The sequence below is a fragment of the Nocardia sp. NPDC003963 genome, from assembly GCF_053605105.1.
Map to the genome: position 1 here is coordinate 1 of NZ_JBSGIP010000007.1, position 57,671 is coordinate 57,671.

Consider the following 57,671-nt stretch of genomic DNA (forward strand, 5'->3'; position numbering starts at 1 on the left):
TCATTCGCGATATCCGAGAACGTCGCCGTCCCCTTATCCGCCGCCACCACCAGATACGTATCATCACCGTCCCGGCGCACCACCCGCTCCGGCGGCAGCACCTGCCCGCCGGCGAGATCGACATTATCGGTGATATCCAGCAGACCGGAGATGAAAGTGCGGTAGCACTCGATACCTTCCGACATGAGGGCCTGCCGGTCGGCGGCGGGATCACCGGATACGGCGGGCGGGCGTTTCACCACGAAACCACCCTTCGCACCCACCGGCACGATCACCGCGTTCTTCACCGCCTGCGCCTTCACCAGACCCAGGATCTCGGTTCGGAAATCCTCCAACCGATCCGACCACCGCAAACCACCACGCGCCACCGCACCGAACCGCAGATGCACACCCTCCACCCGCGGCGAATACACGAAGATCTCGTACTTCGGCCGCGGCTGCGGCAGTTCGGCGATCTCCTGCGGTTCCACCTTCACCGAGATGAAGTCGCGCGGCGCGCCGTCGGAATCGGTGACGTAGTAGTTGGTACGCAGGGTCGCGCGGATCAACCCGAGTACGGCCCGCAGGATCCGGTCCGCGTCCAGGCTCACCACCTGGTCGATACGTTCACGCAACCGCTCTTCGAGTTCGCCCGCCTGCTCGGTGGAATGACTGTCCGGATCGAATCGGGCGGTGAAGAGTTGCGCGAACAGTTTCGCCGTATCGGGATAGGTGTGCAGGACCCGTCCGATGTTGACCTGGCTGTACGGGAAGCCCGCCTGCTGCAGGTACTTCGCGTAGGTCCGCAATACGGCGACCGCGCGCCAGGACAGTCCGGCCCGCAGCACCAATTCGTTCAGGCCGTCGGCCTCGGCCCGGCCGTACCAGAGTGCGTCGAACGCCGCGGTGAAACGATCGCGCACCCGCTCGGCGGCCACGGCCCCGATCTTCGGTGTCGCTAGGGTATCCGGCGCCACTTCGAGCAGTTCGGCGTCGAGATCCTGATCGAGCGCGCCGCGCAGCAGTTCGTTGCTCGCCAGCAGGCCGAAATCGTAGATCCAGCGTTCCTCGGCCGCCGCGCCACCGTCGCGTTCGCGCCGGATCCGGTACGGCCGCTCGTCGAGCACCTCGACACCCAGGCTCTGCAGCACCGGCAGCACCTGGCTGAGCGAGATCCCGGAACCTCCGATGTACAGGGTGAAGCGCCAATATCCCGCGGGGGCACCGGCCACCCGGTACAGGTGCTGATCGATACTGCCCGGCCGCAACCGCTCCAGACGATCGATATCGGCGAGTGCGCGCCGCGCGCTGAAATCCTGTTTGTACCCCTCGGGAAACGCTTCGCAATAGCGCCGGACGACCTGCGGATCGAGCACGGTCGAGGCGTTCACCGCGTCGTTGAGGTGATCGTCCCAGGTGCGGCTCGCCTCCGCGAGCAGATTCTGGATCCGCACCCGTTCGGATTCGGAGATCTCCTCGGCCGAGGACACCCGCACCTCGGTGGTATCCGCGTCCGGCATCCGGATCGTGAAATACACGCTCGCGAGTTCGCTTTCGCTCACCCGGGCCGAATAGTCGATCGAAGCACCACCGAGTTCACGGACCAGGATGTCCTGCATCTCCAGACGGACGGCGGTGGTGTAGCGGTCCCGCGGCAGATACACCATGGCCGCGACGAACCGGCCGTACGGGTCGACCCGGAGGAACAACCGGACCTGCCGGCGCAGCCCGACATTGAGCACCGCCGTGGCCGTGCGGCGCAGCGTCGTGGCATCGGAGGAGAACAGCTCCGTACGCGGAAATCCCTGCATCACTTCGAGCATGGCCTGACCCGAGAACGAGTCCAGGTCGAAGCCGCTGCCCTTGATGGCGGCCCGAACCCGCTGTCCCACCACCGGGATATCGAGCACGTTCTCGTGCAGCGCGGTGACGGTGAAGACGCCGACGAACAGATGCTCGCCGCGGACCTCGCCCGAGCTGTCCAGATCGGCGACGCCGATGTAGTACGGGTACACCGCGCGCTGCATGGTGACCGGGATGAGCCCCTGGGTCATCCGCAGCAGTGGCCGGGCACCGGTCGTGACCGGCACCTGGAATCCGGTCGCCGTCCCCGGATGCAGCACTCCCAGCTCGGAATCCGGCACGGGCACGGGCACTTCCGCATCCGGTTCGCGACGATAGCGGGCGTAACCCAGCATCGTGAAATTATCGTCGGCCAGCCAGCGCAGCAACCGCGCGCAGTCGGCCGGTTCGATATCGGCATCCGCCGCGACCGCGGAATCACCCGCTCGTTCGAGCCGGGTCGCCACCTCGTCGAGGATGGTGTGGATTGCCCCGGTATCACTGCTCACCTGTCGCACATCCTTGATGACGTCCGGTACAGCGGCGGCGATCTCGTCGAGCAGCCGGGCGCTGGTCGCCGGGTGCAGTTGGAGATGGATCCAGGATTCGCGGCCCTCGGCGTTACCGTCGCGGCGCAGGCCGGCCTCGTGCAGGCGGGCCGCGGTGAGAGTACCGCCGGAATCCCGTTCGACCGAGAAGATGGGGTGGATGACTTCGCTGATGGTGGCGCCCATCCGGCCGAAGAGCGCGGTCACCGAATCGACCAGCATCGGCATATCGTCGGTGACGAGTTGTACCGCCGCACCCACACCCGAGCCGTCGTCCGGATGGTGGACGCGGACGAGGCCCTGACCCGGTTCGCGGGTCAGGGCCAGGGTCAAATGAGCCCGGAAGGTCAGTGTGGGTGCGGTGATCTCACAATCGGTGTCGTCGGTCTCGACGTGCCGGAAATATCCGTTCTCCAGATTGCCGAGATCGGCGCGTAGCGTGTCCGGCAGCTCGGCAGCCCATGCCTCGCTGGACAATTCGGACGAGACCGTCATTTCCCACTCCCTTGAATGCGGTTTTTCTCGGACACACCGACACCGATCCCGAGGGTAGACCCGAACCCGGGCAGCGGGAAAAGCCCCGCGGCGTTACCCGCGGGTCAGCTTGCGATGTGTCACTCGATGCGGCCGTGCGGCTTCCGGACCGAGGCGTTCGATCTTGTTGGCCTCGTAGGCTTCGAAGTTGCCCTCGAACCAGAACCATGCGGCCTCGTTGTCGGCGTCACCTTCCCAAGCGAGGATATGCGTACAGGTGCGGTCCAGGAACCACCTGTCATGGGAAATGACCACCGCACAGCCCGGGAACTGCTCCAATGCGTTCTCCAGTGACCCGAGGGTTTCCACATCGAGATCGTTGGTGGGCTCGTCGAGCAGGATCAGGTTGCCGCCCTGCTTCAGAGTGAGCGCCAGATTCAACCGGTTGCGCTCACCACCGGAGAGCACCCCGGCCGGCTTCTGCTGATCCGGGCCCTTGAACCCGAAGGCACTCACGTAGGCGCGAGAGGGCATCTCCTGCTGGCCGACCTCGATGTAATCGAGCCCGTCCGAAACCACCTGCCATACCGTCTTGCTCGGATCGATACCGGCCCGGGACTGGTCGACATAGCTCAGTTTGACGGTATCGCCGACCTTCACCGTGCCGCTGTCCGGTTCCTCCAGGCCCACGATGGTCTTGAAGAGGGTGGTCTTACCGACACCGTTCGGGCCGATCACACCGACGATGCCGTTACGCGGCAGGGTGAACGACAGATCCTTGATCAACTGGCGGTCGCCGAAACCCTTGTCCAGGTGCTCGACCTCGACCACGACGCTGCCCAATCGCGGGCCGGCGGGGATCTGGATCTCTTCGAAGTCCAACTTCCGCATCTTCTCGGCCTCGGCGGCCATCTCCTCGTAGCGGCCCAGACGCGCCTTGTTCTTCGCCTGGCGCGCCTTGGCACCCGAGCGCACCCAGGCCAGTTCGTCCTTGAGTCGCTTCTGCAGTTTCTGGTCCTTCTTGCCCTGAACCGCGAGGCGTTCCGCCTTCTTCTCCAGATAGGTGGAGTAGTTGCCCTCGTAGCCGATGGCCCGGCCGCGGTCGAGCTCGAGGATCCAGCCGGCCACGTTGTCGAGGAAGTACCGGTCGTGGGTGACCGCCAGGACGGCCCCCGGATACTGCGCGAGGAACTGTTCGAGCCAGAGCACACTCTCGGCATCGAGATGGTTGGTGGGCTCGTCGAGCAGGAGCAGATCGGGTTTGCTCAGCAGCAGTTTGCACAGGGCCACCCGGCGGCGCTCGCCACCGGACAGGTTGGTCACCGGTTCGTCCGGCGGCGGGCAACGCAGCGCGTCCATCGCCTGTTCGAGCTGGGAGTCCAGATCCCAGGCATCGGCGTGGTCGAGCTCCTCCTGCAGTTTGCCCATTTCGTCCATGAGCTCGTCGGAGTAGTCGGTGGCCATGAGTTCGGCGATCTCGTTGAACCGGTCGAGGGCGACCTTGATCTCGCCGAGGCCCTCCTCGACATTGCCGCGAACGGTCTTCTCCTCGTTCAGCGGCGGTTCCTGCTGCAGGATCCCCACGCTGGCGCCCGGCGCGAGAAAGGCCTCGCCGTTGTTCGGCTGGTCCAATCCGGCCATGATCTTCAAGACGCTGGATTTACCGGCGCCGTTCGGACCGACAACGCCGATCTTGGCGCCGGGAAGGAAGTTCAAGGTGACATCGTCGAGCACGACCTTGTCGCCGTGCGCCTTGCGAACCTTCTTCATTTGGTAGATGAACTCAGCCATAGCGATCACCCTATCCGTCAAACATCGGTGCGGTTTCACACGTCGGCGTTCACGGGCATATCGCCGTGCGCCGACCGCTCCACCATCGGATCGTCCTGTTCCCCCGCCACCCCGGTTTCGGCAGACGTAGCGTCCGGACCGGCGGATATATTCCCGGTCGTGACCGGTTCCCCGGCCCGCCGGCGCTCCACCCGAGCGGTGCAGCGGGTGAGGTCCGGCCCCAGGGTATGCGCCCGCATCTCCAGATCGCGTCGTTGCGCCCCGTCCCGGGTGCGGTACTCGTTGGAGCGGAGTTGCCCCTGCACGATCACCGGATCGCCCCGGTGGATCGATGCTTCCACGCCCGTCACGAGCCGCCGCCAGCAGCTGACGGTGAGGAACAGCATGCCATTGTCCACCCATTCACCGGTTTCACGATCCAGCCGCCGCGCGGTACTCGCCAACCGGAAACTCACCATCTTCTCGCCACTGGGCAGATCGCGTTTCACGGGCTCGGTCACCACGGTACCGACCACGGTCGCCACTGCTTCGTACATGTCCACCCCTCCGTTCGCCCGGCAGTTCCGCCGCACGTGTCCATCGTCATCCGCCGGGCGGCGGCGCGCCGGGAGCGCATCGAATCTGTGGACAACTCCGGCGCGACGGCGCACCTGTGGAAAGAGCTCCTACCGGATTCACCCGGTCACCGCGGGTCTGACCGCGGCGATCTCCCGCCGGGAGCGCACGCCGAGTTTGGCGAGAATGCTGGACACGTGTGATTGGACGGTTCGGCGCGACAGGAACATCTGAGCCGCGATATCGGCGTTCGAACAGCCGTCGGCCACCTGGGCGGCCACCGCGCGCTCGGTCTCGGTCAGCGACGCCCAGCCCGTTTTCGGACGGTTGCGCGGCCCGCGCACGCCCCGGCGGATTCCGTAGCGGCGGACCCGGGCCACCGCTCGGGCGGTATCCCACGACGCGCCCAGCCGGGTGTACAGCCCTACCGCGGTCTCCAGCGCGTCCCGCGCGGCGGCACCACGATCACCCGCGGCGAGTACGACCGCGACATCCTCATAGGCCTGCGCCTCGTAGAGCGGCCAGCCACAGCGCGCGAACTCGTGCGCGGCGGCGAAGATCGCGTCCGGGTCCTGCTCCGCCAGCCCGCGACACAACTGCGCGATGCCGGACCGGGACGCGGTCCACTGCTTCGACACCAGTTCCTCCGCCGCCGCCCGCGCCGCGCGCAGGGCCTCCTCGTCACCGGCGTCGAAGGCCAGCCGGGCGATATCGGGAAGTATGTAGTGCAGGGTCGAGGAACTCATACCGCCGGCCAGGTCCGCATAGGTCGCGAGCAACAGCCGCAATGCCGGTACCGGGTTCCCGCGAGTCTCGTGTACGAGGGCTGTGACCCACGGGTGCATGTACCCGTAGCCCGCGGTCCCCAGGCGATCGTCGGGGTCGAGTGTGCCGCCGGGCGGCGGCGCGCCGCGGTGGAGCCCGATCAGCGCCACGACACTGTCGGCGACCGGCGCGTAACCGAGCACATCGGGCACCTCCGCACAGGCTCGGCAGACTTCGATCGCCTCGTCCCAGCGGCCGCTCAGTAGCAACAGCCGCGCTTCGGCCAGGAGATTGGGCGCCAGATAGACCCCGCGCGTCCGGCGATTGTGGCCGATGGCGGTTTCCAGTGCCGCCCGGGCGTCGGCCGGCCGGTCGAGTTCGATGAGACAGTGCGCGTAGAGCACATAGGGATCGATCTGGTCCGATCCGGCCCCGTCCTGCAGGACCGCCAGCGATTCGGTACTGATCTCCAGCGCTTCATCGAGAAATCCCTGGGTGTATCGCACCGCACCGAGCGCCATCAGCCCGTATCCGGTCGCCAGTGCGTTGTCCGATCGGCGACCCAGGTCCACCGCACGACGACCTGCCTGTTCGGCCGCGGTGAACCGTTCCAGGAAGAAGTTGTCCAGCGCGCACAGCCCCAAGAGGCGGGCCGCGTCGGTGTCGCCGAGATCCAAAGTGCGCAGCGCGGTCTCGACGACTTCGACGGCCTCGGCCAACCTTCCCTGAGCGTGGCATACATGGGCGAGCAGCCAGCGCAAGCCCGGATCGTCGGCGTGCTCGGGCCGGTGCCGCAACGCGACCCGCAGCGTGGCCTCGGCCTGTTCGGCTTTGCCGTTCCACAGCAGTGCGCGGGTCCGCATCCGGATCAGAGCCGCGCGGGTCGCCGTATCGAGCCCGCCGGTATCGACTATCCGGGTCAGCAACCGCATCGCCAGTTCCGGGGCGCGCACGATCAGCGCGTCGGAAACCGAGAGCAGCCATTGCAGGCTCGCCGGGTCGAGGTCCCGCCCCCCGATCGTCAGATAGTAGGCAACGCGTTCGATCGGTGCGCCCGTCGTCTGCAGGACCAGCCCGGCGCGGCGCAACAGATCCGAACGCAGCGAGGCCGGTAAGCGGTCCGCCAGGACATGCCGGATGAGATCGTGCCGGAAGGCGAGTTCGGAATCGACCATAGCGAGCAGTCCGGCGTCGGTCGCCTCGCTGACGGCGCTCCAGACTTCCATGAGGTGACCGTCCAGGACAGCCGCCAGTTCCGCGACATCGACCTTCGGTCCGAGCGCGGCGGCCATGGGCAGCAGATCACGTGTCGGACGCGAAAGCGATTCGACGCGACGCCAGATCGCTTCCGACAGTGAGCCCGCCGGCCGGGCGGTGGCACCGGCGCTCGCACCGGCCGGGTCGAGCAGCGAGGTGGCGACCAGTTCCGTGATGTGCAGTGGATGACCGGACGCGCCGGCGATCTGGCGCAGCAGCGCCGCCGGTGGTGCCGAGCCCACCATCTCCCGGACCATGGTCGCCGTCGCCGCGTCGGGCAGTGCGCCGAGCCGGATGGTGGAAGCCGCGCGAGTGGACAACGTGGCCGCGAAGGCCGGGTCCGGGGGGAACGGACGGGCCGCGAGTACCAGCACCAGGGGCAACCGATCGGCGAGCGCGGACAACCGGTGCAGCACGGCCAGACTGGAGCGATCCGCCCAGTGGACGTCGTCGAGCAGCAGTGCGACCGGCTGGTCGGCACACCAGGCGGCGACCTGTTCGAGCAGTAGTTCGGCGAGGGCGAATTCGTGTGTGGCCGCGGCGTCTCCGGCCTGATCCGCACCGTCGAGCAGCATCCGGATCGGATCGGGCCCGGTGCCCGGCGGTACCTCTCCGGCGAGCCATCCCACCGTCGCCGCGAATGGCACATCCTGCTGGAGTTCGCTTGCCGAACTGGTGCGCACCTGCAGGCCGAGCTGTGAGAACCGTTGCGCCGCCACCCCGAGCAGCATCGTCTTGCCGATTCCGGCTTCACCTTCCACCAGCACCACGGCCCCAGCTCCCGCCATCGCGGTACGCCCGCACGAGACCAGGGCCGCAACCTCGGCGTCGCGACCGACGAACACTGTCGCGAGAGATTGCCGCACCCGCACGATTTTAGGCACCCGGCCCCCCGCCCGCAGGAGCGGGCGATACGGCTACGGTGTGATCTTCCTCCGGTTCACCGGCGGGAAACCGCCGCCGACCGATACTCCGGATTCCGGGTTGCCGAGGTGACAGCGCAGGCAGGTCCCCGAAACTGTCCGGCCCCGCCGGATCCGGTCACCGCTCCGGCGAGTCGATCCGCCGCACAGACGTGGTATCTGCCGCGACCCGGCCGACCGTCCGCCGGGGAGTTGCCCGCGAGGGCACCCTGGGCCACCGGGCGGATCGGCTCGTCAGAGCACCGGCAGTTCGGTATTCGCCCCACACAGCACCACCACCGGCCGCTCCCCCTCGCGCGGTACGTAGGCTCCGCTCAGAATCGCCGCCAGCGCCACCGCGCCCGACAGTTCCACGACGATCCGGAACTCGCGCCACAGATAGTCCCGGGCGTCGGTGATCACATCATCGGTCACCAACGTGGACCGCACGCCGTAGCGCCGGGCCACGTCGAGGGCGATCTCACCGATCCGCGATGCGCCCAGCGCGTCCGCCGTGATGCTGGAAACCTCCACATCCACCGGCTTCCCGGCGGCCAGCGCGGAGTTCAGGGTCGGAATCCCCTCGGGCTCGACGCCCACGATCTCGCGGCGCCGTCCGCCGGCCGCCGCGATCCCACCGATCAGTCCGCCGCCTCCGACGGCGACGAGGATCGGCGGCCGCCCGCGCACCTGCTCCTCGATCTCGAGTTCGATCACGCCGGCGCCGGCCACGACGGCCGGCAGATCGTAGGCGTGCAGTTGCAGTGCGCCTCGTTCGGCGGTGATCTCGCAGGCGTGATCGTAGGCTTCGGCATACGTGGTCCCGTGCCAGCGCACCTCGGCACCGTGCGACCACATGGCGGCGACCTTCGTATGCGGTGCCGATTCCGGGACGACCACTGTGCAGGTCTTGCCCATCCCGGCCGCGGCCAGCGCCGCCGCGATTCCCGCGTTCCCGCCCGAGGCGATCACGATATGTTCGGGACATACGCGTTCCGACAGCAGCGCGTTGTAACTGCCCCGCACCTTGAACGTGCCGCCGTGCTGCAGATACTCGAGCTTCAGAGTGACCGGAACGGGCCCCGAGGGCCCCGGTACCGCGGTATGGAAGACCGGAGTCTTGCGAATACGGCCGGTCAGGCGCCGCCGCGCCGCCCGCACATCCGAGCGGTAGATACGCCGGAGCGGTTGCACAGGTGTCAGCGGGATTTTCTGCTCGGTCATCTACCTACTTGCCCGATCTCGCTTGGCCAATTCGGCGAACATGGCGTTGTGCGCGGCGAGTTCCGCGTTGTCGTCGCGTTCCGCGGCGCGGTCGGTACGGCGAGCCAGCCGCGCGTCACTACGTGACCACTGGATCAGCAACGCCAGCATCACCACGACCAGGGGGATCTCACCGGTCGCCCACGCCAGGCTCCCGCCGGTCCGCTGATCGTCCAGCAGATCGATATGCCAGCCCAGGTCGAGACTGCGATAGAACCAACCGGCGAGCACCGTACTCGTCCCCATGAGCACGACACCGAAGAACGCGTGGAACGGCAGCGATCCGAACACCATGGCCAGTCTGGTGAGCGGCTCCACCCGGCGCGGTTTCGGATCGATCCCGATCACCACCCAGTAGAAGAGGTATCCGCTGAGCAGGAAGTGCAGGTTCATCAGCAGATGCGCGGTATGGGAATCGGCGTAGGTGTCGAAGATCCCACCCAGGTACAGGGCATAGAAACCGGCCACGAAGAGCACCGAGGCCACGATCGGATGGGTGAGGAAGCGAGAGACCGGGTTGTGCACGGCCGCGAGGATCCATTCCCGTGGGCCCGGAGCACCGTCGCGGCCGGCCGGTGGCAGGGCGCGGAGGGCGAGGGTCACCACACCCCCCAGGGCCAGCAGGATCGGTACGAGCATCGACAGCGCCATATGCGCGCCCATATGCACGCTGAACATGGCGGGCGCGTACCGGCCGACACCCGACGAGGTCGTGAACAGCAGGACCGCGCAACCGAGCAGCCACGCGGCGGTCCGGCCGATCGGCCAGACGTCACCACGTGCCCGCAGCCGCCGGACGCCCAGCAGGTACAGCACCGCCAGCACGATGGCGAGCGTGCCGAATATCAGATCGAATCGCCAGTCGAAGAGCAGTCGCGCCACGGTGGGCGGCCCGTCCAGGTTGTAGCCGAGCTCCACCTCCATCGGGGTGGGCACGCTGGTCGGGGCCGGTGGCGGGGTACGGCCGAGACCGGCGGCCAGGCCCATGGTCGCGGCGAAGACCAGCAGCTCCACACTCGCGAACCGGGCCAGCGCCCGTCGATCGTCCGGATCGGCGGCCAGTGCCGGAAGCGCCGCACGGCGCTGGAACCAGCCGAATACCCCGAGCACCACCAACGCGCCGGCCTTGGCCAGCACGAGCCGGCCGTAGGTGCTGGTGAACAGCTCGTCCAGCGGTACCCGTACCCAGGAGTTGGCCACGCCGCTGACCGCGAGTACCACGAACGACACCAAGGCCACCACGGAGAACCGCCGGGCAGCGAGGGCGGTATGAGTACCGTCGCGCAACGCGTGCACGAGCAATGCCACGAGCCCGCCGACCCAGACCGCCGCCGCTATCAGATGCAGGATCAGGCTGTTGGTGGCCACATCGTGGGCACCGCCGGACGCGGAATGCCCGGTCAGCGCCAGCGGCATCAGCACCGCGACCGAACCGGCGAACAACACCGGCGTCCAACCCCAGCGCAGCACGAGCCGGCACGCGATCGCCAGGACCAGCGCCGCGATAGCGGTCAGCCGCCAGGTGCCGGCCAGTTCGATCTCGTCGGCGACACCCCACAGGTCCTGTGGAGCGAGGATCGCGGTAACCGGCCGGCCGGTGTTGTCGGACACGGTCAGCGGTACGAGCAGCGCGGCGCATACCGCCCACGCCACCGCCAGCCCCGACGCCCGGCGCACCGCCCGATAGCCACCGACATCGAGGAGCCCGCCGCGCTGCGGGGGCGTCAGGAAAGCCGCGAACAGCAGGGACCCGACGGTGAACGCCGCGAACAGATCGGACAGCGCCCGGATCGCGGGCAGCCCGTAGGTGGTCAGCGCGCCGGGGTCCGGGATACCCAGCAAGCTCAGCGCCTGAGCAGCCGACAGGCCCACCACCAGCATCGACACCACCGCCGCGAGCGCTGCGGCGAGTACGGTCAGCACGGCCGGAACGACTGCCGAACCGCCGGGCCGACCGGCCTCGGTATCGGGTTCGGCGGCGGGGGCCTGGGCTGACGACATAAGTTCGAGAGTAGTTCGGTGGGCGCTGTCCGGCCCGGCGGGGCTGTTTCCGGGCAGGCCAAAACAAACGATCAGGTCGATCGCTACACTTTTCAGCTGGACAGCGCGGCCGTTGTCCGCCATGGTGGAACCACTGCCTCCGTAGCTCAGTTGGATAGAGCAAGGGCCTTCTAATCCCTAGGTCGCAGGTTCGATTCCTGCCGGGGGCGCTCCACCCACCCGACTGAGCTGTTCGGGCCAGTCGGAGTGGGTGTACCCCCTGGGACGAGCCCCAAACACATAATCCCGGTGCGGCGTACCTCCACATCCGTTCCGGCCGTGCGCATCCGCAGCGACCTCTCCACCCACAACACCCACCACCCCGAACCTCGGCCCACCTCGGCAATCGCTCCGGTTGGACGGGCCGGGGGCGGTGGCGCCATCTAGGGTGTCGGGAATGGGTTTGCCTTCGCCTACCGCCGACAGTCGCGCCGTGGTCACCGGAGCATCGTCCGGAATCGGAACCGCACTGGCCGCCGAACTGGCCCGGCGGGGTCATTCACTCATCCTCGTCGCCCGCCGGGGCGAGATCCTCGACGAACTGGCCGGCCGGCTGACCCGCGAGCACGGCATCACCGCCGAGGTCCGTGCCGTCGACCTCGCGGACCGGGAACAACGGGCACCGCTCACCGAAGAGCTGGCCGGACGCGATATCTCCGTCCTCTGCAACAACGCGGGTATCGCGACGTTCGGCCCCATCTCCGGCCTGGATCCGGCCTATGAACGCGATCAGCTGGAGCTGAACGCCGTAGCCGTCCACGATCTGACCCTGGCCGTCCTTCCGGCGATGCTGGCGCGGCGTGCCGGGGGCATCCTGGTCAGCGGATCCGCCGCCGGGAACATGCCCATACCGAACAACGCCACCTACGCGGCGAGCAAAGCGTTCGCCAATACGTTCGCCGAATCGCTGCGCGGTGAGCTGAAAGGGTCCGGCGTGCATATCACCTTGCTCGCCCCTGGACCCGTACGCACCGAAACGCCCGACCCGGCCGATGCCTCCCTGGTCGACCGGATGGTCCCGGACTTCCTGTGGGTGTCCTCCGAGTACACAGCCCGGATCTCGATCGACGCGCTCGCCCGGAACAAGATGCGCGTGGTACCGGGACTGATCGGCAAGGGTATGAGCACCGCGGGCAACTACGGCCCCCGGGCGGTGACGGCGCCGATCGCGGGCGCGTTCTACAAGAAGCTCGGCGGCTGATACCGCCTGTTCGGGTCACCTTTCCACACGGCGGGGACGGCGATTGCGCCGGACAGGTAGCGCGGCTGATTAGGGTGGTGCGAGTGTCGGACAAATTAGTGGTGTGGATGGATTGCGAGATGACCGGGCTCGACCTGGTCACCGACAAGCTGATCGAGGTGGCCGCCCTGGTGACGGACAGCGATCTGAACGTCCTCGGCGATGGGGTGGATATCGTCATCCACGCCGACGACGCGGCGCTCGCCGCGATGCCCGAGGTGGTCGCCGATATGCACGCGCGATCCGGCCTCACCGAGGAGGTGCGGCAGTCCACGGTCACGCTCGCCGAGGCAGAGCAGCAGGTGCTCGATTATGTGAAGCAGTACGCCCCGACCGCCCGTGTGGTGCCGCTGGCCGGTAATTCCATCGCCACCGACCGTGGTTTCATCGCCCGGGACATGCCGGAGCTGGACGCGCACCTGCACTATCGGATGATCGATGTCAGCTCGATCAAAGAACTGTGCCGCCGCTGGTATCCGCGTATCTATTTCGGCCAGCCCGAGAAGGGTCTGGCCCACCGCGCCCTCGCCGATATCAAGGAATCGATCCGGGAGCTGGAGTACTACCGGCGCACCGCGTTCGTGCCCGCACCCGGACCTTCGACAGCGGAGATCTCGGCGATCGCCGCCGAGGTCAGCGCAGGTTCCGGCGGCGCCTCTACGCTGGACGGGGACGATCCGGCGTAGTTCGTGGCCAGCGGCACACCGATAACCGATTGGCTTGCGGAGGGGTGGACGCGCTACTATCTAGGCCGCCGGTGCGAACCGGTGATGGTGAGTGTAGTTCAGTTGGTAGAGCACCAGGTTGTGATCCTGGCTGTCGCGGGTTCGAGTCCCGTCACTCACCCCGAAGAGCCCGAGGACCATCGGTCCTCGGGCTCTCTTGTTCCGGCGATACGGTCTCAGACCTCCGGTTTACTCGTATCGACCGCCGGCGCGGCTTCGTCCCGGGCACCCTGATCCAACCGGAACGGCGGGTACTCGTCATGCAGCAGCGAGGTGTAGGTCTGCACCCGCAGCATCCACCGGTTGACTCCCATCACGAAGTCGAACAAGCCCTGTGAATACCGCGCGGCGAAGAGCAGGCCGACCAGCGCGACGAAGGTGAGGACACCGATCAGCGGGATACCCGCCGCACTGGCAGTACTGTCCGCGTCGTCGAAATCGACCAGCCAGGCGGCACCGGTCATACCGCCGATGATCAGATAGTGCGGTATCGCGAGCAGCCACCATTTCACCAGCACCAGGCCGCGATGCAGGGTCGGCGGGTAATCGACGGCCAGATCCGCCGGATAATCGTCATCGGACGACAGGGAGAACGGCGGATACCTGTCGGTACCGGCCGGAGACCACGCGTAGTAGCCCACGCGCCAGGTCCACCGGATGACACCGACGCTGTAGTCGAAAAGGCCGCGGGGGTACTTGCCGGTGAACAGGATCGCGAAGAACGCGATCACGGTGACCACCGCGTAACCGATGTGCAGGAAGAACAGAACAATGTAGTGCGGAATGGCGAGCAGCCATTTCACGATCCACATCCAGCGCGACAGCGCGGGGTCCAGATCGCCGCGGACTCGGACCGGGTAACCGGCGGGAGCAGGCATCGTGATCAACGCTCCTTCGAGGGTGCTGGTCCGGCCGACCCAACCGGCTCGGCCGCCCCTCAATTGTGAGCTATCACACACCTATTCGTGCTCGTCCCACCCGGACCGACACGGCATCGATATCAACCGGCCCCGGAACACCCGGCGGCCTATCCGCGAAAGGCCTACCGGACCGGGGCCTTCTCGAGGCCGTCCAGCGCGGCCAGGCGCGGCAACGCACCCGGGTGCTGGCTGTTCAGCCAGTTGATCAGCTCTTCACGCACAGCACAGCGCAATGACCACACCGCGTCCGAATCACGTCCGGTCATCGATGCCCGGACCTCGATTCCGGTGGGGGTGCTGTCGGTGACCAGCAGGTTCCAGCTGCGGCCGTCCCAATCGGGGTGCTCGCTCAGATAGGCGTAGAGATGTTCGCGCAGCGCCGACACCGGAGTGCTGTGGTCCAGGTAGAGGAATACGGTGCCGGTGAGCTGCGGACCGCCGCGCGACCAGTTCTCGTAGGGCTTGCTGTTGAAGTACGACACCGGCATGGTCAGCCGACGATCGTCCCAGATACGGACAGTGAGGAAGGACAGGGAGATCTCCTCGACCGTCCCCATCTCCCCCTCGACGACGACCGTGTCACCGATTTTCACCGAATCGCCGAAGGCGATCTGCAGACCGGCCATGAGATTGCTCAGGGTGGACTGGGCCGCCACACCGGCGATGATGCCGATGATGCCGGCCGAGGCGAGCAGCGAGGTGCCCAGCACGCGCAGCCCCGGGAACAGGATCAGCATGGCGATCGCCGCGGTCGCGACGGCCAGGATCGCGGTCGTGATCCGGCGGATCAGGGTGAACTGGGTGTTCAGCTGACGCACCCGGCGGGGGTCGCGGGCGCGGCGGGAATAGCTGTTGAGCAGGCCGTCGGCGACGGCGTCGGCGATCCGGACGACCAGCCAGACCGCCGACATGGTGACCATGGTCGCCAGCACGCTGAGGATGACCACATCCTGCCGGAGTTCCAGGTCGGCCAGCGGGTAGGTGATACGGAGGGCCGCGAACCCGAGGAACAGCTGCAGTGGCAGCTGGATGCGGCGCAGCAGGCTCGGAATGGTGGTCTTCGGGTGCCGGGCCGACCAGTAGCGGAGACCGCGGTCGATGGCCCAGCCGATCGCGATCGTCACTACCAGCGTGCCCCCGAATACGATCAGCAGCCGTATCACGTTCTCCACTGCGTCCACTCCTTAGTCACCCATCGCTCGATCAGGGAACCCCGGAACAAGGCTACAGTTCGGTAACGACTGATCACCACCAGTCACGGGGATCTCGCGACACTCACGGACGGAGAACGCCTCGACGGGCTGCTGAGCCGGCGGGCTACTGGGGAGCCTGCCCCTGCGACGAGTACAACCGCACTTCCCCGGCGTCGCCGAGGAAGGCGTTGACGAGCATCACCCGTTCGGCCCGCAGTTCCGCCGCATCGGGGGCGGCGGTGGTGACGGATATCTGCGGAATCGCCGACCAGTTCACGACATAGCGTTCCGGCGGCCCGTCGTCGTCGGACAACCGGGCCAGCCGGAAGACCGATACGGTCTTGCGCTCCATGAGGTCGCGCACCACCTCGGCGATCCGCTCGGGATCCTCCAGCGCGAAGAGGAAACCGAAGGTCAGCTCCGGCGAGGAGATGTAGGCGGGCACGCCCAGAGGTTAGCCGATGGATAACCGCTCGGTGTGAGTTGTCCCACCGAGCGGTTCCGGACCGGAATCAGTACCGCTTACCGGAGGGTCCGGGATCGGCGGTCTCGGCGTCGACGATATCGGCGTCCAGCACCACGCCGGATTCGTGTACCGGCGCGGCGTCGGAGACGATATCGCGATCCGCGGCGGCCTCGCGCACACCGGCGTGATCCTCGCGCCCCTCGGCCGCGGCGGCATCACGCCGGGCCGCCGCGGCGGCCTCGTTCATCTCGATGGCGTCGGTGATCCACTCGCCGATCTCGCGGGTGACCTCCGAGACCGTGCCGGTGATGATGCCCGCGATATTGCCGACCCGGCGCGCTCCCGACGACGTGAGTTCCTGGATCAGATCCTTGTTGGCCTCGAATTTGCCGATCATCACACGCCCGCTTCGGTTGGACTCTGCTGACGCATCACGATAACACCGGCAGCGGGCTGTTTCCGCAGCGCAGCGGGCAGGAACCTGGCCAGCCGGGACTCCTGCACCCGGGGCGGGAGAGCGAGCTGGAAGATCTTCGCCCATACCGATCCGATCTGCTTACCCAGCGGTCCGGTGTTGTAGGGCAGCCCGAACTTCTCGCACAACGCGCGGACCTCCGGCGCGATCTGCGGGTACCGGTTGGCCGGCAGATCCGGGAACAGGTGGTGCTCGATCTGGTGCGACAGATTCCCGGACATGATGTGGAACAGCGGGCCACCGGAGATATTGGCCGACCCGAGCATCTGCCGGACGTACCATTCGCCGCGGGTCTCCTCGGCGGTCTCCTCTTCGGTGAACGTCTGCACACCGGACGGGAAATGCCCGCAGAAGATGATCGAGTAGGCCCATACGTTGCGCACCAGGTTGGCCGTCACGTTCCCGGCCAGGGTGGACAGGAACAGCGGGCCGGTCAGCAGCGGGAACGCCACATAGTCCTTGAGGACCTGCCGGCCCGATTTCCGGAGCTGTCCCTTGATCAGCGGTTTGAGGTCCGACCAGCTGCGCTTGCCCTTGACGATGTTGTCCGCCTCGAGGTCGTGCAGCATCACGCCCCATTCGAAGAACACCATCAACAGGAACGCGTACACCGGATTGCCCAGGTAGTACGGGTTCCAGTCCTGCCCCTCGTCGATCCGCAGCACGCCGTAGCCGATATCCCGGTCGCGGCCGTGGATGTTGGTGTAGGTGTGGTGCATGTAGTTGTGCGAATGCTTCCACTGGTCTCCTGGGCATACGTTGTCCCATTCGAAGACCCGTGAATTGAGGCCCGGCTCCCGCATCCAGTCGTACTGACCGTGCATGACGTTGTGGCCGATCTCCATATTGTCGAGGATCTTCGACACGCTCAGCGCCGCCACACCGGCCAGCCAGAACGGCGGCAGGAATCCCAGGTACATCAGGCCGCGCCCGGCGATCTCGAATCCGCGCTGCGCCTTGATGATGTCGTAGATGTACTGGCGATCGCGTTCGCCGAGGTCGGCGACGATACGGTCGCGCAGTTCGTCGAGGGTGCGGCCGATCTCCTCGACCTGATCGGGCGATAGGACCAGCGGTCCGTCCGTGGTCTCGGTGAGGATGGTCATCTCTTTCTCCCCTTCGTCTCAGCTGTCAGATTTCGATGTCCACGTCGCCGACGGCGGCCTGGACGCAGAGTTGGATGGGCTGGTCGGGGTCGGCCTCGAGCTCTCCGGTGCGGAGATTGCGGGTGCATCCGCTGCGCCGGACCGAGGTGCAGGAGAAGCAGATCCCCATCCGGCAGCCGAACTCCGGGCGCAGACCGGCGCCCTCGGCCTGCTCCAGCAACGAGGCCCCGGTGTTCTCCGCGGTGACACCGCTGGCGGAGAAGGTGGTGGCCCCGTCCACCTCGGCGCTGTCCACCGCGACGGTGGAGGCGACGAACTCCTCGGTGTGCAGTCGTTCACTCAGACCGGCGCCGGTATAGACCTCGCGCACCGACTCCATCAACGGCGGCGGTCCGCACAGATAGGTCTGCGCTTCGGCGAACCAGGGCGCCACCCGGACGAGTTCGTCGCGATCGAAACCGCGACCGTCCCGTTCCGGGTACCGCACAGCCACAGTGATATTCGGGTGGACCGCAGCGATTTCGGCGAGTTCCGCGTGATGCGGCACCAGTTCGGGCGAGCGCGCGTAGTGCAGGAACACCACCGCACCGGAGTACCGCTCGTCGACGAGGGTCCGCAGCATGGACAGCACCGGCGTGATGCCGCTGCCACCACTGATCAGCAGCACTCGACCGGGCCGCCGGTCCGGGAGATGGAATACCCCGGACGCCGGCTCGAGGTCCACGATCATGCCAGGACGGGCATGTTCGTGCAGATACCGCGACACCAGGCCGTGCGGATGGACGCGGAGCGTGAGATCGAGCCGCCGGCGCCGGTCGTGCTGGGAGTTCACCGGCGAATAGCAACGCAGGTGCCGCACCCCGTCGATCACCACGCCCAGCTGCAGGAACTGACCGGCGCGCAGCCCGTCCCACTGCCGGGTCGGGCGCAGGCTCAGCGAGATCGTGCCCGGGACCGACCGGTCCACGTCGACGATCCGGGCCCGCATATCGCGAACGGTCAGCATGGGGCGCACCAGTTCCAGGTACCGGTCCACCGGATGCGGCGTGGTCAGGGTCTGCACCAGATCGAGGAGGGCCACCATGGGAGTTCTCCGTCCCTGTCTGTCGGTCATATCACGGGCTTGAATCAATTTCGGTGTACGCCTGTACACTCAACCAGTGTGCCGGATACCCCGCCGGGACTGTCAACCAGGAATAGGTGTGACGCGGACGACATGAGAGAGCAGGGTGAATGGTGAACGGCTGTATGCTCACTGAAATGACGGATCAGGGAGCGAGCCGCGTCGAGCGCAAGGAGCGCACCCGGCAGGCCCTACTCGTCGGCACGCTGGCATTGGCCGCCGAACGCGGCTTCGGCGCGCTGAGCCTGCGCGAGATCGCCCGCTCGGCCGGTATCGTCCCGACCGCCTTCTATCGGCATTTCGACTCATTGGACGACCTCGGCGCCACCCTGGTGGACGAAGGCGTCCAGGCCCTGCGCTTGGCGCTGCGGCAACTGCGCCGGACACCCGACGCCCGGCTCTCGGAGACGGTGCGCTTCGTCTTCGGCGAGGTCGGCCAGAAGCGGGAGCTGTACGGGTTCCTGATCCGCGAGCAGCGCGGCGGCAGTCCGGCGCTGCGTTCGGCCATCGCCTTGGAACTACAGCTGATCGTGCGCGAACTGGTGGCCGATCTGTCCCGCATCACGGCGCTGGACGAATGGTCCCCGAGTGATCTGGAGGTGGCGGCCGATCTGCTGGTCGCCACGGTGATCGAGGGAATCGCCGACTATGTGGGCGCCACCCCGCGCACCGAACAACCGGTCATCGATCGCACCATCCAGCAGATCCGCCTCATCGCCCTGGGCATGGGCGCCTGGAAACCCTGACTACGTATCCCGCCGGGCTCACCCGACGGACGTCTGCGCTGGTTCCTTGCTGCCCGAGGCATCCGGAGCGGGCACGAACAGCAGCGCGACCAGCCCGGCACTCAGCACCACCAACAGGCCCCCGATACCGGCGCGGTCGGCCCCGAAGGCCCAGACGAACAGACCGAACAGGGTGGGTGCCAGGAACGAGGCGGCCCGCCCGGTGGTGGTGTAGAGCCCGAACAACTGCCCCTCCCGCCCCGGTGGCGTCAGCCGGGCGAGGAACGAGCGCGCCGACGCCTGCGCCGGGCCGACGAACAGCGTCAGCGCCAGGCCGAAGACCCAGAACATCGCGGGACCCGATACGACCAGTAGGACCGTGCCGCAGACGACCGCGGACAACAGCGATACCGCGATCACTCGTTTCGGTCCGACCGTATCGTCGAACCGGCCGGCCACGATCGCGCCGAGCGCCGCGACGACATTGGCCGCGATACCGAACAGCAGCACATCGGATTCGGTGATCCCGTACACCTGCACCGCCAGCACCGCGCCGAATGCGAAAACGCCGGCCAGTCCGTCCCGGAAGACGGCGCTGGCGAGCAGGAACCAGATGACGGTCCGATCCAGCGCCCACAGCTCGCGCAGGTCCCGCCAGAGCACCCGGTAGGAGCCGAGCAGGCCCGCGCTCGCCGCCCCGGGATCGACCCGGCTACGGGGCACTTCGGGGACGGCGAACAGCACCGGCAGGGCGAATACGCCGAACCAGACCGCGGCCAGCAGCACGACCAGCCGGATGTTCAACCCGCCCTCGGTGGGGATACCGAGCAGCCCCCGCTCCGGACCGTCACCGGCGATGAACCCGAAATAGCAGATCAGCAGCAGGAAGATCCCACCGAAGTAGCCCATGGCCCAACCGAATCCGGAGACCCGGCCCAGCGTGGCGGGTGTGGATACCTGACGCAGCATCGCGTTGTAGGGCACGGTCGCGAGCTCGAGGAAGACCGACCCCAGGGCGAGCAGTACCAACCCGAGCCACAGATACGAGTACTCGTCCCGGACGAAGAACATCGCCGCCGTCAGAACCACGACGACCGCGGTCATGATCCCCAGCGAACGTTTGCGGTTGGCGGTCGCGTCGAAACGCTGCCCGGTGACCGGTGCGGTCACCGCGACGATCAGACCGGCGAATCCCAGGGCCCATCCCAGCCAGGCGCTGGCGGAGATATCACCCGGCAGATCGGCGCCCACCGAGTCGGTGAGGTACACCGCGAAGACGAAAGTGGTGATGACCGCGTTGAACGCGGCGGACCCCCAGTCCCACATCCCCCATGCGACCACCTGCCCGCGCCCCGCCCGCGCGTTCGCCTCGCTCATACCGCGCACACTAATGGATCCGGGGCGGCCGGGGCGGGCTACGGCCGAGGGGCCGGTGACCGGGCCGGAGCCACGGTCGAAATACGACAAGATAGCGGGTTGATCACGTCTGGGGCCGTCGAATGTACGGGCGCCGAACGCAAACCCTATAGTCGGAAATGTCTTTCAACTCGAAGTGCGCCATCAGGGACTCGAACCCCGAACCCGCTGATTAAGAGTCAGCTGCTCTGCCAATTGAGCTAATGGCGCATGCCCCGTCGATCGGTGCGGGACAGACATTAACAGGCTCGGGCCGCAGAAGTGAAATCGATAGTGGGTCGGACGGGTGTGAGCCGGCCGACACGGTAACGGAAGGCGAGCGGAAGCCTATGTCCAGGTGTGCCAGTGGCGCCGGTGGTGATCCCCGGCGATTGGGATCACCCCAGCACGACTGGCAGAATAGTTGGACGTGGTCTCGACCGATCCCGCCGCCGTGGGTCGAGGTGAGCTGGTAATCGGTCGGATCCGAAGCCATCGGCGCGTAGCGGGTGCGCCGGGACTTGAAACGGGGTTGATATGCGTACAGGTGATCGGCGTGGGCCGGTCCGTTGGATACTCGGACCGCTGGTCCTGGTCACTTTGGTCGCGATGGTGCTGACCGGTTGTTCGTCGGCGAAGCCCTCGGACGGGACCGTCGCCATCGACCGCAATCCCATCACCGAGCTGATCAAGCCCAAGCTCGTGGCTCCCGTCAAGGACGGCGATATCGGTGTTTCACCGGCCGCGGGGATGAAATTCGAGATCACCGACGGCCTGTTCACCGAGGTGGCCCTGCTCAACCCGGATGATCAGCCGGTGGCCGGGCAGCTCGCGGCCGACGGCCGCAGCTGGTCCACCAGCGAGCCCCTGGGCTACAGCAAGACCTACCGGCTGCAGGCCCGGGCCAACGGACTGGGCGGTGCGTCCACCGCCGGTATGAGTTTCACCACAACGGCGCCGGGCAATGTCACCAAGCCGTACCTGGTTCCGGGCGAGGGCGAGGTCGTCGGGATCGGCCAGCCGGTGGCGGTCCAGTTCGACGAGAACATCCCCGACCGCAAGGCCGCGCAGGACGCCATCACCATCAAGACCGATCCGCCGGTGGAGGGTGCCTTCTACTGGGTGAACAACCGTGAGGTCCGCTGGCGGCCCGAACATTTCTGGAATGCCGGCACCAAGGTGACGATCGATGTGAACGTCTACGGCAAGGACCTCGGCAACGGGCTCTACGGCCAGGACGACATCCACTCGAATTTCGTCATCGGCGACGCGGTGGTCTTCAAGGCCGACGACAATACGAAAATGGTCACGGTCGAGAAGAACGGCCAGGTCATCCGCACGATGCCGACCTCGATGGGTAAGGACGACACACCCACCAACAACGGTGTGTACATCCTGGCCGACCGGCACGAGCACATCGTCATGGACTCCTCCACCTACGGTGTCGCGGTGAACTCGCCGTCCGGGTACCGCACCGACGTGGACTGGGCCACCCGGATGTCCTACAGCGGGATCTTCTTCCACTCGGCCCCCTGGTCGCTGGGCGCGCAGGGCAATACCAACACCAGCCACGGGTGTCTGAATCTCAGCCCCGAGGACGCCCAGTGGGTCTACAACACGGCCAAGCGCGGCGATATCGCCATCGTGACCAATACGGTCGGTCCGGTGCTGTCCGGAGTCGACGGCCTGGGTGACTGGAACGTCCCGTGGTCGGAGTGGAAAGCGGGCAACGCCCAGATGTGACGCGCGTTCGAGACGAATCGGTGCCGGGTCCCCCCGCTGGGGCCCGGCACCGTGCTTTCAGCGGACCGTCTCGTAGAGCCGACGCACGATGTCCTCGATATCGGGTTCCTCGATCGAGAGGTCACGTACCTCGGCCCGCGCCGACACCTCGGCCAGCAACTGCGCGGCGGTGGTCGTATCGGCGTCGAAGGCCAGCCGCTGCCGCATGCCGTCCGCCTCGTAGGAGACCAGCTCCGCATCGGCCAGATCGTCGAGGGCCGGGGCGGGCCCGGTGAGGTCCACGACCAGCATCCGCTGCGCGCCGACCGTGGCGCCCAGGCCCGGCAGCGATCCGTCGTAGGCCAACCGCCCGTGGTCCACCACCAGCACGCGATCACAGAGACGCTCGATATCACCCACATCGTGTGTTGTCAGGACGAGAGTGGTGCCGCGTTCGGATCGCTCCGTGCGCAGGAACTCGCGCAGCCGCTGTTTGGAGAGCACATCCAGTCCGATGGTCGGTTCGTCCAGGATGATCAACTCCGGGGAATGCAGCAGGGCCGCGGCGACCTCGGCGCGCATCCGCTGTCCCAGCGACAGCTGGCGGACCGGGGTGTCCAGCGTATCGGCCATTTCCAACTGCTCGACCAACTCGGCGGTGCGCGACCGCCCGGCCGCCGGTTCCAGCCGGTGGACAGCGGCCAGGATCGTGAACGATTCCCGCAGCGGCAGATCCCACCACAGCTGGGAGCGTTGCCCGAAGACGACCCCGATCCGGCTCGCCAGCTCCCGGCGCTGCCGGATGGGCTCCAGACCGCAGGTGCGCACCGATCCCGACGTCGGGACCAGGATGCCGGTGAGCATCTTGATGGTGGTGGACTTACCGGCCCCGTTGGCGCCGATATAACCGACCGCCGCGCCCCGCTCGACCCGGAAGGACATGGCGTCGACCGCGGTGACCACCTCCCGCCGCGAACGCAGTCCTTTCCCGGTCCGGCGGGTGAAACACCGGGTCAGCCTGTCGACCTCGATGATCGAATCGTCCTGCGTGATCTCGTATCCCACGTCAGCCTCCGCCGCTCTGATAGTGCCTCGTCCCGATCCGCCACATCGCCCACGCCAGTAACCATGTCCACGCCGCCGCCAACGGCGCGCACCAGGCGAGCCGGGACGGCATCCCGGCCGGACCCGGGAGATCCAGCAGTGCCAGCGTCGGAAGGTAGGCGGTGAACGCCACCGGTATCGCGACGCAGAACAGCAGCTTCAACGGGGTGGGGAAGATCGATGCGGGCTGGGTCGCCGCGAAGGAGCCGCCGTAGGTGAAGCTGTTGGTCAGCTCCGCCCCGTCGATGAGGAAGAACTGGCAGCCCGCCGCCACCACGAACAGTCCGCCGAACAGGACGGTCCCGCTCAGCACCGTCAACCCGATCAGCGCCGCCGTCGCGGCCGACCAGTCGATATCGTTACGGATCAACCCCACGGTCAGCACCACCAGCGCGACCGAGGCCCGGGCCAGCCGGCGCAGCGAGAAATCGCTGGTCACCAATTGCAGCAGTACCGGTTGGGGGCGCAGATGGTAGATATCGAGCATGCCGAGGCGGATCAGACCCGGCAGTTTGTCGAGATGCCCGAATACCAGCTGGGCCAGCGCGAAGGCCAGGTTGCTCAACCCGAACAGCAGCAGGGCGGCATCCAGATCCAGGCCGCCGAGCACCTTCGCCTGGTGGAACACCACCCACACCTCGGCGAACTCGACCAGCCCGACCATGGTCGCCCCTGCCATATCGCTGGCGAAGGACAGCCGATAGGCGCGCTGGGCCCGGATGCGGGAACTCAGCACCGCCGCATAGGGACCGAATCGGCCCCCGGCGGGGACGCGCCGGCGCTCCGGCGGTCGGACGGTCGTCTCAACCACCCTGTACCTCCAGTTTGCGCCGCCCGGCGGCCAGCAGGACCCGGCCCAGCACCAGGACGACCAGCAGCCAGACGATCTGCATACCCACCGATTGCGCCGCGTCCCAGCCGCCGACCCGCCCGGAGAGCACATCCACCGGCACCTGCAGCATGGACGGGAACGGCGTACATCCGGCGATCACCTGCAGCCAGTCCGGGAAGACGTGCACCGGGACGAACAGACCGGCCAGGAAGGGACCGCAGGTCTGATAGAGCGTCCGCAGTCCGCGGGTCTCCACGACCCAGAACCCGACAGTGGTGAGCACGAACAGCGACAGGAACGAGATCGCCGCGGCGAGAACCACACTGAGGAGACCGAGCAGGTAGGACTCCGGGGTACCGGGCAGGACCAGCCCGAAGGTGAGCGCACCGACCAGCAGGCTCGGGATGCCGCGTGGGATCAGCGTGCACAGCGCGCGGCCGAGATCGGACGCGAGATTGCCCAGTTGCACATCCACCGGTCGCAGGAAGTCGATCGCGATATCACCGGTGCGGATCCGTTCGGCCAGTTCGAGTTCCGCGGCCATGAACTGCAGGGCACCGAGCAGACCCTGGGAGATCCAGACGTAGGCGCCGATACTGCCCGCGTCGTACCCGCCGAACCCGCCCGTGGCGTCTATCGCGGCGACCATCACCGCCGCGCGGACGAAGCCGAATACGCAGTTGGTGAACAGACCGGCGAACATGGCCAGCTTGTACCGCCATTGACGGCGGAATCCCGCCACCAGCAGCCGCCGGTAGACGCCGGCCGTACCCCGGAGATCGACCGCAGTCGCCGGCACGGTCACCCCCTGTTTCGCGCGGACACAGGGGCGCCACCCTACCGCGCGCCGCGCAGCCGGAAAAGCGGATTCACCGGTGCACCGGGCGGGCCCGCGCGGATCGTCGCGCGCGGGCCCGCCCGGTGCGTCACAGTCGAGCCGCCAGCCGAGTGCCCTGCTCGATGGCACGTTTCGCGTCGAGTTCGGCGGCCAGTTCCGCGCCGCCGATCAGATGAGTCGACATCCCCACGGCGGTGAGCTCCGCTTCGAGTTCGCGTACCGATTCCTGTCCGGCACAGACGATCACATTGTCGACCCGGAGCACCCGGGGCCGCTCGTGCTGCGGGCCGAAGCTGATGTGCAGACCCTCGTCGTCGATCCGCTCGTAGTTCACGCCGCCGATCTGCTCCACCCCCTTGGCCTTCAGCGCCGCCCGGTGGACCCAGCCGGATGTTTTGCCGAGCCCCTTCCCGAACGACGTGTCCTTGCGTTGCAGCAGCACGACCTCACGCGCCGCGGGCGAGGGACGGGCTTCTCGTAACTGACCGCGCACTTGTTCGTCGTCGGGATCCACACCCCATTCCTGTCGCCACTCGTCCGGTTTCAGCGTGGGGTGCCCCTCGACGACCAGATACTCGCTCACATCGAATCCGATACCACCCGCACCGATCACCGCGACCCGTTCACCCACCGGTTTCCCGTCCCGCACCAGTTCCGCGTACGAGAGCACCATCGGATGGTCGATTCCCGGAATATCGGGGATCCGCGGCCGGACCCCGGTCGCCAGGACGACCTCGTCGAACCGCCGGTCGATCAACTCGGCGGCAGTGACGCGGGTATTCAGGTGCACGTGCACACCGGTGAGTTCGAGCTTGCGGGTGAAGTAACGGATCGACTCGTCGAATTCCTCTTTCCCCGGAATCCGGCGCGCGATATCGAACTGCCCGCCGATCCGGTCCAGGGCCTCGAACAGATCCACCCGATGACCGCGCTCGGCGAGGTTCACCGCCGCCGACAGCCCGGCCGGACCGGCGCCGACCACCGCGACGGACTTCGCGCGCCGGGTGGGCAGCAGTACGAGTTCGGTTTCCCGGCCGGCCCGGGGATTCAGCAGGCACGACACCGTACGGTGCTGGAAGGCGTGATCGAGGCAGGCCTGATTGCAGGCGATACACGTATTGATCTCGTCGGTGCGGCCGGTGGCGGCCTTGTCCGCCCATTCCGGATCGGCGAGCAGCGGCCTGGCCAGGGAGATCAGCTGGGCATCACCGCGGGTGAGGATCTCCTCGGCGGTCTCGGGCATATTGATGCGGTTCGACGCGCACACCGGAATACCCACCGCCGCGGTGACTTTCGCGGTGAATTCGACGAACGCCGCGCGCGGTACCGAGGTCACGATCGTCGGCACCCGTGCCTCGTGCCAGCCGATATCCGTATTGATGATGCTGACACCCGCGGTTTCCAGTTCCCGGGCCAGTTCGATGATCTCTGCGAAGGTCTGGCCGTTCTCCACCAATTCCGCCATCGACAGGCGGAATACGATCAGGAAATCGGGCCCGACCCTCGCGCGGGTACGCCGGACGATCTCCACCGCGAGCCGCCGGCGATTCTCCGCGGAACCGCCCCAGCGGTCTTTTCTTTTATTCGTACGCGGGGCGAGGAATTGATTGATGAAATAACCCTCACCGCCCATTATTTCGACGCCGTCGTATCCGGCGAGCCGGGCGAGTTCGGCGCAGCGAACGTAATCGTCGATGGTTCGCCGGATACCGCGATCCGATAGCGCGCGCGGACGGAACGGATTGATCGGTGCCTTGATCGACGAGGCGGACACACTGCCGGGAACATAGGCATAGCGTCCGGCGTGCAGGATCTGCAGCGCGATCTTTCCGCCGGCGTCGTGGACCGCGCGGGTGATGGTCCGGTGCCGGTAGGCCTCGGTCCGATTGGTCAGTTTCGCACCGAAGGGCAGCAGCCAGCCGGTGCGATTCGGGGCGTAACCACCGGTGATGATCAGTCCGACGCCGCCACGCGCACGTTCGGCGAAGTACGCGGCCAGCCGGTTGGCGTCCCAGGCCCGGTCCTCCAGACCGGTGTGCATCGATCCCATGACCACCCTGTTGCGCAGGGTGGTGCTCCCGACTTCGAGCGGGGTGAACAGCTGCGGATAACTCGTCGTCGAGTACATCGCGGGCTCTCTTTCCGATATCGATCCGGCCCGGCGGCGACCCGGCCGCTGGGCCTGCAGGACCTCATCACACCATTCCGCCACGGCACGCTTCCACCCCCGAGCCGTGTTCGAGACCGGAAAAGCGGTCGCGACCGGGAGTATCGAACCGGCGTGGTGCGACCTCGGCCATCGGGTCCTCGAATCACGGAAGCATCACGGGCAGCTGAATCCACCGTTACCGGACAGAAATTTTGTGGCCTCCGCCACAAGATGTTTAGGTACATTTCCCCAGGTCGCAACGGTGGTGCAACGCGTTCATTTCGGAATTCAAGATCGCACTTAGTCTTTTCTAAGGCTGCGTTCACCTTCTGTTAACCTGTTGTGACCATTCTGAGATCCGGTCCGAAAAGACCTGAAGTTCGGCTAGTCCGCGATGTTGTGGACACAGGGTTGGAAACAACCGCGAAAACTCGCCGGCGCGACAACCACAAACGGTATCGCGATAGCCGAACCCGAGTCCACTCGACTTCACCACAGCGTGGAGTTCCTGCGGGCGCGACGGACCGGGAAACCACCCGGTAACCGCACTGTGCGCCATCCGGACCCGAACCGGCCTGCGTTCGGAGTCACACAAAAGAACCCGACAACAGCACAGCCATGTTTTTCCGGTCGCGAGCCATTCGCCCGCACCGAAGATCCCTGCTGCCCGCACCGGGCCGGATCCCGAGACCCGACAAGGAACCGAATCCGATCATGTCTTCGCACAGTTTCACCAGCCTGCGCCGCCGTACCAAGCGTGAAGTCCTGGGCTTCGCCCTCGCCACGGCCGGCATCGTCGCCGTGACCGCCTCCTCCGCGGTCTCCATGGCCGACGACAGCGCCCCCAGCAAGGCCGCCGTGGTCGCCGAGCAGGCTCCCGCCGCCGCTGCCACCATCGAGGCGGCCGCCATCGCGGCTCCCGCGCCGGAACTCCAGATCATCCCGGCCCCCGCGCCCGCCCCCGAAGCGGCACCTGCACCGGCGCCTGCTCCCGAAGCCGCGCCCGCGCCCGCTCCGGCCCCGGTCTACCCCAACAACCTGGACGGCTGGATCCAGGAAGCCATGGACATCATGGCCGCGAACGGTATCCCCGGCAGCTACGACGGAATCAAGCGCAACATCCTGCGCGAATCCTCGGGTGACCCGGCGGCCATCAACCTGTGGGACTCCAACGCCGTAATGGGCATCCCGTCCAAGGGCCTGCTCCAGGTGATCGATCCCACCTTCGCCGCCTACCACGTGCCTGGCACCGCGTTCGATGTATGGAACCCGGTCTCCAACATCGCGGCGGCCTGCAACTACGCCTTCCACCGGTACGGCGGCATGGACAACGTCAACGGCGCGTACTGAGTTTTCTGCCCCGCCTCCGGCGGGGCGGGGTGGAGCCCTATCAACCCCGGTTCTTCACTCCGCCGCTCAGTCGCTTCGCTCCTTCGCTCTGTCGCTCCAGAACCGGGGCGGGCCCCACCGGCGGATGTGGACCATCCGGAGGGTCGGGGAAGGCATGGGGCGGGGATACGGCGACAGGGCCCAGCGGAGACGCGGGAACTGATCCTGGAGCGCTTCCGGGGGCAATGCGGCCGCCGGTGGAGTCCAGCAGGGCCCCCGGGTCGCGACCTCGGTCGGGGTCGACGGCCGGTGATCGTGCGGAGCCGGTCGGCTTCCCCGGAAGCCTGGACCGGACTCCCGGATCGGCAGGGCGGCGCAATGGTGCGCCGGACGCAGCGGAGTACCGGATGACGAGACCGCGGTGAGGGGTCCCGGACATCCGGGCCGGGACGGCGTTGTCCCGGGCGACAGCCGCGAAACCCTGCAGATCGTCCGCGCCGCGCAACGACGCACGGTGACGGAGGCTCGCTGATTCAGCGGGTACCACAATGAGGTGGGTGCGCGGTGCCGTCCGATCCGGGCGGCACCGCGCATTTCTGTCCGGTGCACCCCCGGCCGCGTCCGGTGCGGTGGGGATGAATATTGTTCTCCGGGTACCGATTCCCGACGACCTTCTACACTTGCTCATGGCCGATTACGCGCATTCCCCGGCTGCGGAGGCCGGTCGGGCCGCCAAGGCGCGGCAGCTGGCCGGATATCTGTGGGACCGGGACATCTCGGGTTCCGAACTCCTCGGCATGGCGGCCGCGGCGCGGCGCAAGCTGGCCCGGGCGGCGGGAGCCAACCCGCCGAGCACCGAGGAGACCTGGCGTTCGGTGGCACAGCTCCTGGACGAAAAGGATCGTTGGGCGGCCCGCCGGCCCGGACATCCGGCAGCCGCTCGCCGGCACACCGACGAGAAGCTGCTCTGGGTGAAACCTCCGGTCACCCCCTGGTGAACCCGCTCCTCCCCCGCAACCAGAGCAGCCCACGTGACCGCGAAGGTCACGTGGGCTGTGTCGTTTCCGGGCCGGCGCATCGCACCGGCCCGGTACTCACCACCAGCCGGTGGACGTGCCGATCTGACGCTCCAGCTCGGGGGCCAGGGTGCGGGCGTAGCTGGCGCTGAGATGGTGCTCGTCGTGGTAGACGAGCACGTTGCCCTCGACCACCCGGCAGATCTGGGGCCCGCAGACGGAATCGGTGAGGTCCAGCAGCCGCATATTGGGGAACGCGGCCGCGTGCACCAGCGCGGGGTTCACCGGCGCCAGCGCGGTCGCTCGCTGCATTCCGCAGGTATCGCTGTCACCACCGGCGGCCAGACAGTCCACCGCGCTGTAGCGGATCCCGGTGGGGCTGCGCAACCAGGGCGTATCGCGGATGGCCAGCACATTCAGATTCCGTTCGGCCAGCGCTGCCCACACATCCAGGTACTCGGCCGGGACCACATCGCCACCACTGGGCCAGACGGGCGCGGTAGCGGTGGTGAACACCCAATCCGGCGGGTCGGCGGCGAGCGTATCGATGACCTGCCGGGACCAGTCACGGCAATCCGAGATATCCAGGCCGCGGTACTGCGCGTCGTCGCGGATATTCAGCGAACACCCCATCTTCAGATAGACGACGACCTTGATGTCGTGTACCTGGGCCAGCGCGTCCATAGCGGGCATCCAGTGCTCGGCGTGCGAATTGCCGACCATGGCGATGGTGCGCGAGCCGTTCGGATCGCCGTAGGTGCAGGTGACGATTTCCTTGTTGAACCAGTCGGAGATACAGCCGTCGCGGGTGGGCGCCGGTAGATCGTTCGACGCCTCGAGGATGGACGGTCGCAGTTTCGCCGTCGGCACCGCCGCCCCGGCGAACAGCGCCTCGGCACCCGGATATTCGTTCACCGGCAACGCTTCCACCGGTTGCGACGGTGTGCGCGCCATCACCACCTGCCACGAGATGCAGGAGCCGAGTACGAGCATCCCGACCACACTCACCGCCACAGCGGGGATACGGCGCTGCCACACCGGTGTCACGATCGTGCGCCCGGAGCGCAGACGCAGCGGCTCCTCGACGAATTTGTTGGTCAGCACCGCCAGCACCAGCGATACCGCGATGACCATGAGTCCACCGCTGAGCCCGGCATGCGGTTTACCGGTCTGCACCAGGTAGTAGATGAGCAGCGGCCAGTGCCACAGGTACAGCGAATAGGCGATCGAACCCAGTTCGACCATCGGGCGGGAGGCGAGCAGCCGCGATACGACCGACCGCCAGCCGCTCTCGGTCCGGACACCCGCGACGATCAGCAGCACCGCCGCGCCCACCGGGAACAACGCGGCCGGGCCCGGGAACTGGCGGGCGCCGTCGAAGAGCAGCCCGCAGACCAGCACCGCCGCGAGTCCGGCCGATGCCAGCACGGTGAGCACGACGCGCGCGACCCGGCTCGCGGTGATCCGCACCCACGGGAGCACCGCGGCCAGCAGCGCACCGGTCAGCAACTCCCAGGCGCGGGCGCCGCTGTCGTAGTAGGTCCATTCCTGCGATTTCGTCATCCACACGGCGGCGTAGACGAAGGAACCGGTACCCAGTACCAGTGCCAGCACCACGATGGTCGGACGGACCGCCGAGATCCGGCCCAGCCGGGTGCACACCCAGCCCACCACGGCCAGCAGCACGGCGATGGCGAGATAGAACTGGCCCTGGACGGCCATCGACCACATGTGCTGGAGCGGGCTGACCGAGGGGTCCGCGGCCAGATAGCTTTCCGCGGCGCCGGCCAGATACCAGTTCTGGTAGTAGAAGGCGGTGGCGATCGTCTGACCGGACATATTGCCCCAGGTCGAGTACGGCCGGGTCAGCACGGTGACCACCGCCACCACGGCCAGTACCACCATCAGCGCGGGGAGCAGGCGCCGCGCGGTCCGTACCGCCGTCTGCCGCAGCCCCACCGAGCCGGTCCGTTCCACCTGACGCAGGAGCATGCCGGTGTAGAAGAAGCCCGACAGCACCAGGAAGATGTCGACACCGCCGGAAACCTTGCCGTACCAGACGTGGAAGGCGACGACGAGCGCGATCGCTATACCGCGGAGGCCGTCCAGATCCAGCCGGTAATCGGCCGAACGCGCCGCGGCGGCCGGGGGTGGCGCGGATGGGCCACCAGCGACGTCACTGTCCTTGATTCGCAACAACTGCTTTCCCCGACCTATCGCTTTCTCCGGCCGGCCCGGTGTGGGTCGAGTAACAGCAGCGGAGTACGAGCCTCGGACATAGCATGCATCCCTATCACAATGTGTTGTCTCCGGCGAAACCTCCCCGTACTGCGCGAGAGCTTCGCCACTGCGTCGTGGTGCGTCACAGCATCCGGGGAGTACCCAACCGGGTGCCCATTTTCTCCTGTCTTATCCAGGCCATACGAGTTGACAATCGACCCGGCCCTTAGAACAGTGGGAGCCGCGCGTTCTCTTGTCGAACGCAGATCCACTCCCCAGCAGACATAGAGGAATTCATGAACGTACGCCAGCTCTATGTCAGCGCCGCCGCCGCGGGGCTGACCCTTCTGGCCGCTCCCGCCACCGCGAGCGCCGGACCGATCGGACTCCCGCTGCCCTCCCTGGCGGGCACCGGTTCCTCCGCGGCCGACGCCGTCCTGGGTGCCACCGGATCGGCGCAGCTGACGCAGACCGGTTCGGCCGGCGGTGCCTTCAAGAACTGTGACGAAGCACGCGCCGCGGGCCGGGCGCCGATCTTCCGCGGTGAGCCCGGTTTCGGCCCCCACCTGGATCCGGACGGCGACGGGTTCGCTTGCCCCACCGTCTGATCCACGGTTACTGCGCACGAACACCCGGTGACAGAGTTTTCCGTCACCGGGTGTTCTGTATTCCGGGCCGGTACCCGGATCAGCGCAGGATCTTGAACAGCAGCGCGCCCACCGCCAGGACACCCACACCGATCAGGGTGTACTTCACCTTCGGCTCGTTCACCTTGGCCAGCGCCAGCTGTTTGGTTCCCTCGGCGATCCGCTGCGGATCGGCCCGTACGGCGATCTCGTCCAGGGTGCCGGCCAACCGCTCCCGCGCGGCCTCGATCTCCTGCTCGATCCGCTCGGTATCCTTCGCCACTTCATGCCTCCTGTAACTGGTCTGCCGCGCTCGTAGGCGGCCGATGATCACCCCCGGACCGCGTTGTCACCGGATCGCGCCGGGGTTCGGGCTCGAGTGTATCCGCGCTCACGACGACCGCTACCGCATCGCCCCCGCCCCGCCCGGATCAGTGGCGTGCCACCTCGCGCATCCGGATTCGGGAGCCGATCGGTTCGGATACGGTAGCGAGGGTGACCGACAACCAGCGACTCTCCCCCGGCGACCCGGCACCCGATTTCACTCTCCCCGACGCCGACGGCAACGAGGTCTCGCTCGCCGGCTATCGCGGCCGCAAGGTCGTGGTGTACTTCTACCCGGCCGCGAGCACACCCGGCTGTACGAAACAGGCCTGCGATTTCCGCGACAGCCTCGGCGAACTGAACTCCGCGGGCCTCGAGGTGATCGGTATCTCCCCCGACAAGCCCGCGAAGCTCGCCAAATTCCGCGACGCGGAGAAGCTGAACTTTCCGCTGCTGTCCGACCCGGACCGCGCGGTGCTCACCGAATGGGGCGCGTTCGGCGAGAAGACCATGTACGGCAAGAAGGTGACCGGTGTCATCCGCTCGACCTTCCTGGTCGACGCCGCGGGCAGAATCGAAGTGGCGCAGTACAACGTGCGCGCCACCGGACATGTCGCGAAACTGCGCCGCGATCTGTCGGTATGAGCCGATACCACCCGGGCGCGCCCCGGGTGGTCACTCGTAGGACGCGATGAGTCGCTCGTAGCCGTCCAGCAGCAGCGTCAGCCCGTTGTCGAAGAACAGATCACCCCACGAATCCTGGTCCTGTTCGAATGCCTGGGCGCGTACGGCCGTCGTGAGCGCGGGAAAACGTTCCGGATCCAGGACCCGGTCGATGATCGCCCAGTCCCCTTCGGATTCCTCGTTGCCGGCATCGATTTCGACCGCGAGCCGAGCTCGGCCGATCACGTAGAGCGACAGATTCATCACCAGCTGTAGTTTCATGGGCTCGGGCACGCGGGTCTGCCCCAGCGCGGCCAGCCCGGACTCCAGCCAGGCCATATTGTTGGGCCCGAGCGGCGGCGCACTCATCGGCGCGCCGAGCCAGCCCGGGTGCCGGCTGATCAACCGGTATTCCTCGTGCGCCCATTGCTCCAGCGCCGCCCGCCAGGGAGTGCCCGGCGCGATAACGGGCGGTGTCCCGACGACTCGGTCGAACGCGACCTCCAGGAGGGTCGCCTTGCTGTCGACATAGCGGTAGAGCGACATCGCAGTGAAGCCGAGTCGTTCGGCGACCTTGTTCATCGACAGCGCGGCGAAACCGTCTTCGTCGGCCAGTTCGATCGCGGCATCGACGATCTGTTCCAGACTCAGGCCACGGCGGGGCCCGCGGGTGCCCGCGGGCGTGAGACCCCACATCAGCTCGACTGATTTCGGCAGCGGCCGTTCGTCGCCGGCCGGCCGCGCCGCATTCGGGCCGGAGGCGGTCTCCCCGGCCGGTCGCTGCTGCCGGTCCGGCCCGGGGCCTGCTGCGCTCGACATCCTTATCGACCTCTTCCGTCCTGATGGCTGTGCCCGGAGGTCCGGGCGCGGGCGTCGTGGCTTCCGGCGCCGGCATCTCCATTCCTATACCTGGTCCCGCGCGGGTCTTGCGCCCCGCCTTGAACTGTGTACTCTTTAAGCAGAATATATGCCATATACAGTTTATGTTGCATACAGTTCCTGGAACGGAGTCGAACGACCATGACCGCCCTTCCCGCCATCTCCCTCACCGGACTCGGCAAAACCTTCGGCGAGCACCGCGTACTCGCCGGCATCGACCTCGATATCGCCCGCGGGTCGGTGTTCTCCCTGCTCGGGCCCAATGGCGCCGGGAAAACCACGGTGGTGCGTATCCTCGCGACGCTGACCGACCCGGACGCCGGCACCGCCCGGGTCGCCGGGCACGATGTGGTCCGCGAAGCCGACCGGGTACGCGCCGCCATCGGGGTGACCGGCCAGCACGCCGCCCTCGACAAGGTGCTCACCGGTACCGAGAATCTGCATATGGTCGGCCGTCTGCTGCACCTGGGCCGAGCCGAAACCCGGCGCCGCACCACCGAACTACTCGAACGCTTCGATCTCGCCGCGGCGGCGAACCGTCCCGCGAGCACCTATTCCGGCGGGATGAGCCGGCGTCTCGATCTGGCCATGAGCCTGATGGGACGCCCGGAGGTGGTCTTCTTCGACGAACCCACCACCGGCCTCGATCCGCGTAGCCGCCGCGAACTGTGGACGGTGATCCGGGAACTGGTGACCGACGGTGTCACCGTCTTCCTCACCACCCAGTACCTCGAAGAGGCCGATCAGCTGGCCGACCGGATCGCGGTTCTGCACGAGGGCCGGATCGTCGCGGACGGCACCCCGGCCGAACTCAAACGCCTGACCCCCGGTGGCCATATCCTCTTCCGGTTCGCCGACCGCGCGGATCTGGCGGCCGCGGCCCGGGTCACCGGCCACCCCGAGACCGACCCGGACGAACTCACCCTGCAGATCCCCTCCGACGGCTCGGTCGCCCATCTCAAACATCTGCTCGACGAGTTCACCGAACTCGACCTCACTGTCGAGGAACTCGGCGTACACACGCCGGATCTCGACGATGTGTTCTTCGCTCTCACCAGCCGGCCCGCCGAACCGCTCCCGGCAGCCTCCTGACCCACCCGATATCGCACAGAAAGCCACGCGCGTGACCACACTCGCCGGTACCGCCCAGGACGCGGCCACCATGACCGCCCGAAATATCCGCCACACCCTGCGCAGCCCGGACTCGCTGATCAGCACGCTCGCCCTGCCGATCATGATCCTGCTGATGTTCGTCTACGTCTTCGGTGGCGCCATGAACGTCGGCGACAGCGCCTTCGTCGACTACGTGGTGCCCGGAATCATCCTGCTGTGCGCCAGTTTCGGCGCCTCGACCACCGCGGTCGGTGTCTCGGTCGATATCACCGAGGGCATCGTGGACCGCTTCCACAGCATGGCCATCAGCCGGTCGGCCTTCCTCACCGGTCACATCACCGAAAGCCTGCTACGCAATATGGCGGCCACCGCGATCGTGATCGGCGTCGCGCTGGCCATCGGCTTCCGGCCCACCGCCGACCCGCTGCGCTGGCTCGCCGCGGCCGGAGTGCTCGCCCTGGTGGTGCTGGCGCTGTCGTGGATGTCGGCCTGTTTCGGACTGATCGCCAGTAGCCCGGAGGCCGCCAACGGATTCACCATCTTCGCGATGTTCATCCCCTACATCAGCAGCGCGTTCGTCCCCCCGGAGACCATGCCGACCTGGCTGCGCGGATTCGCCGAACACCAGCCGGTGACACCGGTGATCGAAACCCTGCGCGGGCTCCTGGTCGGTACTCCGATCGGCCACAGCGCCGTCCTCGCGCTCGCCTGGTGGGGTGGTATCGCCGTGGTGTCCTACTTCACCGCCCTGATCCTGTTCCGGCGACGCACCCGCCGCTGACGGCGATTCCGACCGGTCCGGGCGCTCGCGCGCAGTGTTGCGCGGCCCGGATCGGCGGTATTTCCGTGGTGAGACATGACAGACTCGCCGTCACAGTTCCACACTCTGCACCACGGGTTTCCCCCAACCGCTAGCCTGGGACAGGTGAACGTACGGACGGAGGCCAGGGCCAAACGGCGTCCGGACCCTGCGCTGGAACTCCAGGACGACCCGCAGGAGCTGATGCCGCGCCGGCGTCCGACTCAGGAACGCAGTAAGCGCAAATTCGACGCACTACTGCAGGCCTCACGCGAACTGCTGGTGGAAGTCGGTTTCGAATCGTTCACCTGTGAAGAGGTCGCCGCCCGCGCGGAAGTACCCATCGGCACCCTGTACCAGTTCTTCGCCAACAAATATGTGATCGTCTGTGAACTGAACCGGCAGGACCTGGTGGCCGTCTCACAGGAACTGGCCGATTTCCACGGCGAGATCCCGTCGCTGGACTGGTTACGACATATGAACCAGTTCGTCGACCACCTGGCCAGCCTGTGGATGACCGACCCCTCCCGCCGCGAGGTGTGGCTGGCCATGCAGTCCACCCCGTCCACCCGGGCAACCGGCGCCATCCACGAAAAGGAGTTCGCCGAGGTCGTCTCGCAGATGCTGCGACCGCTCACGCCGCGGACACCGCGGGCCCGGCGCACCATGATGGCCGAGGTCCTGGTGCACGTGGTGTATTCGATGATGAACTTCTCGGTACAGGACGAACAGAGTCACGCCGACGCGGTCGCCGAACTCAAACGGCTCATGGTGGCCTACCTCCTGGTCGCGGAGAAGGAATCCCGCACCGCCAGCCAACGCTGACCCGCCACCAGTCCGGCACCACCGCATCCGCGGTAATACCCCGGCTTCGCAACCGGAAGTACGGCGAAGCTTTCCAATACGCTGCCGGTCCCGGAACGAGATACGGCCCGGAGCGGGCGGGCGGGAGACCGACGAGCTGCCGCTCCCGGTCATCGTCCAGGAATAACCCGGCGCGGATCGCCCCGGTAGTTCTCCTCGTCGAACAACACCCATTCGGTGACAGAGATCTCGTACAAGCGCGACGCGCCCTCCGGCATAGCATCCAGAGTGGGAGCCGCATTCGGCCAACGCACACCGAATGCCTGCGCCCGTTCCTCGATCCCCTCGCCGGGCAGTTCCACCGCGCGACCCGAAAACGACACACCGCGCGCAGTCTGCCCGAGTTCGTACAACGGAATATCGACAATTGCGCCGGCTATTGCGGGATTGCGGCGGATGTTCTGCGAGTGCTCGCGATCTTGGCGCGATAAGAACCACAACCGGTCCGGGCCGAACGCAGCGAGATACCAGACGTTGCACACGCGCGGAGTTCCGTCCGCGTATACCGTGGATAGCTGCATGAGCTTTCCGCCGGCGACGTACTCCTCCAGTAGGCCGCGTTCGTTCACGCCTTCACCGCTTCCAATGCTGGCCGAGCCTGCTCCCGCCACGCGGATACAGCCCGACTGTTTACCCCTCGTAGGTCCGCGTCGAACCGCCGTGCTCGACCTATGACACTGGTCGCCAGATAAGTTCGGTCGCTGGTGACAGCTCGCGTCGCGACCGCGCATGCCTCGTCCACCTCGCCAGTTGCGAGCAGGGCGGATGCGTATTCCAGGCGAACCAGGCAAGGTTCGGTGGTCTCTGTGGGGTCGTACATGGACAGCGCCCGGTGAGCTGCGACGGATGTCTGATCGGAGCGTCCGAAAAGGGAATGGCCGACCGCTTCGTAAAACGCCAACTTCTCCGGCCGGAAGGAGAAGATCCCCAGCTCGATCTCGTCAGGGCTCGCGCTGTCCAGGGCGGTCGCAGCAGTGGCAATACACCGCCGGAACTCGTCCTCGTCACCCATCACTGCATGTGCTCTGGCAGCCATACCCCACAACCACGCCGCCGCGGCGCCCGATGTCGGCTTCTGATCCAGCCGGGGGGACAGCACAGCCAGAGCCCCGACCGGGTCGGCGCTGTACGTCGGCAGGTAGGACAGCCCAGCCAGGGCAATGTCCTCCGATTTACGGTCGCCGATGTCCTGAAAGGCGTGCATCGCCGTCATGTACCAGTGACGTGCCTCGTCGAAATATCCGTCGTTGAACAGGATCTCGCCCACCACATTGGACAGGCGGCCCGCCACACGCACCAGCCGTATCTGGTTGTAGGTGGCTTGCCGCTCCGACAGGCACGCCCGTACAGCCCGGAAATTGTCTACTGCCGACGCAAGGAGTGTCCGCGGCGGAACCTGCACAACCTGTCTTCCGAGATCTGATTCGGTCAGCTCCGGCCCCTCGATCGCGCCTTCCATTCGGCTGTCGTCGCAGTGCCGCTGATGTGGATGCAGCATCAGCGTGGCGAGACAGAACTGGTCGACAAGTTCGCGGGGTCGCTGCGGGAGTGCTGCGACGGTTTGAGCAATAAGCGGGACCTGTTCACCCCTTACGGTCAGCTGCTCGTGCACCAGCTTGCAGAGTTCGCGTTCACCCTCGATTGGGATTACGTCGAGGAGTCGATTTCCGGCGACAGGTTCTCTACCTACGCAGTCGCGGCCTGAGTCACCAGGACACGTCTATGCCGACCTCTCGGGCCAAGCTCCCCGCCAGCCCGAGCAGGTCGTCACCGCGTACCTGTGCGCCTTTCAACCCGCGCACCCCGCGCACGTCTATCAGTCGACAGTCCACGAACACCGTGTTGTGCTCGATATTCGCCTGCGAGAATTGCGCGCCGGTGAGGTCGCATCCCTCGAACCGGACACTGCGGAACCTGACTCTCTGGAAGTCCGCGCCCGCCAGATTGCAGCCGGTGAAAACGACCTTCTGGAACTTGCTGCCGCGGAATGACGCCAGGTCGGCGCGAGTATCATCCACGGTCACATCCCGCAGTACACCATCGCTCAGCGATAGGCCGGTCAGCCTTGACTGTGTAATCTCCGACTCCAGAAGCGACGTCTCGTCCGCGCGCAGGTTCGACAGGTCGCATGAGTCGAACCGGCAGCTATCGAACGTGGTCCGAGCGAGCGTGCCGACGATCCTCGCTCCGGAGAATTCCGACGCGCTTATCGCAATGGCTTCTCCGCCCTCGAGGCCGACATCAGTCCCCGTGTACCGGACACCGCTCACAGTCAAGTCGTCGGCGAATTCCTCACCCGGTCCGGCGTCGCGTAAGGCACTCGCAGTCCGCGGTTTCGCCGGTGCGACCTGTACACGTGTGACGCCCATGACTCCCCTGTCCGACGCGGAATTGGCACCGAACCTAGCATGCCGATGCTGTTCCATCGCGGAGGGTGGGGAGCGGCCCGGTATCGCTCGGGTGCCCCCGCTTCTGGCTCTGGGTGAGCGGCCGCCGAATCCTGCTTCCAACCCTCACTTATCAGAGGCCGGGATCCGGGCAAATCTGCCGCCCAGCAAGCCGATTCGGAGAAGGTGCGGGCACGAGAAAAGCCACGGAACGGGGTTCCGGGCCGTTCGTCGTTCTCACTCAGTTCTCCGGGGGCCGTCCGTCGATCAGGTCGGCCAGTTCGCCCGGGTCCTCCAGCACCACCATCGCGGCCGCCGTATCACCGTCGTGGGTGAGCGACAGGTGCACCCGCACCCGCGGCAGGAATTCCGCGGCCAGGCCGTGCAATTTGATGCTCGGCCGGCCCCAGGCGTCGTTGACGACCTCGATCAGTGGATACGGGTTGTCCCCGATCTGCGGGCGGCGAGCGAAGCGGGACGATGCCCAGGCCTTGAGCACCGCCTCCTTCGCCGCCCACCGCGCCGCGTAACTACGGGCCGGATCGGTGGCCTTGCTCTGGCAGTAGCGCCGCTCACCGGCGGTGAAACTCTCCCTGAGCATGGTCGTTCCGGCACGGTCCAGTTGTTCGGCGAACTCGGAGATGGTCACCAGGTCCAAGCCGATTCCGAGGATGGTCACAGTCGCGCAGCCTACGGTGTACCGGCGGTATCGGCACCGCCACCGATGAACTGTCCGGTCTCACAACCGGCTCCGTCGACCTGGTAGACCCCGCCGGCACCGAGCCGGGCGTCCTCGGACAGCAGCATCTCGGCTTCGAGACCGCGCACCCGTGCCGCCGGAGTGCCGTCGCCACCGAGCCGCCGGTCGGCCGGACGCTCGTAGAGCGCCGCGCCACCGCACATGGCCTCGACGATCCGCTGCCGGCCCGCGAGCAGGCGTTCCTGCGCCCGGCGCTGGTACTCCGCACGCCGCTCCGGTTCGATCGCCTGGACGAACGCCTCGGGATGGACGATCGCGAGCAGGCCGGACACATGCCCGAAGCCGAGCGAGGTGACCAGACCGGCCTTGAGCGGGAACCGATCGCCGAAGCGCAACGCCTCGCGCACCCAGACCAGATGCGGGTAGTCCGCCATCTTCTCGTCCACGCAGTCCAGGCTCCGGTTCGGCGGCACCACACCGTTTTCCAGCACCTGGCACAGGCCGATCAGCTGGAACGCGGCGGCACCACCCTTGGCGTGCCCGGTCAGGCTCTTCTGCGAGACCACGAACAACGGTGCGCCCGTCGAGCGGCCGACGGCCGTGGCCAACCGCTCGTGCAGTTCGGATTCGTTCGGATCGTTGGCCGCGGTGGAGGTGTCGTGCTTGGACACCACCGCGATATCGTCCGGGCCCACACCGAGTTTGCGCAGTTCCGCGGCGAACCGGGATTCCCGGCCACCCCGGCCCGCCCCCAGGGCACCCAGGCCGGGCGCCGGAATGGAGGTGTGCACGCCGTCGGCGAAGGACTGGGCGTAGGCGACCACGCCGAGCACCGGCAGACCCAGTTCGAGCGCGACGTCACCGCGGGCCAGCAGTACGGTGCCACCACCCTGCGATTCCACGAACCCGCCGCGGCGGCGGTCGTTGGCCCGGGAGAAGTAGCGGTCGCCGATACCCTTGGCACTCATCGCCGCCGAATCCGCGGTGGCCGACATATCGCCGAAGCCGACGATGCCCTCGATACCCAGATCGTCGAAGCCACCGGCCACGACCACCTCGGCCTTACCGAGCTTGATCTTGTCGACGCCCTCTTCCACCGATACCGCGGCGGTGGCGCACGCCGCGACCGGATGCACCATGGCGCCGTAGCTGCCGACGTAGGACTGCACCACATGCGCCAGCGCCACGTTGGGCAGCGCCTCCTGCAGGATGTCGTTGGGCCGCGGTTCGCCGAGCAGATTGTCGACGTAGAGCGACCGCATCGACGACATACCGCCCATACCGGTGCCCTGGGTATTGGCCACCAGACTCGGATGCACCCAGCTCATCAGCTCCGTCGGGCTGAAACCGGATCCGACGAACGCGTCCACGGTGCAGGCGATGTTCCACAGCGCGACCCGGTCGATCGAGGACGCCATATCCGCGGAGATACCCCACACGGTGGGGTCCCAGCCGGTCGGGATCTGGCCACCCACGGTCCGCGACAGGTTCGCCCGGCGCGGCACCCGGATCTCGGTGCCGGCCTTACGGGTCACGGTCCAGTCGCCGGAATCGGCGACCGGGGTGATCACAGTGTGCTCGGGGCCGGCCGCGTAGAAGGCCCGCGCCTCGGCTTCGCCGCCGACCGTGAAGGACAGATCCTGGTCCAGGAACACCGATGTCATCAGCGGGCTGCTGTTGTCGATCATGGCACCGTCATCGGCGTAGCGGCGGATACCGCACCGCTCGACGACCGCGTCGTGGTAGCGCTCGGCCAGTTCGTGCTCCGGTACGAGATCGCCGGATTCGGCGTCGTACCAGCCCGGCTTCGGATCGTTCTCCCAGGTCACCATGCCGGTGGTCCAGGCGAGTTCCAGGACACCGCCCGCCGACAGTTCGTCGGAGACCTCCATCTCGAACCGGGTCCGCGCGGATCCGTACGGTCCGATTTCACCGGCGCCGACGATAACGACCATATCGGCGAGATCGGCGGTCACCGCGCCCCATTCGGGGACGGGCAGCGCCGAGCTCAGCGCCGGCGGCGCGGGCAGCGCGGCGATCCGCGGCGCACCCTGCTCATCGGACACCGCGGGCTCCTCGGCATCCGCGGCCTCCTGGGCCTGCTTCGCCAGCGCGGCCAGGTCCAGATCGGCCTCGGCCAGCCCGCCGGTGAGATCGACCTGCTGCGGAGCGGTCGCGGTGATCTCGCGGGCCTGGGCGGTCGCCCATTTCAGCAGCTCGTCGGCGATCTCGGTGGTGGACCAGGTCTGCACACCGGCCTGCTCGACCGCGTCGACCATGGGATCGTTGTGGCCCATGAGCCCGGTACCCCGGACCCAGCCGATCAGCGCGTGCACCAGGGTGACCCGGCTCGACCACGACTTCTCGGCCCGCCACTTGGCGACCACGGCGTCCAGCGCGGCCTTGGCCTCACCGTAGGCGCCGTCACCGCCGAACAGACCGCGGTTGGGCGAACCCGGCAGCACCACATGCAGTTTCGCGTCGACATCGTGGTCCGCGCCCAGCGTGGACAGACCACCGATCAGCCGCTCGACCGACCACAGCAGCACCCGCATCTCCATCTCGGCGCGGGCACCCGCGTCGGAGAGGTAGCCGGAGACCCGCGGCGCCGCGAACGGCAGCAGCAGGGTGGGGGTCAGCGCGTCCTTGGTCTTGATCTTGGCGCCACCAGCATTGTCCACCTGCTCGGTACCGACCCACTCGATGAGCGCGTCGATATCGGTGTAGGAGGCCATATTCACCGGAACCACCCACAGCGCCGCACCGTGGCGGGCGTTGGCGCGGTAGAGGTCGCGGTAGAAGCCGAGCCGGGTGTCGTCCAGCCGCGAGGTGGTGACCACCACGGTCGCCCCGCCACCGAGCAACCGGCCGGCCAGCGCGGCCGCGATGGAACCCTTGCTCGCACCGGTGATCACCGCGATCTCCGCGGACCATTCGCCGGCTTCGGCGTCGTCGCGCGCCGCCGTGGTGATCCGCTCGTAGTGTCCGGCGAGCACCGAACGCGCTTCGTGCACGGCCCGCTGCCGCCACCAGTCGGCCTGCGCGGCGACCGCTTCACCCGCACCGGCGAATCCGGTGACCGGCAGCTGCGCGGTCGCGGCGTCGTCGTCCAACCACAGCCGGGCCAGATCCTCCCGCGCGCTGGCCCACCGGTCGTCGATGAGCACCGCCTTGCGGGCATCGAATGCGGGGGCGACCAGTCGCGGCCAGTCCGAACCCAGTTCGGCGGACACCAGATCGACCAGACCGTCCTCGGTGGCCTCCGGCGCGGAGGTCTGCTCGCTCAGGCCGAGCTGTTCCAGCACCAGGCGGGCAGCCGAAGCCAGCACACCGTCCTTACCGGTGATCTGCTCGGTGAACTCGCCGAGCGCCGCGGCATCCACGGTGCCGCCACCGGACCCACCGGCCGAGGGCAGCGATACCGCCACCCCGCGCCGGGCCGCCACCGACTGCACGGCGGCGTCGATCGCGGCATCCACGGATGCCGCGTCGGTGAGCGCACCGGCGACCAGACCGCCCAGGTCACCACCGCGCACGCTGGTGCCCTCGCGAGTACCGAGCGAGACCTCGGCGGTGATGTGGCTGGCCCAGCCGTCACCCAGTTCCCAGACCTTCTTCACGCGTTCCGCGATCGCGGCCGGCCGTTTACCGGACGGTCCGAAGACCTTGCGCAGATGGTCGTTGATCGAATCGCTGAGCACCGAACCGAACGGCTTGTAGGTGCGGGCGAGACGTTCCACGGTCGCCGAGAGGGCGCCCATATCGGCATCGGCCGCGCCGTCGATCGCGCCCAGGGACAGTTCGGATCCGAGGTCGACGAGCAGCTGGTTACGGCGCGAGGACACGCCGTCGCAGAGGCCCTCGATCGTATCCACCGGACCGATCTGGTCGATACGGAGTTTGGTCCACAGCGCGATCAGCACCCGGGTCGCGTCGGCCGCGGTGAAGGTGATGTCGTCGGGCCGCGGGCCGCCGGACGCGGCGGGCGCCGGAGCCGCGGGTGCGGCAGCCGGGGCGGCCGCGGCGGCGGGCGCCTCGGCGACCTCCTCCACCGGCTCGTCCACCGGAGCCGGATCGGTATCGGTGGAGTACACCACCGCCGCCTCGCGCTCGATATTGAGCACCTCCACCGTGGTGGTGGCGAAATCGGGCAGTTTCAGGGTCTGGCTCGCCAGGTTCGCCACGGTGGGGGTGGCGCCCAGGCCGACCTCCACGAAACGTTCCACGTCCAGATCGCCGAACAGCAGATCCTGGGTTTCGATCCAGCGCACCGGGCTGGCGAACTGCCAGGCCAGCAGCTCGATCAGCACTACGCGGCACAGTTCGCTCGGACGCTGCGCCCAGGAGTCGAATTCGGCGAGCACGGCGGCGAGCGGTTCGGACGGCACCAGATCGGCGATCTCGGCGACGAACTCACGCTCCAGCGAGAACGGCTTCGGCACCAGGTTCGGGATGTAGCGCCCGACCAGTACCTCCGGCTGCAGTTCCTCGGGCAGCAGCTGCTCGAGTTTGCCCCGGAACTCCGGAACACCCTTGCGCAGCACGGTCGAATGGAACGGGACATCGATACCCGGGACCAGGATGAAGGCCCGCTTACCGCCGAATTCCTCGCGGCGGCGTTCGATCTCGGCCTCCAGCGCTTCCAGGCCGGCGACGGTACCCGCGATGGCGTACTGCGAACCCCGCAGGTTCAGGTTCACCACTTCCAGGAATTCCCCGGCCTGCGCGCCGACTCCGGAGACGAACGCGATCACCTCGTCGTCGGGCAGCCCGATCTGCGAGGGACGGATCGCGGCCATCCGGTAGTCGCTGCGGCCCTGCGCGTCACGCGGGACCAGTTCGTGCATGGCCGAACCACGCTGGAACACCACCTCGAGGACGGCCTCGAGCGGCAGCACACCGGCCACGGCGGCCAGGGCGTTGTATTCACCCACCGAATGCCCGGCCAGCAGCGAACCCTCCACGAACGCACCGGCTTCGCGGAGCTCCGCGACCTGCGCGACACCGAGGGTCGCCATGGCGACCTGGGTGAACTGGGTCAGATGCAGAACACCGTCCGGGTGCCGGTGCTCGACGCCGCGCGCCCTCAGATAGGTCGGATTGTCCCGCACCACGGCCAGGATGGAGAAGCCCAACACCTCCCTGGTGTGCTTATCGGCCCGATCCCAGATGGCCTTGGCCGCCTTGGAGCGCGACCGCGCGTCCAGGCCCATCCCCTTGCGCTGGATGCCCTGGCCCGGGAACGCGTAGACGGTCTTCGGCGCGGCGGTCCGGCCGGTCGCGGTCATCACCAGATCCCCACCGGCACGGCAGGAGACCTCGACGATCTCGTCACCCGCGTCGACCGCGATCCGTTCCACCCGCACATCGATATCGGCGCCCGGCCGCACCATGCCGAGGAACCGGGTGGTCCACGCGGTCAGGGTGCGCGCCGGCACGGTCGCCTGCGGATCCACCGCCGAGACCGCGTGCTGCGCGGCGGCCGACAGCCACATCCCGTGCACGATCGGGCTGCCCAGGCCCGCGAGCTTCGCTGCGGCATCACTGGTGTGGATGGGGTTGTGGTCACCGGAGACCGCGGCGAACGCGGCCATGCTCCGGGGCGCGACCATGGTGACATCGCGGCGCCGGCGGCGCGGGGTCTCGGTGGCGTCGCCGCTCACCGTGCCCGCGGCCCGCGGCGGATCGGTCAGTTCGCCCGCGCCGGTGCGGCCGCGGATCGCGAATCGTTCGGCCAGCCGGGCCAGCGGCACCACGTCCAGGCCCTGGTCACGCATCTCACCGACGGTGACCTCCACCTCGACCACTCGGCCGAGGTCGGTATCGATCACCGAGCCGGATTCGGCCCGCACGACGAGAATGCTGGTCTCGTCGGGGAGTTCGCGCAGCAGCTCGATCCGATGGTCGAGGTGCACCAGATCCAGCATGCCCTCGATAACGCTGGTGTCGGCCCCGGTACGCGCCGCGCCGAGCACCGCGAACACCGCGGGCCAGCAGGCACCCACCAGCACGTCCGGTACGGTGCGGCCCAGGGTGCTCAGGTTCGCGGGCAGCCCGGCCCCGGTGACCCCGCCGTGATCGGCGACCAGATCCGGCGTCCAGGCCAGATTGAGGTGCGCGACAGTGCCCTTCACCTCGGGCAGCGCCTGTCCGGCGGCCACGCCCAGCAATGCGGACATGGCCACATCGGCATCGGCTTCGGTCACCACCGGCGCGCCGCCGTTGTACACCGTCACCGGCACCGTGATGCGGATACGCACCACCTGTCCCGCGTACAGCGGAACGGTGAGTTCCACGTAGCTGTGCTCGGGCTCGGGACCGTCGGTTTCGACGAGGGTGGCTCCGGTCGGCGGGTGCACCGCACCCTTCTCGTCCACCGTCCACTCCTGCAGATCACCGAGCCGGTGCACCGGGTTCACGGTCGCCCGGCCCGACCAGTTCACGTCCGGCGCGGCCAGCACGATATCGATCGGGCCGCTGGTCACCGCCGCGACCCGGCGGGCGTCGACCGCGGTCGGCGCCACGCCGTCGCGGACCAGTGTGTAGGCGGTGTCCTGTTCGAACCGGTCCAGCAGTTCACCGACCGGCTCGTCCACCCGGGTGATCCCGGCGACCGAGACGGTGCCCGGGATGACGCAGACCTGATCGGCGGAGTACCGCGGATCATGGGCCTGCCACAGCGAATCCGAGCGCCACCAGCGCCGCACGTCCTGGTCCACCACCGGCACGAAATTGACCGGCTTGCCCGGGGTTTTGCACAGAGTGACGAAGAACGGCACATCCGCGGGGTGCAGCACGGTCTGCGCCGCCGCGGGGTAGCGCTCGCTCAAGGCGGCGAGCGCGGCAGCCGGATCTTCCAGATCCTCGTCGCGGAACAGCGAGTCGATCTCGCCGCGGTCGGCCGGCGCGAGCCGGGCCTCGGCACGGCGCAGCATCTCGGCGAACCGGTCCCGCCAGCTGATGTCCAGCCACACCGTCTGCGTCGCCGCGGCGATCGCATCCCCCAGATCGCTACCGCAATCGAAGTCCTGACGGCGTTCCTGCCCGATCGCGAGGTCCACATAGCGTTCGAGCCAGGCCAGGTAGGTCATGGTCGCCACATCGCCGAAGTACGGCTTGGCGGTCGCGTTCAACGCGGCGATGATCTCGGCGCGGCGCTCGGCCACCGCGTCGGCGTCGCCGGCCACATCGTCGAGCAGGCGACCGGTACGCGAGGCCGCGTTGTCGATCTCGTGGATATCGGCACCCAGCTGGCTACGGCCCGAGGCCATCCCGCCGTTCGCGGTACCGGCGCCCACCCAGTCGGGGGTGCCGGGTGTATCGACCAGCAGCTGTTTCACCTCGGGCGCGGTGGTGGCCTCCAGCGCGGCCATCGCCGCGGTGCCCACCAGCACACCGTCCAGCGGCATGGCCGGGTAACCGTGCGGCGCCGACCAGGCACCCGTCAGGTATTCGGTGGCCCGCTCCGGGGTGCCGATCCCACCGCCGACACAGACCACGACGTTTCCGTGGGTGCGCAGTTCGGCATAGGTTTCGAGCAGGAGATCGTCGAGGTCCTCCCAGGAATGGTGCCCACCGGCCTTACCACCCTCGATGTGCACGATCACCGGGTAGTCCGGCACCGCGTCGGCGATCCGGAGCACCGCGCGGATCTGCGCGACCGTGCCCGGTTTGAACGCGACGTGGCTGATCCCCGCCTCGGTCAGCTCCTCGATCAGCGCGACGGCTTCCTCGAGCTCCGGGATACCGGCGGTGACGATCACACCGTCGAACGGAGCGCCCGCCGCGCGTGCCCGCTGAACCAGCCGCTTACCGCCCAGCTGCAGTTTCCACAGGTACGGGTCCAGGAACAGCGAATTGAACTGCACCTGCCGTCCCGGGTGCAGCAGTTTCTGCAGATCCGCGACGCGGTCGGCGAAGATCTGCTCGGTCACCTGACCGCCACCGGCCAGTTCCGCCCAGTGCCCGGCATTGGCCGCGGCCGCGACGATCTTCGCGTCCACCGTGGTCGGGGTCATCCCCGCCAGCAGCACGGGCGAGCGTCCGGTGAGCTTGGTGAACGCGGTCTCCACCACGATGCGGCCGTTGGGCAACCGCACCGGACGCGGCGCGAACGCGGTCCACGGCTGCGCGACCTCCGGGGTGGCGCCCGGGGTCAGCAGACTGCGCTGGCCGGCCCGGGTGGCCGCCGCGATGATGCCGACACCGCTGCCCTTCAGCGAATTTCCGCTGACCCGGGAGAGCAGATCGCCGGGACCGAGGTCCAGGATCCACTCCGCGCCGGTGGTCACCACTTCGTCCACGGTCGCCACCCAGTCCACGGGCTCGACCAGGATGTCGCGTGCCAGCTGTCCGGCGAGTTCGGTATCGAGTTCGCACTGCCCGGCCCAGCCGGAGACCAGTTCGACGGTATCGGAGAGCGCCGGGTGATGGAACGCGACATCGATCTCGAGATCCTCGAAGACCGGGGCGAACACCGCCCCGCCGCGCTGTTTGGCCGAACGCTCGCGGTCCTGCTCGGCGTGCAGCTGCGCACAGCGCTGCTGCACCCGGCGCAACTGGTCGGGGGTACCGGACAGCACCACCCGGCGCCGCCCGTTACGGATCGACAGCACCGCGGCCGCCATCGGGTCCACCCCGGCCGAGATCTCGGCGAGCACGGCGCGCAGTTCGTCGGGGTCGACATTGGAGACCGCGACCATGGACGACCGATCCCCGACCGGCATGAGTCCACGCCGCCGCGCGACCAGTCCGGCAGCGGCGCCGACCAGCTGGGCGATCGCGAGAATCTCCGCGTCCCGCTCCCCGGCCGCCCGCACCGCGGCGGCAGCCAGCAGTCCCTGTGAATGGCCGACCACCGCCACCGGTGCGATCTCGGCCGGATCCAGCCCCTGCAACCGCAGCGCGCGCAAGGCGGCCAGCTGGGTCAGCAGCACACCCGGCATGGATACCGCGGCCGACCGCAGCACGCGTTCCGGCGGCGCGTCCGAGGTATCGGTCTCGTCGTCGGCGAGATCGTCCTCGAGCATCCAGGCGACGGGGTCGAATCCCACGGGCCGCACCGTCAGCAGCTGGTCCGCGACGGGCTCCAGCAGGGTGGCCGCGTCGTTGACCAGTGCGGTGAGGTCGGGCTCCAGAGCGGCGTCACGACCGATCTCGGCCAGCTCGCCCAGCCAGCTGGCACCCTGCCCACCGAAGGCGAGCGCGTACGGCGCCCCCTCCCGCAGCCGGTCCAGCAGCGGCGTGCGATTCGTCTCGGTCACGTTCCCGCCCGCGGCCGAATCCACCCGGTGTCCGGCTCCGGACGCAGTGCTCTCGTTGATCGTCAAGACGCTTCGACTTTCTCTCGTGGCGACATGTCTTCGGAGACTTCCCCGGCTCCCAGTCCGCGCGCGGGCGGTCCACGCCCGTCGGCCTGCTCTCAGCGAGAATGGCACAAAATCATGAGGGAATCCTCACGTTTCCTTGCCCGTGCGACCCCTACCGGCGAGTATTCGTGCACCCCTGTACCAGAATCGAAGGAAACATGAACCTCCCTCATGTTTGAACCCGCTGGTGAGGGACCATCCTCACCCCCGCGAAACGTGAGCACTCCTCATATTGGCAGTTATGCAATCGTTATAATCCCAGGTGGGGTTACCGGCGAGTACAAAACGCCGACCGCGTCTTCGCGATCCGGCGCGCGACCGGTAGAGTTTGGACGGTCGTACCATCAAGCGCGAGTGGCGGAATTGGCAGACGCGCCAGATTTAGGTTCTGGTGTCCACGGACGTGGGGGTTCAAGTCCCCCCTCGCGCACAAAAAGGTGGTGAACGCACCCCTCCGACCGAAAAAGTGCTCGAGTACCACTCGAACACCGTCTGGAGGATCTGTGTTCGCCCGTGTCCGCCTTCACTGTTGCGCCGCTGACTGCGGCGATATGTTGGCCGCAATCTACTCCCTGTCCACCTGGTAGGGGTTGTTTCCACCACCTTCGGTGGTGGTGCCCGGTGATCGCACCCGTGATTCCGCCGCGGACCCCGTGACAGGAACAGGAATCGACCTGTGCCTGCACATCGTCCGCCGCGATCACGGTGCCGCCGTGGCCGACCGGGTCGCCCGGCTGCCCCGGTCACGGGAACGCGCCACAGGCGCACCCGGGTAGATTGCACCCGTGGCCGTGATACGCAGCAGCGAGCAGCAGGACGGCCGCCGGTGCCGATAGACGTGCCCATCGCGACCGGCCTGACGGTCCCCGAACAGGAATTCCACTGGAACGAAGCGGATGCGCGGCGCTACCGGCATGCGGTCGGCCAGTCCGACCGGCAACACGGTCTGCTGCCCACCTTCGCGATGACCGCGCCCGGCGCCTTCGGTGTCGCGTCTCCGGATTTCTATCATTCCCGGCCCCCGGAGATCCGTTTTCCCGGAATCACGTTGTCCCTGGCCACCCTGTTGCAGCAGGAACAGGAACTGCGGGTGCACGCCGCGCTACCGGAGTCCGGCAGTGCCCGATGCCGTAGCCGGGTGCTGGGCGTCGAGGATCGCGGTACGGCGGCCGTGCTGGTGCAGCGCACCGAACTCCTCGGCGCCGACGGGACACCGCTGGTGTCCGGGATCTCCCGGATCCATGCGCGTGGCGAGGGCACGGCCGCCGGATCCGCTGCCCGCGCCCCCCAGGTAGCCGCGGCTGCCCCGGCCCGGCCACCGGACGCGGAGGTCGTGGTGCGTACCGACCGGGAGCAGGCCGTGTGGTACCAACGCTGCGGCAAGAACAATTCGCTGCACGACAATGTGCACACGGATACGGCCTTCGCGCGCGCGGCCGGCCTGGACGGACCGATCATGCAGGGGGTGTGCACATACGGGATGGTCTGCGCGGCGCTGGTCGATACCGTGCTCGACGCAGATATCGCGCGGCTGCGCGGCTTCACCGGCCGGTTCACCGGCATCGTGTTCCCGGGTGATTCGTTGCGTATCCGGATCTGGACCGGCGACGGCGAATACCACTACCGCACCACAGTTCCCGGACGCGCGGACCGACCCGTCCTGTCGGGTGTCCTGCTGGCCGGATGAGCGGAGTACGTCACCCCGATATCAGGAACCCGGCGATCTCCTGTGCCACGGCCTCGGCGTTCTCGATATGCAGATGGTGGCCGCCGGGAAGTGTGACCTGGCGCAGCTTCGGGACGGTATCGATCCGGACCGGGTAATAGGGTTCCACCAGCGCGGTGCGCTCGGCCAGCACCAGCAGCGCCGGGGCGGTGATCTCCCCGAGGAAGGCGAGCACCTGCTCTTCCGGCAGCGTCGGGGTGATACCGCGATTGAGCCGTATGTCGTGGCGCCAAGAGAAGCCGCCCGATACCTCCACCAGGTCCCGGTCCACCAGGAGTTCCGCGGTTTCGAGCAGGATATCGGCCAGCTGGACCCTGGTCTTCACCGCGTGCATCCGGCTGCGATACACCGGATGCCGGTCGCCGCGGAGGTAGGTATCGAGGTATCGCCCGATCCCGGACACCGCGCGATCCGGTTCGGCGGACAGCGGTCCGATGGAGTCGATGAGAACCAGGCGGTCCACCTTGTCCGGATGGATCCCGGCGACGAGCGATGCCACCGCGCCGCCGAGCGAATGCCCGATCAGCCGGAACCGGTCCCAGCCCTGGCTGTGGGCCAGTTCGAGGACACAGGCCGCGTAGTCGAGGTAGTCGCAGACGATCGAGGGCACCGGATCCGACAATCCGTGCCCGGGTAGGTCGATCGCGATCAGGTCGGCACCGGTGAGGTATCCGGCCAGCGGATCGAAACCGGCGCAATTGTCCAGAATGCCGTGCAGGCACAGCACGGGTAATCCGTTGCCGTCCCGGCTGCGCCGGCCCCGCAGGGTGATACCGGCCTTCGGTAGCGGAAAGGCGACCTCGTCCAGGGCGGTCATCGGCGCTCGAGCCGTTCCAGCACCAGATCCGACAACTGCAAGACACTCGGCCCCTTCATCAGTTCCATGATCGTGACCTTGGTGGCGAGCTCCCGTTCCAGCCAGGCGCTGATCTCCACCGCCAGCAGGGAATCCAGGTAGTCCATCAGGGGCATGTTCTCGTCCAGCGTGTCGAGCGGGATACCGAGTACCGCGGCGAGCCGGGTCTTCAGTGCTCCGCTCAGCAGTTCGGCGTGCGCACCCGCCGCGCAGGCATCGAGTTGCTGCCGCAGTGACCCTCCGGCCGCCGCCGAGACCGCTCCGGTGGCCCGGGCGGCCAGCCGCTCGTAGCGGGGGTGGGTTTCCGGGGTGATGCCGTGATGGCCGAAGAACTGCGGCCAGTCCATCGGGAGCACCCCGACCTGGGCCGCGGTACCGGTCCACAGCGTGGTGAGCGCTCGATAGGCGGCGGCGGCGGTGAATCCGCGCATACCGGTCGCGGCCACGAAGCGGCCGATATCGTCGTGCCGGGCCACATAACCGGCATCGGAGATCGCACCCCAGTTCACCGACAGCGCCACCTGGCCGCGGGCCCGCCTGGTGTGGGCCAGCTGATCCAGGTAGGCATTGGCCACCGCGTAGTTGCCCTGGCCCCGGTTGCCCACCATCGAGGTGGCCGAGGAGAACAGTACGAAGGCCTCCAGCGGCAGATCGGCGGTAAGCTCGTCGAGATGCCGGGCGCCGAAGGCCTTGGCCGCCAGGACGGTACGCACCCGGTCGGCGTCCAGATCGGCCAGTAGCGCGTCGTCGAGCACCATCGCGCAGTGCAGCACGCCGCGCAGCGGAGGAATCGGATCGGCAATGCGATCCAGCACCGCGGCCAGTTCGGTACGCGAGGAGACGTCCGCGGCCTCGACCGTCACCCGCACACCACGTTCGCGCAAGGAGTCGACCCGGGCCGCCTGTTCGCCCCCACTGATACCGGAGCGGCCGAGCAGGACCAGACTGCGCACCCCCGACTCCGCCAGCGCCTCCGCCATCGCGAGCCCGAAACCGCCGAGACCACCGGTGACCAGCCAGGTTCCGCCGAACGACGGCGGGTTCGGGGGACGGACCACCGCGACCTGCCGTTCGTCCATCGCGAGGACCACCTTGCCCACATGCCGGGCGGCGGCCAGCTGCCGGAACGCCGCCTCGGTCTGTGCGGGACGGAACACCCGGTAGGGCAGCGGTCGCAGCTCACCGGAGGCGAAACGCCCCATCAGTGCCCGGAACACCGCGTTGGTGGCCTGCGGGCGGTCCACCAGCAACTGCCGCAGATCGAACGCGAAGTAGGTGAGGTTGCGCAGGAACGGGCGCAACCCCATCCGGCGGTCCTGCAACAGGTCCCGTTTGCCGAGTTCGACGAAGCGCCCGTAGGGAGCCAGGCAGGCCAGGCTGCGGGCCGCGCCTTCGCCGGCGAGGGAGTTCAGCACGATGTCCACGCCCGCACCACCGGTGGCGGCCCGAATTCGGTCGGCGAAATCCAGTGAGCGTGAATCGAATACCTCGCGGACACCGAGAGAACGGAGCAGATCGCGTTTGGCCGGACTACCCGCCGTGGCGAAGATCTCGGCCCCGGCCGCCCGGGCGATCTGGATCGCGGCCAGGCCGGTGCCGCCGGTGCCCGCATGGATGAGGACCCGCTCCCCCGCGTTCACCCGGGCGAGTTCGTGCAGGGCGTACCAGGCGGTGAGGAATACGATCGGCACCGATCCGGCCGCGTCGAAGCCGAGATTCTCCGGCTTCGGAACGATATGCGCCGCCGAAACGGTCAGATGGGTGCCCAGACTGCCCTGCGCCGGACTGACCGCGACCACCGCGTCCCCCACCCGCAGATCCCGCACTCCGCTACCGATCCGGGTGATCACCCCCGCGCATTCGGCGCCGAACCGCGGCCCGGCGGCCGATTCCAGCGGCGGGATCTGACCGAGCGCGATCATGACGTCGAGAAAATTCAGCCCCGCCGCGACGACCTCGACCTCGACCTCTCCGGCCGCGGGTGCGACCCGGTCGTTCCGGTGGTAACGCAGCGAGTCCAGGGCGCCCGGGGTCCCCACGGTCAGTACATAGCCGTGGTCCGCGGAAATAGCTGTGCCGGAAACGAGATCCGGATGCGGCGACCAGGATTCGAGCCGGCGGACGAACCGCTCACCACCGCGGATCAGCACTTCCCGTTCCCGGCCGTCGGACCGGAGTTCCGCGCAGATCGCGTCGAGGTCACCGGCGCCGGGTTCGGTGTCCAGATCCAGCGCAGTGAAAGACAACCGCGGCATCTCCACCGCGACCACCGCCGCCAGACCCCACACCGCGGCCCCGGTGGGGTCGGTCCCGGTGTTCCGGAAGGCATGCGCTCCCCGGGTCACTTCCATCACTCGCGGCCATTCCGCGCGATCGTCGCGGCACACTCGGCGCAGCAGATCGATGACGGCGAGGGTTCGCCCGGTGAGTCCCGCTTCGAAAGAGCCGTCCCACCTATCGCGTATATCGATGATCGCGGTGGGCGCGACCTCGTCGATATCGATATCGCCCGGGTCGCCGGCCACGACCACATGATCCGCGTGCCGGGCCAGTTCGGCGGCCAGCCCGTCGGCCGCCGGGTCGTCGCCGGTGAGGACGAGCCAGCTGCCCGGCGACTGTGCGGTGGCGGACCGGGCCGGGGCGAGCGGCTCCGCGGCGGAACGGGCCACGATCATCGACTGCGACCCGGCACCCGGATGTGCCGGATCACCCAGTGCGATCACCTCGTCGAATTCGAGCGAACGCAGCAGTTCTTCCCAGCCGGCGGCCGGCAGCAGCGGGGTCTGTGGACGCAACCGCTGGTCGCGGAAGGACCACCAGCCCTCGGTGAGGCCGAAGGTCAGGTCCAGCCAGGCATTGCCCGGGGTGGCCTCCAGCAACATGAGCATGCCGCCCGGGGCGAGCATGTCCTGGAGGTACAGCAGCGTCTTCTTGGCGTCGGCGGTCGCGTGCACCACATCGGAGGCGACCACGAGATCGAAGGTCGCGGGTTCGACACCCTGGGCGGCCGGATCGTGTTCGATGTCGAGTACGCGGTAATCCACGAAATCGTGCTCGGCGAAACGTTCCCGGGCCGCGGCGAGGAACGCCGGGGAGATATCGGTGAAGACGTACTCGGATCGGTCGGCGGACAGAACGGGCAGCAGGCTCGCGGTGAGTCCGCCGGTGCCGCCACCGACCTCGAGTACCCGGACGGTCCGGCGCGGGTCGGCGGAATCGGCCAGCCGGCGCAGTACCTCCCCGCCCAGCACGTTGTAGAACCGGGCGATCGGCGAATTCTGGTAGATCGCCTCGAGGTCGACGAGCGCCCCGTCGGCGAACAGCAGTTCGACGGCGTCGACGGTACCGGTCAGCACCTCGTGCAGCCGCGGCCCGGTCCGGCGCAACAGCAGCAACTCCCACGCGCAGGAGGGGTATTCCGCGAACATCGCGGCCCACTGCGTCTCCGCGTCGTCGGCGATCCGTCCGGCGCGGTGGTATTGCTCGCCGCTCTCGCGCAGCGCGTCCCGGTCGACGAGCAGCCGCAGCAATCCCTCCAGCGCGCGACGGTACTTCGGGAGCAGGCCGGGCAGCCCGGCCACCGTGAACTCGTCGGCCGGTCCGAAAGCGTCCAGGCAGCGGGCCACATAGGTCGCGCACAACCGGGTGACATCGCGCTGGTACCCGTCGGCATACACCGCACTGTCCAGTCGCTGGGACAGCGTGTCCGCCAGCGGAGCGATCTCCGCGGCCAGCACGGCGGGTTCCGCGGTGAACGCGCTGCGCTCGGGCGCGGTCACCGGACCGGCGGGCTGCCATTCGAGGGTGTGGAAATGCTCGTCCAGTTCGCCGGATCCGGTCTCGGTGCGGGCCCGCACCGCTTTACCGGACAGCGAAGAGTACTCGGCGAGGACCGCACCCGAATCGTCGAGCAGATAGATATCGACCAGCAGGGTGTCGTCGTTCTTACGCGGACGGGTGTAACACCACACCGGTAGCTCGACCCGGTCGTACACCCGGACCCGCTCGATACCGGTGGGCAGGTAGCTGATCGGCAGCAGCAGGCCCGGGTAGTGCGGAACCGGATGCAGGATGGCGCTCTGGAAGCAGGCATCCAGCACCGCGGGATGCAGCAGATAGCCGTCGCGGCGGCGGCGCAGCACACGTGGGACCTCGATGCGGGCGAGCGCTTCACCGGCGCCGAGATCGATCCGGTCGATACCGCAGAACGCGGGCCCGTAGGCATAGCCGCGCTGCGCGAAACGCCCGTACACATCGATGGCCTTCACCGTGGTGGCGCACCGTTCCCGGATCGCGGCCAGGTCGAACATCTCCCCGCTCCCGGGACCGCCGTCCAGGATGTGGAACCGCCCGCGCGCGTTACGCAACCAGGTGTCGCCGCGTACCGAGCGCTGATGGAATTCGAAGGTGCCGTCGTCCGGATCCAGTTCGAGCCGGCTGATCTGGGGTTCGTCGGACAGCACGCACGCGCGTTCGAATTCGACGAATTCCAGGGCGCACGACTGCCCGGTCGCTTCGGCCGCCGCGGCTAGTGCCGCCTCGATATAGGCCGCGCCGGGCACGATCACCGAACCGAACACATCGTGTTCGCGGACCCAGGACAACCGGTGGTCGTCCCAGCTGATCTCCCAGGTCGGACGGGCACCGTCGACCGGTTTGAGCATCGGATGCCGCTGCCCACCGGCCCGGTAACGCTGCGAGACCTCGCTCTCGTTCCAGAACGACTGCCGGATCCACGGATTCTTCGGTAGCTCGAGCACCGGGGTGTCCCCGGGATGGCAGCGCCGCCAATCCACCGCGCCACCGCCGGTGTAGAGACGCGCGAAGGTATCGAGGAATACCGCCCAGTCGTCCTTCGTCCGCATGAGCGACGGCACGATGGTGGCTTCCGCGGAGATCTCGGTGACCGAGTTCGCCAGTACCGGATGCGGACTCAGCTCGACGAAGGTGTCGTAGCCGTCCGACAGCATCGCCCGGATCGCCGATTCGAAGAGTACGGGCTGCCGGAAATTGCGCCACCAGTATTCGGTCCCGAGTTCGGAGCCCTCGATACGGGCGCCGGTCAGGGTCGAGTACAGCGGGATATCGGTATCCGAATGCTCGATCTCGCCCAGCGCCGCGAGCAGTTCGGCCCGCAGCGGATCCATATCCCGGCTGTGGCACGCACAGTTCACCCGCAACAGCCGCGCGAAGACGCCCTGGTCGGCGAGTTCGGTGGCCAGCGTCTCGAGTACCGGACGCCGCCCGGACAGGGTGCTGGCCTTGGGGCTGTTCAGCGCGGAGACCCACACCTCGTCGGGATACCGTGCCGCCAACTCCCCGGCCTGTGCCTCGGAGACCGCGACGAACATCATGCCGCCGGTGGGATCCGC

Annotated in this window: 39 protein-coding genes and 4 tRNA genes (1 of these 43 running past the window's edge); 15 read left to right on the forward strand and 28 right to left on the reverse strand. The window is 67.6% G+C overall.

Annotation, left to right across the window (positions count from 1 at the left end):
* From ACWEWT_RS15705 to ACWEWT_RS15730, 6 genes are all read right to left on the reverse strand, one after another.
* The coding region (locus tag ACWEWT_RS15705; RefSeq protein WP_452559500.1) for an NAD-glutamate dehydrogenase domain-containing protein at positions 1-2,864 on the reverse strand (2,864 nt) is incomplete at its 3' end.
* A gap of 93 nt (positions 2,865-2,957) precedes the next feature.
* A complete protein-coding gene (ettA, locus tag ACWEWT_RS15710; RefSeq protein ID WP_452559502.1) occupies positions 2,958-4,634 on the reverse strand; it encodes an energy-dependent translational throttle protein EttA in 1,677 nt (558 codons plus the stop codon).
* 35 nt (positions 4,635-4,669) lie between these two features.
* Entirely contained in the window at positions 4,670-5,170 is a 501-nt protein-coding gene (locus tag ACWEWT_RS15715) for a single-stranded DNA-binding protein (RefSeq protein WP_452559504.1), read from the reverse strand.
* Positions 5,171-5,308: 138 nt separating this feature from the next.
* Positions 5,309-8,077 carry an ATP-binding protein gene (locus ACWEWT_RS15720; RefSeq protein WP_452559506.1) on the reverse strand — a complete coding sequence of 923 codons (2,769 nt, stop codon included), beginning with the start codon at positions 8,075-8,077 and terminating at the stop codon, positions 5,309-5,311.
* A 291-nt stretch (positions 8,078-8,368) separates the two neighbouring features.
* Positions 8,369-9,337 carry a threonine/serine dehydratase gene (locus ACWEWT_RS15725; RefSeq protein WP_452559508.1) on the reverse strand — a complete coding sequence of 323 codons (969 nt, stop codon included), beginning with the start codon at positions 9,335-9,337 and terminating at the stop codon, positions 8,369-8,371.
* Complete coding sequence (locus ACWEWT_RS15730; RefSeq protein ID WP_452559510.1) at positions 9,338-11,377, reverse strand: cytochrome c oxidase assembly protein; 2,040 nt, start codon at positions 11,375-11,377, stop codon at positions 9,338-9,340.
* Between the two features lie 135 nt (positions 11,378-11,512).
* Between ACWEWT_RS15730 and ACWEWT_RS15735 the strand changes: the two genes are divergently transcribed.
* From ACWEWT_RS15735 to ACWEWT_RS15750, 4 genes are all read left to right on the forward strand, one after another.
* A tRNA-Arg gene (locus ACWEWT_RS15735) sits at positions 11,513-11,586 on the forward strand.
* Positions 11,587-11,813: 227 nt separating this feature from the next.
* On the forward strand, positions 11,814-12,617 hold the full coding sequence (cmrA, locus tag ACWEWT_RS15740) for a mycolate reductase (RefSeq protein ID WP_452559511.1): 804 nt from the start codon (positions 11,814-11,816) through the stop codon (positions 12,615-12,617).
* 83 nt (positions 12,618-12,700) lie between these two features.
* Positions 12,701-13,342 carry an oligoribonuclease gene (gene orn, locus ACWEWT_RS15745; RefSeq protein WP_452559513.1) on the forward strand — a complete coding sequence of 214 codons (642 nt, stop codon included), beginning with the start codon at positions 12,701-12,703 and terminating at the stop codon, positions 13,340-13,342.
* Positions 13,343-13,429: 87 nt separating this feature from the next.
* A tRNA-His gene (locus tag ACWEWT_RS15750) sits at positions 13,430-13,502 on the forward strand.
* 55 nt (positions 13,503-13,557) lie between these two features.
* Here ACWEWT_RS15750 and ACWEWT_RS15755 read toward each other — a convergent pair.
* From ACWEWT_RS15755 to ACWEWT_RS15780, 6 genes are all read right to left on the reverse strand, one after another.
* Positions 13,558-14,259, reverse strand: coding sequence for a DUF4389 domain-containing protein (locus tag ACWEWT_RS15755; protein ID WP_452559515.1), 702 nt, complete (start codon positions 14,257-14,259; stop codon positions 13,558-13,560).
* Positions 14,260-14,423: 164 nt separating this feature from the next.
* Positions 14,424-15,473 (reverse strand): mechanosensitive ion channel family protein, encoded by a 1,050-nt coding sequence (locus tag ACWEWT_RS15760; RefSeq protein WP_452559517.1) that lies wholly within the window; start codon positions 15,471-15,473, stop codon positions 14,424-14,426.
* Between the two features lie 145 nt (positions 15,474-15,618).
* Entirely contained in the window at positions 15,619-15,939 is a 321-nt protein-coding gene (locus ACWEWT_RS15765; RefSeq protein WP_452559519.1) for a hypothetical protein, read from the reverse strand.
* A 67-nt stretch (positions 15,940-16,006) separates the two neighbouring features.
* Positions 16,007-16,357: a hypothetical protein gene (locus ACWEWT_RS15770; RefSeq protein WP_452559521.1), complete on the reverse strand. Its 351-nt coding sequence runs from the start codon at positions 16,355-16,357 to the stop codon at positions 16,007-16,009.
* Positions 16,357-17,541 (reverse strand): fatty acid desaturase family protein, encoded by a 1,185-nt coding sequence (locus tag ACWEWT_RS15775; RefSeq protein WP_452559523.1) that lies wholly within the window; start codon positions 17,539-17,541, stop codon positions 16,357-16,359. The genes ACWEWT_RS15770 and ACWEWT_RS15775 overlap by 1 nt, the downstream gene beginning before the upstream one ends.
* A gap of 25 nt (positions 17,542-17,566) precedes the next feature.
* Positions 17,567-18,625 (reverse strand): ferredoxin reductase, encoded by a 1,059-nt coding sequence (locus ACWEWT_RS15780; RefSeq protein WP_452559525.1) that lies wholly within the window; start codon positions 18,623-18,625, stop codon positions 17,567-17,569.
* Between the two features lie 176 nt (positions 18,626-18,801).
* Here ACWEWT_RS15780 and ACWEWT_RS15785 point away from each other — a divergent pair, with 176 nt between their 5' ends.
* Positions 18,802-19,410: a TetR family transcriptional regulator gene (locus ACWEWT_RS15785; RefSeq protein WP_452559526.1), complete on the forward strand. Its 609-nt coding sequence runs from the start codon at positions 18,802-18,804 to the stop codon at positions 19,408-19,410.
* Between the two features lie 18 nt (positions 19,411-19,428).
* On the opposite strand, the gene ACWEWT_RS15790 is transcribed toward ACWEWT_RS15785, so the two are convergent.
* Entirely contained in the window at positions 19,429-20,766 is a 1,338-nt protein-coding gene (locus tag ACWEWT_RS15790; RefSeq protein WP_452559528.1) for an MFS transporter, read from the reverse strand.
* A gap of 176 nt (positions 20,767-20,942) precedes the next feature.
* A tRNA-Lys gene (locus ACWEWT_RS15795) sits at positions 20,943-21,015 on the reverse strand.
* A gap of 306 nt (positions 21,016-21,321) precedes the next feature.
* Between ACWEWT_RS15795 and ACWEWT_RS15800 the strand changes: the two genes are divergently transcribed.
* The gene (locus ACWEWT_RS15800) at positions 21,322-22,527 is read left to right on the forward strand and encodes a L,D-transpeptidase (protein WP_452559529.1); all 1,206 of its coding nucleotides are present in this window, start codon (positions 21,322-21,324) and stop codon (positions 22,525-22,527) included.
* A gap of 57 nt (positions 22,528-22,584) precedes the next feature.
* Here ACWEWT_RS15800 and ACWEWT_RS15805 read toward each other — a convergent pair whose 3' ends face one another.
* The 4 genes from ACWEWT_RS15805 to ACWEWT_RS15820 form a co-directional block, all read right to left on the reverse strand.
* The gene (locus ACWEWT_RS15805; protein ID WP_452559531.1) at positions 22,585-23,571 is read right to left on the reverse strand and encodes an ABC transporter ATP-binding protein; all 987 of its coding nucleotides are present in this window, start codon (positions 23,569-23,571) and stop codon (positions 22,585-22,587) included.
* A 1-nt stretch (position 23,572) separates the two neighbouring features.
* On the reverse strand, positions 23,573-24,421 hold the full coding sequence (locus ACWEWT_RS15810; protein ID WP_452559533.1) for an ABC transporter permease: 849 nt from the start codon (positions 24,419-24,421) through the stop codon (positions 23,573-23,575).
* Positions 24,414-25,241, reverse strand: a complete 828-nt coding sequence (locus tag ACWEWT_RS15815; protein ID WP_452559535.1) for an ABC transporter permease — start codon at positions 25,239-25,241, stop codon at positions 24,414-24,416. Before ACWEWT_RS15815 ends, ACWEWT_RS15810 begins: the two co-directional genes overlap by 8 nt.
* Before the next feature lie 127 nt (positions 25,242-25,368).
* Positions 25,369-27,408: an oxidoreductase gene (locus ACWEWT_RS15820; protein ID WP_452559536.1), complete on the reverse strand. Its 2,040-nt coding sequence runs from the start codon at positions 27,406-27,408 to the stop codon at positions 25,369-25,371.
* 735 nt (positions 27,409-28,143) lie between these two features.
* On the opposite strand from ACWEWT_RS15820, the gene ACWEWT_RS15825 reads away from it, so the two are divergent.
* Entirely contained in the window at positions 28,144-28,779 is a 636-nt protein-coding gene (locus tag ACWEWT_RS15825; protein ID WP_452559538.1) for a transglycosylase SLT domain-containing protein, read from the forward strand.
* Between the two features lie 665 nt (positions 28,780-29,444).
* A complete protein-coding gene (locus ACWEWT_RS15830; protein ID WP_452559540.1) occupies positions 29,445-29,756 on the forward strand; it encodes a hypothetical protein in 312 nt (103 codons plus the stop codon).
* A 96-nt stretch (positions 29,757-29,852) separates the two neighbouring features.
* Here ACWEWT_RS15830 and ACWEWT_RS15835 read toward each other — a convergent pair whose 3' ends face one another.
* On the reverse strand, positions 29,853-31,973 hold the full coding sequence (locus ACWEWT_RS15835) for an acyltransferase family protein (protein WP_452559542.1): 2,121 nt from the start codon (positions 31,971-31,973) through the stop codon (positions 29,853-29,855).
* Between the two features lie 317 nt (positions 31,974-32,290).
* Between ACWEWT_RS15835 and ACWEWT_RS15840 the strand changes: the two genes are divergently transcribed.
* Complete coding sequence (locus ACWEWT_RS15840; protein WP_452559543.1) at positions 32,291-32,602, forward strand: excalibur calcium-binding domain-containing protein; 312 nt, start codon at positions 32,291-32,293, stop codon at positions 32,600-32,602.
* A gap of 79 nt (positions 32,603-32,681) precedes the next feature.
* On the opposite strand, the gene ACWEWT_RS15845 is transcribed toward ACWEWT_RS15840, so the two are convergent.
* On the reverse strand, positions 32,682-32,903 hold the full coding sequence (locus ACWEWT_RS15845; RefSeq protein WP_058855232.1) for a DUF3618 domain-containing protein: 222 nt from the start codon (positions 32,901-32,903) through the stop codon (positions 32,682-32,684).
* A gap of 212 nt (positions 32,904-33,115) precedes the next feature.
* On the opposite strand from ACWEWT_RS15845, the gene bcp reads away from it, so the two are divergent.
* Complete coding sequence (gene bcp / locus ACWEWT_RS15850; RefSeq protein WP_452559545.1) at positions 33,116-33,589, forward strand: thioredoxin-dependent thiol peroxidase; 474 nt, start codon at positions 33,116-33,118, stop codon at positions 33,587-33,589.
* Positions 33,590-33,619: 30 nt separating this feature from the next.
* Here bcp and ACWEWT_RS15855 read toward each other — a convergent pair whose 3' ends face one another.
* Entirely contained in the window at positions 33,620-34,426 is an 807-nt protein-coding gene (locus tag ACWEWT_RS15855; protein WP_452559547.1) for a TetR/AcrR family transcriptional regulator, read from the reverse strand.
* Between the two features lie 201 nt (positions 34,427-34,627).
* Between ACWEWT_RS15855 and ACWEWT_RS15860 the strand changes: the two genes are divergently transcribed.
* The 3 genes from ACWEWT_RS15860 to ACWEWT_RS15870 all read left to right on the forward strand — a co-directional run bounded on the left by ACWEWT_RS15860 (position 34,628) and on the right by ACWEWT_RS15870 (position 37,223).
* Positions 34,628-35,578, forward strand: coding sequence for an ATP-binding cassette domain-containing protein (locus ACWEWT_RS15860; RefSeq protein ID WP_452559549.1), 951 nt, complete (start codon positions 34,628-34,630; stop codon positions 35,576-35,578).
* Between the two features lie 70 nt (positions 35,579-35,648).
* Positions 35,649-36,380 (forward strand): ABC transporter permease, encoded by a 732-nt coding sequence (locus ACWEWT_RS15865; protein WP_452559816.1) that lies wholly within the window; start codon positions 35,649-35,651, stop codon positions 36,378-36,380.
* A 222-nt stretch (positions 36,381-36,602) separates the two neighbouring features.
* Positions 36,603-37,223, forward strand: coding sequence for a TetR/AcrR family transcriptional regulator (locus tag ACWEWT_RS15870; protein WP_328398787.1), 621 nt, complete (start codon positions 36,603-36,605; stop codon positions 37,221-37,223).
* Between the two features lie 149 nt (positions 37,224-37,372).
* Here the strand turns inward: ACWEWT_RS15870 and ACWEWT_RS15875 are convergent, their stop codons facing one another.
* The 5 genes from ACWEWT_RS15875 to ACWEWT_RS15895 form a co-directional block, all read right to left on the reverse strand.
* Complete coding sequence (locus tag ACWEWT_RS15875) at positions 37,373-37,831, reverse strand: pyridoxamine 5'-phosphate oxidase family protein (RefSeq protein ID WP_452559551.1); 459 nt, start codon at positions 37,829-37,831, stop codon at positions 37,373-37,375.
* Positions 37,828-38,874 (reverse strand): hypothetical protein, encoded by a 1,047-nt coding sequence (locus ACWEWT_RS15880; protein WP_452559553.1) that lies wholly within the window; start codon positions 38,872-38,874, stop codon positions 37,828-37,830. The genes ACWEWT_RS15875 and ACWEWT_RS15880 overlap by 4 nt, the downstream gene beginning before the upstream one ends.
* A gap of 94 nt (positions 38,875-38,968) precedes the next feature.
* Entirely contained in the window at positions 38,969-39,631 is a 663-nt protein-coding gene (locus tag ACWEWT_RS15885; protein ID WP_452559555.1) for a pentapeptide repeat-containing protein, read from the reverse strand.
* A 259-nt stretch (positions 39,632-39,890) separates the two neighbouring features.
* The gene (acpS, locus tag ACWEWT_RS15890; protein ID WP_452559556.1) at positions 39,891-40,328 is read right to left on the reverse strand and encodes a holo-ACP synthase AcpS; all 438 of its coding nucleotides are present in this window, start codon (positions 40,326-40,328) and stop codon (positions 39,891-39,893) included.
* Positions 40,329-40,339: 11 nt separating this feature from the next.
* Positions 40,340-49,678, reverse strand: coding sequence for a fatty acid synthase subunit beta domain-containing protein (locus tag ACWEWT_RS15895; protein WP_452559558.1), 9,339 nt, complete (start codon positions 49,676-49,678; stop codon positions 40,340-40,342).
* Between the two features lie 387 nt (positions 49,679-50,065).
* Between ACWEWT_RS15895 and ACWEWT_RS15900 the strand changes: the two genes are divergently transcribed.
* Both ACWEWT_RS15900 and ACWEWT_RS15905 read left to right on the forward strand, forming a co-directional pair.
* Positions 50,066-50,147, forward strand: a tRNA-Leu gene (locus tag ACWEWT_RS15900).
* A 396-nt stretch (positions 50,148-50,543) separates the two neighbouring features.
* The gene (locus ACWEWT_RS15905; RefSeq protein WP_452559560.1) at positions 50,544-51,404 is read left to right on the forward strand and encodes a MaoC/PaaZ C-terminal domain-containing protein; all 861 of its coding nucleotides are present in this window, start codon (positions 50,544-50,546) and stop codon (positions 51,402-51,404) included.
* A gap of 10 nt (positions 51,405-51,414) precedes the next feature.
* Here ACWEWT_RS15905 and ACWEWT_RS15910 read toward each other — a convergent pair whose 3' ends face one another.
* Both ACWEWT_RS15910 and ACWEWT_RS15915 read right to left on the reverse strand, forming a co-directional pair.
* Positions 51,415-52,260 carry an alpha/beta fold hydrolase gene (locus ACWEWT_RS15910; protein ID WP_452559562.1) on the reverse strand — a complete coding sequence of 282 codons (846 nt, stop codon included), beginning with the start codon at positions 52,258-52,260 and terminating at the stop codon, positions 51,415-51,417.
* On the reverse strand, positions 52,257-57,671 hold the 3' portion of the coding sequence (locus tag ACWEWT_RS15915; protein ID WP_452559564.1) for an SDR family NAD(P)-dependent oxidoreductase. Its footprint extends 1,965 nt past the window's final position; the window shows 5,415 of its 7,380 coding nt (coding positions 1,966-7,380); its start codon lies beyond the right edge, outside the window; it ends in the stop codon at positions 52,257-52,259. Before ACWEWT_RS15915 ends, ACWEWT_RS15910 begins: the two co-directional genes overlap by 4 nt.

What these genes read in the sequence shown, in the direction of transcription:
- ACWEWT_RS15870 (WP_328398787.1), top strand. Translation starts at nt 36,603, where the DNA reads ATGCCGCGCCGGCGTCCGACTCAGGAACGCAGTAAGCGCAAATTCGAC.
- ACWEWT_RS15770 (WP_452559521.1), bottom strand. Translation starts at nt 16,357, where the DNA reads ATGATCGGCAAATTCGAGGCCAACAAGGATCTGATCCAGGAACTCACG.
- cmrA (WP_452559511.1), top strand. Translation starts at nt 11,814, where the DNA reads ATGGGTTTGCCTTCGCCTACCGCCGACAGTCGCGCCGTGGTCACCGGA.
- ACWEWT_RS15800 (WP_452559529.1), top strand. Translation starts at nt 21,322, where the DNA reads ATGCGTACAGGTGATCGGCGTGGGCCGGTCCGTTGGATACTCGGACCG.
- ACWEWT_RS15830 (WP_452559540.1), top strand. Translation starts at nt 29,445, where the DNA reads ATGGCCGATTACGCGCATTCCCCGGCTGCGGAGGCCGGTCGGGCCGCC.
- ACWEWT_RS15780 (WP_452559525.1), bottom strand. Translation starts at nt 18,625, where the DNA reads ATGGTGGCCCTCCTCGATCTGGTGCAGACCCTGACCACGCCGCATCCG.
- ACWEWT_RS15820 (WP_452559536.1), bottom strand. Translation starts at nt 27,408, where the DNA reads ATGTACTCGACGACGAGTTATCCGCAGCTGTTCACCCCGCTCGAAGTC.
- ACWEWT_RS15715 (WP_452559504.1), bottom strand. Translation starts at nt 5,170, where the DNA reads ATGTACGAAGCAGTGGCGACCGTGGTCGGTACCGTGGTGACCGAGCCC.
- ACWEWT_RS15840 (WP_452559543.1), top strand. Translation starts at nt 32,291, where the DNA reads ATGAACGTACGCCAGCTCTATGTCAGCGCCGCCGCCGCGGGGCTGACC.
- ACWEWT_RS15775 (WP_452559523.1), bottom strand. Translation starts at nt 17,541, where the DNA reads ATGACCATCCTCACCGAGACCACGGACGGACCGCTGGTCCTATCGCCC.
- ACWEWT_RS15910 (WP_452559562.1), bottom strand. Translation starts at nt 52,260, where the DNA reads ATGACCGCCCTGGACGAGGTCGCCTTTCCGCTACCGAAGGCCGGTATC.
- ACWEWT_RS15755 (WP_452559515.1), bottom strand. Translation starts at nt 14,259, where the DNA reads ATGCCTGCTCCCGCCGGTTACCCGGTCCGAGTCCGCGGCGATCTGGAC.
- ACWEWT_RS15865 (WP_452559816.1), top strand. Translation starts at nt 35,649, where the DNA reads ATGACCGCCCGAAATATCCGCCACACCCTGCGCAGCCCGGACTCGCTG.
- ACWEWT_RS15790 (WP_452559528.1), bottom strand. Translation starts at nt 20,766, where the DNA reads ATGAGCGAGGCGAACGCGCGGGCGGGGCGCGGGCAGGTGGTCGCATGG.
- ACWEWT_RS15860 (WP_452559549.1), top strand. Translation starts at nt 34,628, where the DNA reads ATGACCGCCCTTCCCGCCATCTCCCTCACCGGACTCGGCAAAACCTTC.
- ettA (WP_452559502.1), bottom strand. Translation starts at nt 4,634, where the DNA reads ATGGCTGAGTTCATCTACCAAATGAAGAAGGTTCGCAAGGCGCACGGC.
- ACWEWT_RS15730 (WP_452559510.1), bottom strand. Translation starts at nt 11,377, where the DNA reads ATGTCGTCAGCCCAGGCCCCCGCCGCCGAACCCGATACCGAGGCCGGT.
- ACWEWT_RS15725 (WP_452559508.1), bottom strand. Translation starts at nt 9,337, where the DNA reads ATGACCGAGCAGAAAATCCCGCTGACACCTGTGCAACCGCTCCGGCGT.
- ACWEWT_RS15785 (WP_452559526.1), top strand. Translation starts at nt 18,802, where the DNA reads ATGACGGATCAGGGAGCGAGCCGCGTCGAGCGCAAGGAGCGCACCCGG.
- ACWEWT_RS15855 (WP_452559547.1), bottom strand. Translation starts at nt 34,426, where the DNA reads ATGTCGAGCGCAGCAGGCCCCGGGCCGGACCGGCAGCAGCGACCGGCC.
- ACWEWT_RS15885 (WP_452559555.1), bottom strand. Translation starts at nt 39,631, where the DNA reads ATGGGCGTCACACGTGTACAGGTCGCACCGGCGAAACCGCGGACTGCG.
- ACWEWT_RS15825 (WP_452559538.1), top strand. Translation starts at nt 28,144, where the DNA reads ATGTCTTCGCACAGTTTCACCAGCCTGCGCCGCCGTACCAAGCGTGAA.